We start from the raw sequence: 57,536 nt of genomic DNA, 5'->3' as shown, positions 1-57,536 counted from the left end.
CGAGTACCGCAAGGGAGCACACGTTCCATGAGTAGTGTCGCGGTGGTGCTGTTCACCTCCGACCTGCGTCTGCACGACCATCCGGTGCTGCATGCCGCCCTGCGGGACGCGGACGAGGTCGTCCCACTGTTCGTGCGGGACGACGCCGTCCACCGGGCCGGGTTCGACGCGCCCAACCGGCTGGCGTTCCTCGCGGACTGCCTGGCGGACCTGGACGCCGGTCTTCGCGACCGCGGGGGGAGACTGGTCCTTCGTCGGGGCGAGGTCGCCCGCGAGGTGAAACGGGTCGTCGAGCGGACCGGGGCGGAGTCCGTGCACATCGCCGCCGGGGTCAGCGGGTACGCGGCGCAGCGTGAGGAGCGCATCCGGGAGGCCCTCGCGGGCACCGGCTGCGAGCTGCGCGTCCACGACGCGGTGGTCACCGCGCTCGCCCCGGGCCGAGTGGTCCCGACGGGCGGCAAGGACCACTTCGCGGTGTTCACCCCGTACTTCCGCCGTTGGGAGGCGGAGGGAGTACGGGGCACACTGGCCGCTCCCCGCACGGTCCGGGTGCCCGACGGCGTGTCCGGCGACGCGCTCCCGGACCGGGACGCGACCAGACACGTCTCCCCCGGTCTCGCCCGGGGCGGCGAGCAGGCGGGCCGCAAACTGGTGACGTCCTGGCTCCACGGCCCCATGGCCGACTACGAGGACGGGCACGACGATCTGGCCGGCGACGCGACGTCCCGGCTCTCCCCGCATCTGCACTTCGGTACGGTCTCCGCCGCCGAACTGGCCAACCGGGCGCGGGAGAAGGGCGGCCCCGGCAGCGAGGCGTTCGTGCGGCAGCTGGCCTGGCGCGACTTCCACCACCAGGTCCTCGCCGCCCGGCCCGACGCCTCCTGGTCCGACTACCGGCCGCGCCACGACCGGTGGCGCTCGGACGAGGACGAGATCGCGGCCTGGAAGTCCGGGCACACGGGCTATCCGCTGGTGGACGCGGCGATGCGGCAGCTCGCGCACGAGGGCTGGATGCACAACCGGGGCCGGATGCTGGCCGCGAGCTTCCTCACGAAGACGCTGTACGTGGACTGGCGGGTGGGCGCACGGCACTTCCTGGAGTTGCTGGTCGACGGGGACGTGGCGAACAACCAGCTCAACTGGCAGTGGGTGGCGGGCACCGGCACGGACACCCGCCCCAACCGGATCCTGAACCCGGTGATCCAGGGCAAGCGCTTCGACCCGGACGGCGCATACGTACGGCGGTGGGTGCCGGAACTGGCGGAGGTGGAGGGGCCCGCGATCCACGAACCCTGGAAGCTGGAGGGCCTTGACCGGGCGGGCGTCGACTATCCCGACCCGGTGGTGGACCTGGCCGAGGCGCGGTCCCGCTTCGAACGCGCGCGCGGCCTCGACTGACCCGTATGCCCCCGGCAGGGCCTGTTCCGCGCGGCTGCGGAACAGGCCCTGCCGGGTCTCTCACGCCCGGCGCGGTGGCCGCGGGAAGAAGCCGCTCGTCCGGGCCCGGTACGCGGCGAACCCCGGCCGGTCGGCCATATGACGCTCCAGCAGGGCCGCGCCGCTGCCCTTCGTCAGCAGGAAGCTCATCACCAGCGGGGCGACGACGGTGGCGGCAGCGGCGGCCGGCGCCTGGCAGACGAAGAGGAAGAGGCCCCACCAGACGCAGAAGTCGCCGAAGTAGTTCGGATGGCGGGTCCAGGACCACAGCCCCCGGTCCATGATCTTCCCCTTGTTGGCGGGGTCGGCCTTGAACCGGGCGAGTTGGGCGTCACCGACCGCCTCGAAGACCAGCCCGACCGCCCACAGCAGCACCCCCGCCCAGGCCCACCAGGCCAGCGGCGCGGTGAGGTACTGGGCGGCCTGGACCGGGAGCGAGACGAGCCAGACCAGCGCGCCCTGGAGCAGATACACCTTGCGCAGGGCGTACAGCTGGGGGTTGCCGGGGGCCTTGGCCAGCATCTTCGCGTAGCGCGGGTCCTCTCCGTGGCCCTTCCCGCGCCGCCCGATGTGGATCGCGAGGCGCAGCCCCCAGATCACGGTCAGCGCGGTGACGAGCAGCCGGCGGACGTCGTCGCCCTCGCCCGCAGAGAGGCCGTAGGAGACCAGCGCGACGGCGGCGAACCCGAGTCCCCAGGCGATGTCGACGATCCGGTGCACGCCCTTGTTCAGGGCGATGGCGAAGGTGACGAGCATGACGCCGAGGGCGGCGACGGCCGTGCCCGCGAGCCCGCTCGCGAACGCGTTCCAGGCGAAGCCGCTCACCGCTCCTCCTCGGGACCTGCCGGTGCGTGCCAGTCGCGCCGGGTGGCGGGCATCGCGGCGGAGCCGGCCGGGTCGGGCCGTACGGACAGGATCTGGTCGACGCCCATCCGCCGCTCCTCGAACGCGAGCGCGCCGCCGACGAGATAGAGCCGCCACACCCGCGCGGTCTCCTCCCCGACCATGGCGACGAACTCCGCCCAGCGCTCCTCCAGGGTGCGCCGCCATGCCTCCACGGTCCGTACGTAGTGCTCGCGCAGCGATTCGACGTCCCGCACCTCCAGGCCGGCGCCCTCCAGCAGGGCGACGGTCTCGCCGAGCGGCCGCATGTGCATGTCGGGGGCGATGTAGGACTCGATGAACGCGCCGCCGCCGGGGGCGGTCGCGCCGCGTGACATCTGCTGGACGAGCGCCCGGCCGCGCGGCCGCAGGGAGTCGTGCAGGATGCGGGTGAACGCGGGGTACTCGGCGTCCCCGACGTGTTCGCCCATCTCGACGGTGGACACGGCGTCGTACGCGCCCCGGGTGCCTGGCCGCTCGGCGATGTCCCGGTAGTCGATGTTCAGCACCTCGACGAGGTCGTCGAGACCGCGTGCCGTGACCTGCTGCCTTACGTACGCGGCCTGTTCGGCGGCGAGGGTGACGGCGGTGACGTGGACGCCGTGGTTCTCGGCGGCGTACAGGGTCAGCGAACCCCAGCCGCAGCCGATGTCCAGCAGCCGTGCGCCGGGCCGCAGTCCGAGCTTGCGGCAGATCAGCTCCAGCTTGTCGCGCTGGGCGTCGGCCGGTCCGTAGCCGGGTGCGTCGCTGGTCCAGTAGCCGCAGGAGTACGCCATCGTCTCGTCGAGGAGCAGGGCGTAGAAGGCGTTGGACAGGTCGTAGTGGTGGCTGATCGCCGCACGGTCCCGGGCCTTGCTGTGCAGTTCCCCGCGCAGTCCCGCGCGGGCGGCGGGCACCGGTGGCCGGGGGCCGACCGCGCCGAGGCGCAGGGCGAGGCCGGCCGCCTTGACGCGGTCGGCGAGGGCGGGCGCGGGCGCGGTGAGGCCGCGTTCGCGCACGGCGCGGCGCATGGCGCGCAGCCCGTCGCCGAGGTCGGCGTCGAGGTCGATGTCACCGGTGATGTAGGCCTCGGCGAGGCCGAGTTCGCCCGGCTCCCACAGCAGGCGGCGCAGCGCCCTGCGGGTCCGCACATGGACGGTGGGGGCGTCCTGCGGCCCGGTCTCGCTGCCGTCCCACATCCGTACCCGGACCGGCAGTCCGCCGCCGAGGAACCGCTCGATCAGCGGTTCGACGCGCTGGGCGGCCCCGGTCGGGGTGCGTCGGGCGGGCGGCATGGTGGCGGAGGTGGTCACGCGGTCTCCTCGCGGGTCAGAAGCAGTTGCTGTACATCGAGGTAGCCGGAGCGGAAGCCCGCTTCGGAGTAGGCGAGGTAGAAGGTCCACATCCGGCGGAAGACGGCGTCGAAGCCGAGGGCGTCGACCTCGGCCGCCCGCTCGGTGAACCGCTCGCGCCACAGCCGAAGCGTCTCGGCGTAGTGCGCGCCGAACCGGATGCGCTGGGTGGTGCGCAGCCGGGTGTACTCGGTGGTGACCCGCTCGACGGCCTCGGTGGAGGGCAGCAGTCCGCCGGGGAAGATGTACTTGCTGATCCAGGTGTAGGTGGAGCGACTGACGCGCAGTCGGTCGTCGGGCATGGTGATGGCCTGGAGGGCGACCCGGCCGCCGGGGGCGAGCAGCCGATCCAGGGTCTGGAAGTAGACCGGCCAGAACTCCTCGCCGACCGCCTCGATCATCTCGACACTGACGATCGCGTCGTAGTCGCCGGTGACATGGCGGTAGTCGCTCAGCCGCACCTCGACGCGGTCCTCGAACCCGGCTTCGCGGATGCGGGCCCGGGCCAGTTCGCGCTGTTCGGCGGAGAGGGTGACGGTGGTGACCCGGGCGCCGCGGGCGGCCGCGCGGATGGCCAGTTCGCCCCAGCCGGTGCCGATCTCCAGCAGCCGGGTGCCCTCGGTGACACCGGCGGCGTCGAGCAGCCGGTCGATCTTGCGGTGCTGGGCGACGGGCAACAGGTCGGGCTCGGCGGGGAAGCCGCGGAAGACGGCGGAGGAGTAGGAGAGCGTCTCGTCGAGGAAGAGGGCGAACAGCTCGTTGGACAGGTCGTAGTGGTGGCTGATGTTGTCCCGGGAGCCCTCGGGGGTGTTCATCTGCGCGGCGGGCCTGCGCAGATGCCAGATGCCGCGCAGGCGTTGCAGGGAGCGGGGGACGAGGTCGGCGGCGTTCTCGGCGAGGACGGTCAGCACGGCGACGAGGTCGGGCGCGTCCCACTCGCCGGCCATGTAGGACTCGCCGAAGCCGATGAGTCCGCTCGCGCCGATCCGCCGGAAGAAGGCGTCGGGGTCGCGGATGTCCATGAGGGGCCCGCCGAGGCCGATGTCGCCCTGGCCCGCGAGCCGAGCGCGCAGGGGGAGCCTGCCGAGCGCGCGGCGGACGATGCGTTCGGCGACGGCGGTCCGGGCGCGGGAGACCCGGGGCAGGGTGACGATGTCGGGCCAGCGTTCCGGGTCGGTCCCGGGGGTGTGCTCTGCCGGCAGCGCCGAGGTGGGAGCGGTCACTGCATGCCTTCCTGTGTGCGGTGCGGGGGACGGGGTCGCACGGGGAGCCCGCGCAGATAGAGCCGGATGCCGTGCAGGCGGATCGCGGCGGAGACGAGGACGGTGGAGAGGGGGTGGCGCAGGGCGAGGCGCACCAGCTCCCGGGGGGTGGCCGGGCGGCGGGTGCCCCGCACGGTCGCGGTGAACGGGCGCGCCCCTTCACGCTCCAGGTGGACGCTCAGGTCGAGCCGGGACCCGGGCTCGGGCAGCCGCATCCGGTACCCGCCGTCCACGGGGAAGAACGGCGAGACGTAGAACGCCTTGCCGGTCACGGCTCGGTCCCTCCCGTCGGGGCGCAGAAGGTAGCCGTGGCGTCCGCCGTACGTGTTGTGCACCTCGGCGACGACGCAGAGGGGACTGCCGTCGGCGCGGTGGCACCAGTAGACGGTGATCGGGTTGAAGACGTACCCGAACACCCGGGCCTGGGTGAGCATGGTGACGGTGCCGTCGCCCAGCTCCACGCCCCGGGCTCGCAAGAAGCGCTCGAGACCGGCCCGGATGGTGGGGGCGGTGCCGCCGAAGTGGTCGCGGGCATCGAACCGGGCCAGCGGCCGCAGGGCGCGCGGCAGCTCGGGCGGCCGGTCGGGGTCGATCAGCCACAGGTAGGTCCGGTGCCGGAACGCGTATTTCGTCGGCCGGTTCCGTACGTGCGTGATCGTGCACGGGTAGAGGGCGCTCACCACCCCACCCCCAGGGCGGCGGCGGCCTCGACCCCCGAACGGCAGCCGTCCTCGTGGAAGCCCCAGCCGTGGTACGCCCCGGCGTAGGCGGTGACGGGACCGGACAGGGTGTGCAGCCGGGCCTGGGCCGCGACCGACTCCGGGGTGTAGACGGGGTGCTCGTAGACCATGCGGGCGCGGACGGTGTCCGGATCGACGCGGTCGGCGCCGTTCAACGTGACGACGAAGGAGTCCGGGGCGTCGAGCCGCTGGAGCCGGTTCATGTCGTAGCTGACGGTCACCCGGTCGGCGTCGGCGGCGCACGAGGGCATCAGGTAGTTCCAGGAGGCCCTGGCCCCTCGGGCGCGCGGCAGCAGCGTGGTGTCCGTGTGCAGCAGGGTCGGGTTGCGGGAGTACCGGAACGCGCCGAGCGTGCTGCGCTCGGCGTCGGTCGGGTCGGCGAGCATCCGCAGCGCCTGGTCGGGGTGGGTGGCGATGACGACGGAGTCGTACGGGGTGGTCGTGCCGTCCTCGGTGGTGAGGTCGACGCCGTCCGCGTGCCGGGTGACGGCGCGGACCGGGGTCGCGGTGTGCACGGCGGCGAGCTGCTTGACGACGAGGTCGACGTAAGCGCGCGACCCGCCGGTGACGGTGCGCCAGACCGGTGAGCCGCCGATGGTGAGCATGCCGTGGTGGTCGAGGAAGCGGAAGAGGTAGCGGGCCGGGTAGCGCAGGGCGGTGACCGGGTCGCAGGACCAGACGGCGGAGACCATGGGCGTCAGGAAGTGGGCGTGGAAGTAGGGCGAGAAGCGCCCGCGTCGGGCGAACTCCCCCAGCGTCATCGCGCTCGCCCCGCTCTCCGGCAGCGCCAGCAGGGCCCGGGCGGCGCGGTGGAAGCGCGGTACCTCGGCGAGCATCCGCAGATAGGGGCCGCGCACGGCGGAGCGCGGCTGCGCGAAGAGCCCGGCGGGGCCCCGGGCTCCGGCGTACTCCAGACCGCAGCCCTCGCACCGTACGGACATCGACATCTCGGACTCCTGGGTGGCGACGCCCAGTTCGTCGAAGAGCCGCAGCAGGTGGGGGTAGGTCCGCCGGTTGTGCACGATGAACCCGGAGTCGACGCGGTGCACCCGGCCGTCGGAAGCGGCCAGATCATGGGTGTGGGCATGGCCTCCCACGCGATCGTCCGCTTCGTACAGCGTCACCTCATGCGCGTCGCGGAGAACGTGGGCGGCGGTCAGCCCCGCCACTCCGGCTCCCACCACGGCCGTCCGCCGCCGTTCCCCTGCCATTCCGGCTCCCTCCGGTCCCATCACCTGGTCGGAGCGCTGCTGCAGCGCCCCTCACGTGGCATTCGTGGCCGGTCGCCGAACGGATTGGTCGATCACCGAATCTGCTCCGAACGAGTGAATGAAGAGTCCCGGACCAATCCGCCGGCCACCCCGGCACCGAACCCCCCGTGTCAGAACAGACCGCTCTCCGCACGACACATCCGATCCAGGAGAAACGCCATGAACACGCTCCTCTTCCGCCGCGCAGCCGTCGCCGTGTCCGCCGCAGCCGTGCTGCCGCTGGCGCTGACCGCCTGCTCGTCGGACGACTCCTCCAAGGACTCGGCGGCCGGCTCCACGCCCAGCTCGTCCGCGCCGGCGAGCCCCTCGGCCGACGACTCGGCGACCATGAACGAGCCGTTCGGTCCGGCCTGTTCGTCGGTGCCGAAGGAAGGCGCGGGCTCGTTCGACGGCATGGCGAAGGACCCGGTCGCGACGGCCGCCTCGAACAACGAGGAGCTGTCGACGCTGGTGGCCGCCGTGAAGCAGGCCGGCCTGGTCGACACGCTCAACAACGCCGAGAACATCACGGTGTTCGCCCCGACCAACGACGCCTTCGCGAAGATCCCGAAGGCCGACCTGGACGCGCTGCTGGCGAACAAGGCCGAGCTCACCAAGGTCCTCACCTACCACGTGGTGGGCGAGAAGCTGACGCCGCAGCAGCTGGAGAAGGGGTCCTTCGACACCCTGGAGAAGAGCAAGCTGACGACGGCCGGCTCGGGCACGGAGTACACCGTGAACGACTCCTCGAAGGTCGTCTGCGGCAATGTCCCGACCGCCAACGCGACGGTCTACATCGTCGACACGGTCCTGATGCCCCCGAAGTAGTCTCCACCGATTCCCCCCTCGTCGTACCCGGGAAAAACTCCGCCCGAAATGTACACATAAGCGCCAGATAAGCGCACTATGGAGGTATGGGTGCCTGCCGCACCCATCCGCACAGCGGCAGGGCCCGCAGGACCGAAGGAGACGAGAACTCATGAGCAACGTCTCACACGCGAGGAGCGACTTGTCGGGCCACCCCGACGCCTCCGAAATGCGTGCACGGTACGACCGCGTGATGGGCGGCCGCGATGTGGCGCTGGTGGACGCGCCGGTGTTCCTCGTCGGCCTCTACTGCGCCGTCTCCCCGTGGGTGCTCCACTTCACGGCGAGCCAGCCGGCCCTGGTCACGCACAACCTGGTGATGGGCATCGCCATCGCGGTACTGGCCCTCGGCTTCACCGCGATGCCCGAGCGCATGTACGGCCTGAGCTGGGCGATCTGCGCGATGGGGGCATGGATCATCGTGTCGACCTGGGTGGTGGGCAACAGCCCGGATGCCGGAATCGTGATCAACAACATCATCGTCGGCGGACTGACGGTACTGCTGGGCATGGTCTGCGCAGGAGCAACGACGAGAACCCGCAGCACGTAAGGCCGACCCGATCAGCCCTCCGGACCTCGTCTTCAGCCCCTCCGGCGTCTGAGGAGCGGGGCCCGGGGCAGCGCCACCCCTCCCAGCCCCTCCGGCGTCTGAGGAGCGGGGCCCGGGGCAGCGCCACACCTCCCAGCCCCTCCGGCGTCTGAGGAGCGGGGCCCGGGGCGGCGCCCCGGTTTCGGGAAGGGGCGGGTAGGGGAACAAGCCCGCCGCAGGCGCTCCGCTCCTCACCCCACCGAGCTGTACGCCACGACCCCCCGCAACACCGCATCCACCGCCTTACGCGCACTCTTCGCCACGCCCGACGCCCCCTCCCCCGCATCCCGGGGCGCCGCCGCGGCCACCTGCCCCAGCACATCGATCACCTGCTTGCACCACCGCACGAAGTCCCCCGCCGGCATCTCCGCCTCGCGCAGCACCTCGTCCAGCGTCCGGCCGGAGGCCCACATGTAGACCGCCCAGGCGAAGCCGAGATCGGGCTCGCGCTGCCCGACCCCCTCCGTCTGGTTGATCTTGAAGTCCTCCTCCAGGGCGTCCAGCCGCCCCCAGATCCGCACCATCTCGCCCATGGCGACCTTGGCAGGACCGGACGGCAGCTTCGGCGCGACCGCGTCATCGGCCTGCCGTGCCTCGTAGACCAGAGCCGAGACGCACGCGGCCAGCTCAGCAGGGTTGAGCCCCTCCCACACGCCCTCCCGCAGACACTCACTGGCGAGCAGGTCCAGCTCCCCGTACAGCCGGGCCAGCCGCCGCCCGTTGGCGGTGACCTCGTTGCCCCGGAGGTAGTCCAGCTCGGTGAGGAGCGCGACGATCCGGTCGAAGGTCCGGGCGATCGTGTTCGTCCGCCCCTCGATCCGCTTCTCCAGCTGCCGGGTGTCCCGCTGCAGCCGGTGGTAGCGCTCGGCCCACCGCGCGTGGTCCTCCCGCTCGTCACACCCGTGGCACGGGTGGGCGCGCAGCTCGGTCCGCAGCCGGGCGATCTCGCGGTCGTCGGCGGCCGGCGCCCGCCCCTTGCGGTGCCGGTCGGGCACGATGTGCCCGGCCTTGGACCGCAGCGCGGAGGCCAGATCACGCCGGGACTGCGGCGACCGCGGGTTGAACGACTTCGGGACGCGCATCCGGTCCAGCGCCTCCACCGGCACCGGGAAGTCCATCGAGGCCAGCCGCTTGACCTGCCGCTCGGCGGTCAGCACCAGCGGCCGAGGCCCGTCGTGGTGGTCGAAACCGCGGTGCCCGTTGGCCCGCCCGGCGGGCAGCCCCGGATCCAGCACCAAGGCCAGACCCGCGAACTTCCCCGTCGGAACGTGGATGACATCCCCGGGCTTCAGCTTCTCCAGGGACGAGGCCGCCGCCGCCCGCCGCTGTGCCGCGCCCTGCTTGGCCAGCTCCGTCTCGCGGTCCTTGAGGTCGCGCCGCAGGCGCGCGTACTCCTCGAAGTCCCCGAGGTGGCAGGTCATACCCTCCTTGTAACCCTCCAGGCCCTCCTCGTTGCGCTGCACCTGGCGGGAGATCCCGACGACGGACTTGTCCGCCTGGAACTGGGCGAACGAGGTCTCCAGCAGCTCGCGCGACCGGTGCCGCCCGAACTGCTGCACCAGGTTGACCGCCATGTTGTACGAGGGGCGGAAGCTGGAGCGCAGCGGATACGTACGCGTCCCCGCGAGGCCGGCCAGCGCCGTCGGGTCGAGGCCGCGCTGCCACAGGACCACCGCGTGGCCCTCGACGTCGATGCCGCGGCGTCCGGCCCGGCCGGTGAGCTGGGTGTACTCGCCGGGCGTGATGTCGGCGTGCTGCTCGCCGTTCCACTTGACGAGCTTCTCCAGCACCACCGAGCGCGCGGGCATGTTGATGCCGAGCGCCAGGGTCTCGGTGGCGAAGACGGCCTTGACCAGGCCGCGGACGAAGAGCTCCTCGACGACCTCCTTGAACGTCGGCAGCATGCCCGCGTGGTGGGCGGCGATGCCCCGCTCCAGGCCTTCGAGCCACTCGTAATAGCCCAGCACGTGCAGGTCCTCGCCGGGGATGGAGGCGGTCCGCTCCTCGACGATCTCGCGGACCAGCCGGCGGTTGTCCTCGTCGTTGAGCCGGAGTCCGGCGTACAGACACTGCTGGACGGCGGCCTCGCAGCCCGCCCGGCTGAAGATGAACGTGATCGCGGGGAGGAGCCCCTCGTTGTCCAGCCGGTCGATGACCTCGGGCCTGCCGGGCGTCCAGATCCGGCCGCGCTGACGCCGCTCGCGCTCGCGGTCGGCCTCGCGCACCATCTTGCCCCGGCGGCGGTCGCGCGGGTTGTAGGTGTTCTGGCTCTCCTGGCGGGCCAGCCGGACCAGGTCCGGGTTGACCTCGCGGCGTCCGGCGCCCCGGCCGCCGTGGTCGGTGCCCTCCTCGAAGAGGTCGTACATCCGGCGTCCGGCCATGACGTGCTGCCACAGCGGCACAGGGCGGTGCTCGGAGACGATGACCTCGGTGTCACCGCGCACGGTGTCCAGCCAGTCGCCGAACTCCTCCGCGTTGGACACGGTCGCCGAGAGGGAGACCAGCGTCACCGACTCGGGGAGGTGGATGATCACTTCCTCCCACACCGCGCCCCGGAAGCGGTCGGAGAGGTAGTGCACCTCGTCCATGACCACATAGCCGAGGCCGGAGAGCGACTGGGAGCCCGCGTACAGCATGTTCCGCAGGACCTCGGTGGTCATCACGACCACCGGTGCCTCGGAGTTGACGCTGTTGTCGCCGGTCAGCAGACCGACCTTGTCCGCGCCGTACCGCTTGACCAGGTCGGCGTACTTCTGGTTCGAGAGCGCCTTGATCGGCGTGGTGTAGAAGCATTTGCGGCCCTGCTCCAGGGCCAGGTGCACGGCGAACTCGCCGACGATCGTCTTGCCCGACCCGGTGGGCGCCGCGACCAGCACCCCCTTGCCCGCCTCCAGGGCCTGGCACGCCTCGATCTGGAACGGGTCCAGGCCGAAGTCGTACATCTCCCGGAAGGGCCCGAGGGCCGTCGCCATCTCGGCCGCACGGGCGCGGGATGCCTGGTATCGCTCAGCTGGTGAGAGGTCCTCTGTCATCTTGGCTACGAGCCTACCCGTCACCTCTGACAGTCAGCCCGATCTTTAAATCCCCTTGGGCTTCCGCCCGGCCGGCACCCGCTCAGCCCCCGGTGAGCACCCGCACGGCCCCCGGTACGCAGGTGGCGGTGAGCGGCAGCGCGCCCATCGGTTCGCCGTCCGCGTACGCCGTGACGCCGGCCGCCGCCAGCTCGATCGAGGAGACCCGGTGCACGGTCACGGCGGGGTGGCTCAGATGCGTGCCCTTGTAGACCTTCGGGAACACCTTGAGCAGCTCGGTGCGGGTGCACTCGCCGACCACGGTCACGTCGAAGCGCCCGTCGTCCATCTCGGCCTCGGCGCAGATCCGCATGCCGCCGCCGTACGTGGTTCCGTTGCCGACGGCGATGAGGGTGGCCTCGATCTCGGTGACCTCTCCCCCGTCGAGCCGGATCCTGTACGGGATCGGCTTGAAGGCGGCCAGTTCGGCGAGGATCGCGAGGTCGTACTTGAACCGGCCGCCGACGAAGCGCATCCGGTTGCCCCGGTCGTTGACCCGGGAGTCGAAGCCGGAGGCGAGGACGGAGCCGAACCAGCGGTCCCCGACCCGCCCCAGGTCGATCTCGCGGTGGCCGCCGGCCTTGAGGGCCCGCGCGGCCAGCCGTCCGGCGGCGGCCGGGTCGCGGATCGGCAGACCCAGCGCCCGGGCGAAGTCGTTGCCCGTGCCGACGGCGACGACCCCGAGCGGGGTGTCGGTCCCGGCGACGGCCTGGAGGGCGAGGGACATCAGCCCGTCCCCGCCCACGGCTATGAGTGCCCCGGTCCCCGCCGCGACGGCCTCGCGGGCGCGGCGCAGGGCGTCCTCTGCGTCCTCGCCCAGCACCGTACGGACGGAGAATCCGGCGTCCCGCAACGCGGAAGCGGCCGGCTGCGCGGCGTGCGCACCCCGGCCGCGTCCTGCGGTGGGATTGACGAAGAGGGTGATCTCGCTGGTCACCCGCCGGACCCTACAAGGTCAGGTGATGTCGTCGTAACCGTTCAGCCGGTGCGATCCGGGCCCGTCCGCCTCACCGGTGTTCTGGCCGGGCAGCGCGGGGCGGGAGGAGGAGACGTTCTCCACGCGGCCGACGGGCTCGGGCGTCAGATCAAGGGTCGAGGCCTCGTCGTCGCTGAGCTCGGCGTCGGGGTTGTTGCGGTTGCGGCGCTTGTCGTTCAGCAGGGAGAAGCCGACGGCGATGAAGTAGAGCACCGCGAGCGGCCCGGCGAGGAGCAGCATGGAGATGGGCTCGCCGCCGGGGGTCGCGATGGCCGCGAAGGCGGTGAGACCGACGATCATGCCGCGCCACCAGCGCAGCATACGGACGCCCGTGAGGACCCCGGTCATGTTGAGGGCGATGAGCAGCAGCGGCAGTTCGAAGGCGAGACCGAAGACGATCACCATGCGGGTGATCAGGTCGAGGAAGTCGTCGAGCGGCAGGAGGTTCGTGACGTTGTCCGGCGTGAAGCCGAGCATGATCTCGGCCGTCTGCGGCAGGATCGTGTACGCGAGGTAGGCGCCCGCGGTGAACAGCGGAACCCCGGCGGCCACGAAACCCAGGGAGTACCGCTTCTCCTTCTGATGGAGGCCGGGAGCGACGAAGGCCCAGAGCTGGTACAGCCAGACGGGCGTGGCGAGGAGAACGCCCGCCATGAGGGAGACCTTCAGCGCGATGGTGAAGGGCGACAACAGACCGTTGGTGGTCATCTCCGCGCACGGGCGGCCGTTGACCATCGTCTGGACGCCGTTCTTGCAGCCGACCGAGTCGAGGATCGGCTTCATCAGGAACTCGAAGATCTCCTTGTGGAAGAAGGCGGCCCCGATGACGGCGATCAGGATCGCCAGCACGGCCTTCAGCAGCCGGTTACGCAGCTCACGCAGGTGATCGAGGAGAGGCATCCGCCCCTCGTCGTCCTTCTCCTGCTTGCGGGCAGACTTGAGCAACCCACTTCCCTCGTCTCGTGCGGCGGCTGTCGGCGGAGCGCGTCGGCGGTCAGCTCTGGGTGGTGGGCTTGGCCTCGTTGACCGGGCGGGAGCTGGTGACGTCTCCCGGTGCGGCCTGGATGGTGCGCGCGGTGGTGGACTGCGGCGGGACCGTGTCGTCGACGGTCTCCGTGGTGGGCGTCGCGGTCGCCGCGTCGTCCTTCTTCATGGCCTTGGCCTCGCTCTTGAGGATGCGGGCCGACTTGCCGAGCGAGCGCGCCATGTCGGGGAGCTTCTTGGCACCGAAGAGCAGCAGGATGACAGCGATGATCAGAACGATCTCGAGGGGCTTCAGATTGCCGATCATGTGCGACTTCCTTCTCACTGAGGCGGCTGGGGGGTGGGCTCGCTACCCGCTCGACCGGGCATACGTCCGATCGTTGCGCTTGGCAGCGATCGTAACCCGCAGGGGTAAACGCGAGGCAATGCCCGTGCGTACTCCTGCTTGCGGCCCCGCACCTCCCTGCCTGGGCCGACCCATGCAGCGTACTCCCCTGTGCTGTGGGGCATCAGGCCCCCGGCGCGCTAGCGCAGGCCGTCGCCGGTGGCCGCGAGCCGGGTGGCGGCCCGCTCCAGGTCCTCGGAGGCCCGGTTGATGCGCTCGGTGGTGTCGGTGACCTGCCGGCCGAGACGCTGGGCCTCGACGAAGACCTTGATGCCGAGCACGCCGAGCACGGCGATGCCCAGGAATCCGAGGGCGATGGCGAGCATGGGCCAGAACATGGGGGCCTCTTTCCTGTACGGCTGCGCGGCGCTACAGGGCGGTGTGCAGACGCAGGGTCCGTACGCCGCCGCCGGTGAGCAGTTCGATGATGCGCTCCCCGGCGGGCTTGCGGACCGAGGCGCCGCACTCGGGGCAGGTGAAGGTGTAGAAGGTGGTGCGGCGGGTGGCGCCGATCGCGAGGCGCAGTGCGGCGGCGGCCAGCTCGAAGCGCCCGCGGCAGTCGGGGCAGGCGGCCCGGAAGCGTACGGCGGCGGGGACCGGCACGGGGACGGGTCCGGTGCCGGACCGGGGCGTCGGGCGTATCCCGGTGCCGGGCAGAACCTCCGGGCGGCCTCCGGTGGCGGCCGGGAACAGCGGCGTCCGGTTCATCGTCGTCTCCCTTCCAGGGCCCTCAGACCGTGTCCTCGTAGGCGGCGAGCGCCTCGCGGGCGGCCTCGCGGGCGCTGTCCGCGAGCTCCGGCGGGGCGACGATGCGGCCGTCGCCGCCGAGCCGCAGGGCGAGCCGGCGCAGCGAGGCCGGGTCGGGGGTGCGCAGGGTGATGCGGAGGCCGCCGTCGGGGAGTTCCTCGGCGGAGTCGTGCGGGTAGTACTCGGCGACCCAGCGGCCGCCGGTGCCGACCTCGATCACGACTTCCGGGTCCTCGGCGGCGGGCTGGACCAGACCGGCGGACAGGTCGCGCAGTTCCAGCTCGGGAGGGGCGGCGGGGGCGTCGAGGAGGCGGATCTCGGCGACGCGGTCGAGCCGGAAGGTCCGGCGGGCCTCGGAGAGCCGGCACCAGCCCTCCATGTAGGTGTGGCCGACGGCGAAGAGCCGGATCGGGTCGACCTCGCGCTCGGTGAGTTCGTCGCGGGCGGGCGAGTAGTAGCGCAGCCAGAGGCGGCGGCGCTCGGAGATGGCGCGGTCGACGTCGGCGAAGACGCCGCCCTCGGACTCGAAGGTCACCGAGAGCCGGGAGCTGGCCGCGCCGGACTCGCCCGCGGCCGTCTCCAGCTTGGCGGTGGCGCGGACGAGGGCGTCCCGGTCGCTCTCGCGCAGGCCGGGCAGGGTGGCGACGGCGCGGGCGGCGACGAGCAGCGCGGTGGCCTCGTCGGCGGCGAGCCGGAGCGGCTCGGCGACGTCGTCCGGGTTGTGCCACCAGATGCGGTCGCCGTCGGTGTCGATGTCGAGGAGGTCGCCGCCGCGGAAGCTGGTGCCGCACATGGGCAGGACGTCGAGGTCGGAGATCAGCTCGTCCTCGGTGATCCCGAAGGCCCGCGCCACGTCCTGCACGTGGGCGCCGGGGCGCTCGCGCAGATACGTCACCAGGGACAGCATCCGGCGGGTCTGGTCGATCGCGTTCGTGGCCATCGTGTCGGCTCCCCTAGTCCTTGGCCACGGCTCGGAGCCGGTCCACCACATCGGCCCGCAGGTCGGCGGGCTCCTCCACGACGACATCCGGGCCGAACTCGACGAGCCAGGCGTCGAGGCCGTGTCCGTACGGGATCTCCAGCTCGTCCCAGCCGTCGCCGCGGTCCCGCACGGCGGTGGCGCGCGAGCGCAGCGGGTAGCCGGCTCCGGCGCGGAGCCTGATCCGGGCGGTGCGGGTCGCGGTCTCGCCGGCCCAGCTCTCCACGGTCTCGCGGACGGTGACCACGTCGGGCACCTCGGCGCTGAAGGCTCCGGCGCGGGAGCGGACCTTGCCGGTGATGCGGGAGAGCCGGAAGACGCGTTCGGCGCCCCGCTCGCGGTCCCAGCCGGCCAGATACCAGTGGCCGCGCCAGCATTCGAGGGTCCAGGGTTCGACCTGGCGCTGCTCGGCGCGGGCGGAGTTGGCCTTGCGGTAGTCGAAGGTGACGGGGCGGCGGTCGCGGCAGGCCAGCATGAGGGGCTCGAAGGCGGCCTCGTGGACGGGGATGCGGGGTTCGAGGGCGCTGTGGACCTCGTAGGCGTCCTCGGCCTCGGGCATTCCGGCGGCGCGCAGCTTCTGCAGGGCTCCGCTGGCGGCCCCGGCGAGGCGGGCCTGCTGCCAGACCTTGGCGGCGAGGCCGAGGGCGGCGGCCTCCTCTGCGTCAAGGGTGATGGGGGGCAGCCGGTTGCTGTCGCGGCGGGCGAGGTAGCCGGTGTCGCCGTCGAGGTTCTCGACGGTCTCGATGACGAGTCCGAGTTCGCGCAGATCGTCCTTGTCGCGCTCGAACATCCGGTTGAAAGAGTCGTCGGAGCCCGCTTCGAGGTAGGCCTCGATGGATCCGCGGAGTTCGCGCTTGCTGAGGGGGCGCCGGGTCCCCAGCAGGCACAGCGCGAGGTTCATCAACCGCTCGGCCTTGGCAATCGCCATCGACGCCCTTTCTCCGGTGCTCTACGACGGTCGACCGTACCGCCCCGGGGTGTGGGGATCCAAAGCCGGGCCGTCGTCCGGAGCGCGGTGGGGGCTCGCCGGACAGCATGAGGGCCCCCGCCGTGCGGCGGGGGCCCTCATGCACACGAGTCCGGAACGGCTCAGACCGAGACCAGGTCGCAGACGAAGATCAGCGTCTCACCGGGGGCGATCTTGCCGCCGGCACCGCGGTCGCCGTAGGCGAGGTGGGCGGGGATGGTCAGCTGGCGACGGCCGCCGACCTTCATGCCCTGCACGCCCTTGTCCCAGCCGGAGATGACCTGGCCGGCACCGAGCTGGAACTGCAGCGGGGTGCCGCGGTTCCAGGAGGCGTCGAACTCCTCGCCGGTGGAGAAGGACACGCCCACGTAGTGCACGGAGACGGTCTGGCCGGCCTGGGCCACCGGGCCGTCGCCCTCCCAGATGTCCTTGATCTCCAGATCGGCCGGCGGCTCGCCGCCCGGGAAGTCGACCTCGGGCTTCTCGATGCTCACTGAACTGCTCCTAAAAGAATCTCGGGGAAAACCCCACAAGTCTTGCACGGGTCGCCCCGTCGCCCGGACCGTACCGAGAGGTGTCTCAGACCGTGCCGAGGATGTCGACGACGAAGACCAGGTTGTTCTTGGCGAGCTGGTTGGAGGGATCGGCTCCGTAGGCCTGGTTCGGCGGGATCGTCAGCAGGACGCGGTCGCCGACCTTCTTGCCGACCAGTCCCTTGTCCCAGCCCTGGATGACGCCGCCGACGCCGATCGGGAAGGCGCTCGCGCCACCGTGGTCCCAGGATGAGTCGAACTTCTTGCCGTCCTCCCACTTCACCCCGGTGTACTGGACGACGAGGCCCTCGCCGGCCTTGACGGCGGCGCCGTCGCCCTTGATGAGCACCTGCTCCTTGAGGTCCTTCGGGGCCTTCTCGCCCTTGGGGATGGTGATGGTCGCGGCCTTCTGCGACGCGGCCTTCACCTCGGGCATCCCGGCCTCACTGGCGGCCTGGGTCCCCTTGGCCTCGCCCTTCTTGTCGACCTTCTCGGCGTTGACGATGTCGACGACCCAGACGAGCGGGTCGGTGGGCTTGATCCCGGACTGCGGGTTCAGCTGCTCGCCGACGATCGCCTCGGCGGTGCCCTCGACCTGGACCCGGCTGCCGACCTTGTGGCCGGTCAGCGCGTCCGCGACCTTGGTCGGGAGCATCTGGCCCTGCTGGCCGACCTCCTGCACGACCTGGGCACGGGGGGCCTTCGGGTCGGCGCCCTGCCGCTGGGCCCAGGTGGAGCCGAGGGCCTCGATGTTTCCGGCGAAGTCCAGACGGACGATGTCGCCCTTCTTGACCTCGGCGCCGTCACCGGTCGAGACGTCGCTCGCGACGACCTCGTCGGAGACCTTGGCGTCCTTGGCGATCTCGATCTTGGGCTCGGCGCCGAACTTCCCGGAGACCTTGGCGACGGGATCCGAGTTCTTCGGGGCGGCGTCGTCCTTGGAATCGGAACCGCAGGCGGCGGTGATCAGCAGAGCGGGCACGGCCAGGACGGCGGCGACACGCCGGGCAGTTTTCGTGGGGATCATCAGTCCAACTCGCGTAGGGGGCTCCGGGCACTCCCGCCACTCTACGACTTCACCCCAACTGCATCACGGGTACCGACACGGCTGTACGCCGGGGCGACCGGCCCCGGCGTACAATGTGTCCCTTTTCCCGCGAGTCCCGCGGGTTCCGCGCGGGCGGACCTCTCACATGCCGGCGATGAGTTTCTCCACCCGTTCGTCCACGGACCGGAACGGGTCCTTGCACAGCACCGTGCGCTGCGCCTGGTCGTTGAGCTTGAGGTGGACCCAGTCGACGGTGAAGTCCCTCCGCTGCTCCTGGGCCCTGCGGATGAAGTCGCCGCGCAGCCGCGCCCGGGTGGTCTGCGGGGGCACCGACTTGCCCTCGAAGATCTTCAGGTCGTTGCAGATGCGGGCCGTCTGTCCCTTCTTCTCCAGGAGGTAGAAGAGACCGCGTCGGCGGTGGATGTCGTGGTAGGCGAGGTCTATCTGGGCGACCCGCGGGTTCGACATGGTCATGTTGTGCTTGGCCCGGTACCGCTCGATGAGCTTGTACTTCATGACCCAGTCGATCTCGGTGTCGATCCGGTCGAGGTCCTGGGCCTCGATCGCGTCCAGGGCGCGGCCCCACAGCTCCAGGACCTGGTCGACGGTGCCGGTGCGGATACCCCGGCGCTCGACGAAGTCCACGGCCTTCTCGTAGTACTCCCGCTGGACCTCGATGGCCGAGGCCTCCCGGCCGCTGGCGAGACGCACCTTGCGCTGCCCGGTGAGGTCGTGGCTGACCTCGCGGATCGCCCGGATCGGGTTCTCCAGGGTCAGGTCGCGCATCACCGTGCCCGCCTCGATCATGCGGAGCACCAGGTCGGTGGCGCCGACCTTGAGCAGCATGGTCGTCTCGGACATGTTCGAGTCCCCGACGATGACGTGGAGGCGGCGGTACCGCTCGGCGTCGGCGTGCGGTTCGTCACGGGTGTTGATGATCGGCCGGGAGCGGGTCGTCGCGGAGCTGACGCCCTCCCAGATGTGCTCGGCACGCTGGCTGACGCAGTAGACCGCGCCACGCGGGGTCTGGAGCACCTTGCCCGCGCCGCAGATCAGCTGCCTGGTGACGAGGAACGGAATGAGGATGTCCGCGAGCCGGGAGAATTCTCCGTGCCGGGCCACGAGGTAGTTCTCGTGGCAGCCGTAGGAGTTTCCCGCCGAGTCGGTGTTGTTCTTGAAGAGATAGACGTCGCCCGCGATTCCCTCCTCGTGCAGGCGGCGTTCGGCGTCGACGAGCAGGCCTTCGAGAATGCGCTCGCCGGCCTTGTCGTGGGTGACCAGTTCGGTCACGTTGTCGCATTCCGGGGTTGCGTATTCCGGATGCGATCCCACGTCGAGGTAGAGGCGGGCGCCGTTCCGCAGAAAGACGTTGCTGCTGCGGCCCCATGACACGACACGGCGGAAGAGGTAGCGCGCCACTTCGTCAGGTGACAGTCGGCGCTGTCCCCTGAACGTGCACGTGACGCCGTACTCGTTCTCCAGCCCGAAAATGCGGCGGTCCATGACTGAACATTACGCCTTATGGCCCGAGCTGAAACCGGGTTCGACGGCACCGTTTCGATCATTTTCCGATCCCGTCACGACGGCGGCCGTACGGACGGGAGCTGCGAGGACCTTGCCGGTGGCCAGCAGGACCACCAGGGCCGCCACTCCCCCGGCCCCCGCGACGGCGAAGCTCCAGGCGGTCGAGCCGAGTTCGACGGCCGGTCCGGCGACGGCCGTGCCGGCCGCGGCGCCTACGCCGAACGTGGTGACGAGCCAGGAGAACGCCTCGGTCACCGTGCCGCGCGGGGCGTGCCGGTCGACCACGATGAAGGAGCAGGCGATGGCCGGGGCGAGGAAGACCCCGGCAAGGGCGGCGAAGACGGTCATGAGCGGCACCGAGGGGGTGAGTGTCAGCGGCAGATAGCCCAGCGCCAGCAGTCCGACGATGGCCCGCAGCCGTTTCTCGGGGGCGCCGACCCACTGCCGTGCCCCGTAGGCCAGTCCGCCGATCAGCGCGCCGAGGCCGAGTGCGGCCATCAGCCAGCCGTACACCGCCTCCCGCCCGTGGTCGTCGGCGTACGCCACCCCGGCCACGGTGATGGAGCCCAGCGCGAGGCCGACGAAGAAGAACGCGCCGAGGAGCGCGAGGAGTCCGGGCGAGCGCAGGGCGCCGAGCCAGTGCGCCTCGCGGGGCGCCGAGCGCCAGGTGCGCGAGGGCTCGGACAGGACGACCGAGAGGGCGCCGAGGACGCCGATGGCGTTGATGACGAGCAGGGCGGCGGCCGGGGACCAGAGCGAGACGAGCAGCGTCACCAGGAGCGGTCCGACGGTGAACATGATCTCCTGCGCCACGGCGTCCATGGCGTAGGCCCGGTGCACCTGGCCCTCGCCCTTGAGGACGCTGGGCCACAGGGCCCGCAGGCCGCCCTCCAGGGGCGGGGTGGCGACTCCGGCGACGATGACGGCGAGGTAGGCCAGCGGGAGCGAGCCGAGGCCGGTGAGGGCCAGCAGGGCCATCCCGAGCGCGGAGAGCACTGCGGCCGGGAGCTGGACCCGCGGCTGCCCGTACAGGTCGACCGCGCGGCCGAGCAGCGGCTGCCCGACGGCGGTGGCCAGGCCGTACGCGGCGGCGAGCGCGCCGGCCAGGGTGTAGCTACCGCCCTCCGCCCGGGTGAACAGCACGATCGCGATGTGTGCGGTGCCGTTGGGCAGCCGCCCCACCAGCGTGCCCGTCAGCAGCCGGGCGGCATGCCGCGCCCGGAGGATGTCCAGATATCCTGCGGCCATACCCGCCCCCTCTCCGCCTCGGCCGGCCGTGCGCCCACCGAAGTGTTACGTATAACGTCGAGGTTCATACGTACCATGTGCGCAGTTCGCGGGTCCACCCCGCGGCGTTACGGAGACGTCCCGCACGGAGGCACGAGTGACCAGCGCGCAGCAGCCCGTCCCCGCCCGGCCCACCAGTCGTGACGTGGCCCGTGCGGCGGGCGTCTCCCAGGCAACGGTCTCCCTGGTGCTCGGCGGTAAGTGGCCGGGCCGGGTGTCGGAGGTCACGGCCCAGCGGGTGAGGGAGGCCGCGGCGGAGCTCGGCTACCGGCCCAATCTGGCGGCCCGCAGTCTGCGGCTCGGCCGCACGAGGACCGCGCTGCTGGTGGTCCCGGCGCTCACCAACGAGTTCTTCGCCCGGGTGTACGCGGGGGCGGCGGCGCTCGCCGCCGAGCACGACTTCGGCGTGGTGCTCTACCCCTCGCCGGACGGCACTGGCCCGGCCCGGGACCCCTTCGCCTCGGCCCGGGCCGCGCTCGACGGGGTCATCGCGTCCTCGATGGCCGCCGACGCGCTGGACGCACTGCACGGGGCGGATCTGCCGCTGGTGATGCTGGACAGCGACCCCTCGGGCACCGCGCCCGCCGCCCATGTGAACCTCGACATCGCGGACGGGATGCGGCAGGTGACGGACCATCTGCTGGGGCTCGGCCACCGTCGTTTCCTGCATCTGGCGTCCGCCGTGGACACCTGGACGTTCGCGGTGCGCGCAGAGGCGCTGCATGACGCTCTGGGCGCGGCGGGTGGCGCGACGGTGCGTACCGTACGGGCTCCGCTGGACGTGGGGGCGGGGCGCGAGGCGGCCGAGCGGGCTCTGGCGGTCACCGGGGAGCGGCCCACCGCGATCGTCTGCGACGACGACATCCTGGCCGCCGGGGCCTGCAAGGCGGCACGCAGGCTCGGGCTGCGGGTGCCGGACGAGCTCTCGGTGACCGGGTTCGACGACCTGGCGCTGGCCACCGCGCTGGAGCCGGAGCTGACCACCGTGCGGCTGCCGGCGGAGCAGGTCGGGGAGCGGGGCATGGAGGCGCTGCTCGCCGTGCTGGACGGCCGCCCCGCCGAGCAGGGGGGCCTGCCGGTCCAGCTCGTCGTACGCGGCTCCACGGCGCCCCCGCCCGCCGCCCGGGCATGACGGTGCCCCCGGGCCGGGGCCCGGGGGCACGTCGAGCGCCGCTCGGCTACTTGCCGGTCTCCTCCGTGGAGCCGGACGCGCTGCCGGTGTCCGCACCGCTGGAGTCGCTGTCCTCGGCGTCGGAGGGGGCGTCCGTGGGCGTGCTGGCGGCGGATTCCGTCTCCAGCAGCCGGGCCAGCTGACGGCCGACGATCCGCTTGAACTTGCGCTGCTGGGGGCGGGTGCGGTCCAGGACCGCGACCTCCAGGCGCTCCGCGGGGATCTCCCGCTCGCCGCCGCCCGGCTCCCGCGAGAGGGCCTGGACGGCCAGCTTGAGCGCCTCGGCCAGCGTCATGCCGTCGCGGTGCCGCTGGTCGAGGAAACTGCTGATCTGTTCGGAGTTGCCGCCGACCGCGACCGAGCCGTGCTCGTCCACGATCGAACCGTCGTGCGGCAGCCGGTAGATCTGGTCGCCCTCGGGTTCGCTGCCGACCTCGGCGACCACCAGTTCCACCTCGTACGGCTTCTCGGCCGCGCTGGAGAAGATGGTGCCGAGCGTCTGGGCGTAGACGTTGGCCAGCCCACGGGCCGTCACGTCGTCCCGGTCGTAGGTGTATCCGCGCAGATCGGCGTAGCGCACGCCGCCGATGCGGAGGTTCTCGTACTCGTTGTACTTGCCGGCGGCGGCGAAGCCGATCCGGTCGTAGATCTCGCTGAACTTGTGGAGCGCGCGGGACGGGTTCTCGCCGACGAACACAATGCCGTCGGCGTACTGCAGCACAACGAGGCTGCGACCACGGGCGATGCCCTTGCGGGCGTATTCCGCCCGGTCGGCCATGGCCTGCTGGGGTGAGACATAGAACGGCGTCGACACCGGCTATCCGTCCCTTCCTGTCAGTGACGAGTGCATCGGAAAAAGGCTCGGAGTCCGGATCAGAGCAGCGCGGCGCGCGGGCCGTCGGGCTGCTCGAGTCGGCGTTCCAGGATGGAGCGCGCGATCTCGGAGGACTCCTGGTCGGTCAGCCTCCGGAAGCCTTCGTCGGTGATGACGGTGACGATCGGATAGATACGGCGGGCCACGTCCGGGCCGCCGGTGGCCGAGTCGTCGTCCGCCGCGTCGTACAGCGCCTGCACGACCAGGGTGAGGGCCTGCTCCTGCGTCAGGTCCTCGCGGTAGAGCTTCTTCATCGAGCCGCGGGCGAAGATCGACCCGGAGCCGGTGGCGGCGTAGCCGGTCTCCTCGGAGCGGCCGCCGGTGACGTCGTAGGAGAAGATGCGGCCCTTGTCGCGGTCGATGTCGTAGCCCGCGAAGAGGGGGACCACGGCGAGGCCCTGCATGGCCATGGCGAGGTTGGAGCGGATCATGGTGGAGAGCCGGTTGGCCTTGCCCTCCAGGGAGAGCTGGGCGCCCTCGACCTTCTCGAAGTGCTCCAGCTCCAGCTGGAACAGCTTGACCATCTCCACGGCCAGTCCTGCGGTGCCCGCGATGCCCACCGCGGAGTACTCGTCGGCCGGGAAGACCTTCTCGATGTCGCGCTGCGCGATCATGTTGCCCATGGTGGCGCGCCGGTCGCCGGCCAGGACCACGCCACCGGGGAAGGACGCGGCGACGATGGTCGTCCCGTGCGGCGCCTCGATGGCCCCCTGGAGCGGCGGCAGGCTGCGGTTGCCCGGGAGCATCTCGGGCGACTGGTCGGACAGGAAGTCCATGAACGAGGACGAACCCGGCGTCAGGAAGGCAGCTGGTAGACGCCCGGTGCTACGAGTGTTGGCTTCCACGCGTTTCCCTCCAGGTATGCGATGGCCCTGCGCAAGAAAGTCAGGATCATCCCCCAACTTGCCGATGGCCGAATTGCAGTTGAAGCAACTTGTGCCACGGACCCTACCCGCCCCGCGGGAGTGATCCACATGTTCGGCGGGGGATATCCGCGCCGATCCGGCGGCCCGTCGACCGGGCCCGGTCGGCAGGCGGGGTGACGGCAGACGCCGTCACCCCGCTTCCTACCAAGCGTTCACACTCGTGAACTACTCTCCACCCTTTTGAACGAAGGAGCGGACGAAGTCCTCGGCGTTCTCTTCGAGCACGTCGTCGATCTCGTCCAGCACCGAGTCGACGTCGTCGCTCAGCTTCTCCTGTCGCTCCGCAAGGTCCTCGGACGCCTGCGCGTCCTGCGCCTGCTCCTCGACCTCCTCGGTGGAACGTGTCGCCTTCTGCTGTCCGCCGCCGGTGTCCTTGGTCGCCATGTAGCTCACCCCGCTCGGTTCGAAGCAATCGAAGCTCTTGATCAGACCCTACCCACCGGGTCCGACATTTGGCCCGGTAGTTGATGCAAGCCCGTGCCTCAGGTGATTGATTCCCAGCCCGGAGGCCTTTCAGCCGCCCGACAGCGTCCGGACCAGCTCCTCCGCCGTACGGCAGCGGTCGAGCAGATCCTTCACGTGCTCCTTGGTCCCGCGCAGCGGCTCCAGGGTGGGCACCCGCTGCAGGGAGTCGCGGTCCGGCAGGTCGAAGATCACCGAGTCCCAGGAGGCCGCCGCCACATCGTCGGCGTACTGCTCCAGACAGCGGCCGCGGAAGTAGGCCCTGGTGTCCTCCGGAGGCGCCGTACGGGCCCTGGTGACCTGGTCCTCGTTCAGGAGGCGCTTCATCTTCCCGCGGGCCACCAGACGGTTGTAGAGGCCCTTGTCGGGCCGTACGTCCGCGTACTGGAGGTCCACCAGATGCAGCCGGGGGGCGTCCCAGTCCAGCGCGTCGCGGCGGCGGTAGCCCTCCATGAGCTCCCGCTTGGCGATCCAGTCCAGCTCGCCCGACAGGCTCATCGGATCGGTCTCCAGCCGGTTGAGGGTGTCCTCCCAGCGGGTCAGGATGTCCTTGGTCTGCTCGTCGGCGTCCGTCCCGTACCGCTCGTCGACGTACTTGCGGGCCAGCTCGAAGTACTCCATCTGGAGCTGGACCGCAGTGAGTGTCCGGCCGCTGCGGAGCGTGATCAGCTGCCGCAGGTCCGGGTCGTGGGAGACCTGGTGCAGGGTGCGCACGGGCTGGTCGACCGCCAGGTCGACGTTGATGAAGGCGTCCTCGATCATCGACAGCACCAGGGACGTGGTGCCGAGCTTGAGATAGGTGGAGATCTCCGAGAGGTTGGCGTCGCCGATGATCACATGGAGCCGGCGGTACTTCTCGGCGTCGGAGTGGGGCTCGTCCCGGGTGTTGATGATGGGGCGCTTGAGCGTGGTCTCCAGGCCGACCTCGACCTCGAAGTAGTCGGCGCGCTGGCTGATCTGGAAGCCGTGCTCGTGGCCGTCCTGCCCGATGCCGACCCGGCCCGCGCCCGTGACGACCTGGCGCGAGACGAAGAACGGCGTCAGATGGCGCACGATGTCCGAGAACGGCGTCTCCCGCTGCATGAGGTAGTTCTCGTGCGTGCCGTAGGAGGCGCCCTTGTTGTCCGTGTTGTTCTTGTAGAGGTGGATCGGCTGGGCGCCGGGGATGGCGGCCGCCCGCTCGGCGGCCTCCGCCATGATCCGTTCGCCGGCCTTGTCCCAGAGCACCGCGTCGCGCGGGTTGGTGATCTCCGGGGAGCTGTATTCGGGGTGCGCGTGGTCGACGTAGAGCCGGGCGCCGTTGGTGAGGATGACATTGGCGAGGCCGATGTCCTCGTCGGTGAGCTGGCTGGAGTCGGCGGTCTCACGGGCGAGATCGAAGCCTCGCGCGTCACGCAGCGGGTTCTCCTCCTCGAAGTCCCAGCGGGCACGTCGCGCCCGGTGCATCGCCGCCGCGTAGGCGTTGACGATCTGGGACGAGGTGAGCATGGCATTGGCGTTGGGGTGACCGGGGACGGAGATCCCGTACTCCGTCTCGATGCCCATTACTCGCCGTACGGTCATGCGGCCCTCCTTGCCCGGCGTCGGCCCCTCCCGGAGCGACGCTCACGTACCGCTGCTGTGTCCGGTGCGTCGGTGCGGTGCCCGTCACCGCACTGTGCGACTCGGCGGTACCGCAGAGCCTAGAGCGCCTCTGCGCCGGTGGGGAGATCAATTACGACTTTGGCTCCGGCATGGCCGGAACGTGGGAATGAAACCGGCTGCGGAGGCCCCTGGGGCCTTCCGCAGCCGGTCCGGGTATTACAGGTACTGGCCGGTATTGGCCACCGTGTCGATGGAGCGTCCGGTGTCCGCGCCCTGCTTTCCGGTGACGAGTGTGCGGATGAAGACGATCCGCTCACCCTTCTTACCGGAAATCCTGGCCCAGTCGTCCGGGTTGGTGGTGTTCGGCAGGTCCTCGTTCTCCTTGAACTCGTCCACGCAGGCCTGCAGGAGATGAGCGACCCGCAGCCCCTTCTGGCCCTGTTCCAGGAATGCCTTGATGGCCATTTTCTTTGCCCGGTCGACGATGTTCTGAATCATCGCGCCGGAGTTGAAGTCCTTGAAGTACAGGACTTCCTTGTCGCCGTTGGCGTACGTGACCTCGAGGAAGCGGTTCTCCTCGGACTCCGTGTACATCCGCTCCACGACCGACTGGATCATGGCGTGGGCGGCGGCCTCGCGCGAGCCGGTGTGCTCGGAGAGGTCGTCCGCGTGCAGCGGGAGCGACGGGGTCAGGTACTTCGCGAAGATGTCCTTCGCCGCCTCGGCGTCCGGACGCTCGATCTTGATCTTCACATCGAGCCGGCCGGGCCGCAGGATGGCGGGGTCGATCATGTCCTCGCGGTTGGAGGCGCCGATGACGATGACGTTCTCCAGGCCCTCCACCCCGTCGATCTCGGCGAGCAGCTGCGGGACGATGGTGTTCTCCACGTCCGAGCTGACGCCGCTGCCGCGGGTGCGGAAGAGGGACTCCATCTCGTCGAAGAAGACGATGACGGGGGTGCCCTCGCTCGCCTTCTCCCTCGCCCGCTGGAAGACCAGGCGGATGTGCCGCTCGGTCTCGCCGACGTATTTGTTGAGCAGCTCGGGGCCCTTGATATTGAGGAAGTAGCTCTTCCCCGCGGGCTGCCCGGTCACCTCGGCGACCTTCTTGGCGAGCGAATTGGCGACGGCCTTGGCGATGAGCGTCTTGCCGCAGCCGGGCGGGCCGTAGAGCAGGATGCCCTTCGGCGGGCGCAGCTCGTGCTCCTTGAAGAGGTCGGGGTGCAGATACGGAAGCTCGACCGCGTCGCGGATCAGCTCGATCTGGTCGCCCAGGCCGCCGATCTTGTCGTAGTCGATGTCCGGGACCTCTTCGAGGACGAGCTCCTCGACCTCGCTCTTGGGCACCACCTCGTAGACGTAACCCGACCTGGAGTCCAGGAGCAGGGCGTCGCCGGCGCGGATGGTGATGTCCAGCAGTGGCTCGGCGAGCCGCACCACCCTCTCCTCGTCGGTGTGCCCGACCACCAGGGCGCGCTCGCCGTCCTCGAGGATCTCCTTGAGGGTGACGATGTCCCCGGCCCGCTCGAACTCCATGGCCTCGACCACGTTGAGCGCTTCGTTGAGCATGACCTCCTGGCCACGCCGCAGGTCCTCGAGCTCGACGCTGGGGCTGACGTTCACCCGGAGCTTGCGGCCCCCGGTGAAGATGTCGCAGGTGCCGTCCTCGTTGGCCTGCAGGAAGACGCCGAAGCCGGCCGGCGGCTGCGCGAGCCGGTCGACCTCTTCCTTGAGGGCCACGATCTGGTCACGCGCCTCACGGAGCGTGTTGGCGAGCCGCTCGTTCTGAGCGGACACGCCTGCCAGATTCGTCTGCAACTCGACGATCCGCTCTTCGAGAATCCTCGTATGACGCGGAGAGTCGGCGAGCTTACGTCGCAGGACGGCGATTTCCTGCTCGAGATAGGCAACCTGGCCGGCTGGGTCCTCGGACCCGCGCGCGGGCCGGATGCCGCGGTTGATGTCGTCGTCGTGGGCTGCCACGGTCCTCACCTCCTCCATGGGGAGCTGGACGCTTCCTGACCCTACCTGGGTGGGTGGTGATTGAAACCCCTAGATCACAAAGACTGCGGGGCGTGTCCGATCTTCACCCTTGCGCTCTCCCTCACGTCAAGGGAATACCCACCCTTCGGCACCGGAAAGCCGCCGGTTGTATCGTCGAACCGTTCAACACCCGTCAGGGCTGGCTCCAATTGGTTCGGATACGCAGGAACGGCAGGACACATGACCGTGCAGCAGGACTCGCCGGGCGACAGTGACACGCAGGACCTGGAGGTCTGGATCGACCAGGACCTCTGTACGGGGGACGGCATCTGCGTGCAGTACGCCCCCGATGTCTTCGAGCTGGACATCGACGGCCTGGCGTATGTGAAGAGCTCCGACGACGAGCTGCTGCAGGACCCGGGGGCGACCACTCCGGTGCCGCTGCCGCTCCTGCAGGACGTCGTCGATTCGGCCAAGGAGTGCCCGGGCGACTGCATCCACGTGCGGCGCGTCAAGGACAGTGTCGAGGTGTACGGACCGGACGCCGAGTAGCCGTCCCGGGGGCGCGAGCCCCCGGGACGTACGGGCGGGCGCTCAGACGCTGCGGGCGAGCTCCCCGGAGCTGCGGACGAAGGTCTTCCCCTTCCACCGCCAGGAGGCCTGTTCCTCCTGGTCGGGGCAGCAGCGGGGCACCTCCAGCGAGGAGTAGCCGAGGAGGGTCGCCGAGACGACGCCGTCGCGTACGGCGAAGTCCCCGACGGTCTTCCTGTCAGCGGGGTCCACCAGGGTCGCCACGACCCGGGGTGCGGCCCCGCTCGCCTGTGTCAGGACGTAGATGCCGCCGGGCGGGGTCCCCGATCCGGCGGCGCAGTGCACCACGGCGACGGTTTCCGGCCGCCCGTCGCCGTCGAGGTCCCCGGGGGCCTGTTTCGCGACGGTCGTCCCGGCGCCGCCGCACTCCAGCGGGAAGTCGACTCCGGCCGGGTCCGGGGCGGGCACGGGGGCGCCGTGCCGCGTGGTGGTCCGCTGCTCGGAGGCCGTGGCGGTCGCCGTGGCCGTACGGGGCTGGAGCAGCCCGGCCAGCGCGACGACTCCCGCCATCGCCGCGGCCGTGGCGAGCCAGTGCATCGGCTTGGCGGCGGTGTGGGCGAGGTCCGGGAGCGCGGAGGTCTGCACGCGGTATGTCTCCTGATGGTTCCTGGGAGCCCGGTGAAGGGGTGGGAACACCCCGTGGGGTTGCCCGGCATCGTGCCACACCTCACACCCGGGCGGAACGGCGGGGTCAACGAAAAGGCGCCGCCGCGCCGTTCTCCGGTCGGTCGGGGAACGGCGCGGCGGCGCCGGTGCGTTGTGCGGGTCAGCCGCGGTCGGCGGCGGAGCCTCCGCGGCTCTGGCTGCCCGGACCCTCGTAGTCCTCGCCGTAGGCGCCCTTGGAGGGGCGGCGGCGGCGCAGCGGCGGCTCGACGCCGTCCGCGAGGCGGCGGGCGGTGACCAGGAAGCCGGTGTGGCCGATCATCCGGTGGTCGGGGCGGACGGCGAGGCCCTCCACGTGCCAGTTGCGGATCATCGACTCCCAGGGCTGCGGTTCGGCGAAGCAGCCGATCTCGCGGATGGACTCGACGGTGCGCGAGAGCTGGGTGGTGGTGGCGACGTAGGCGCAGAGGATGCCGCCGGGCACCAGGGCCTTGGAGACGGCCTCCAGGCACTCCCAGGGGGCGAGCATGTCCAGCACGACGCGGTCGACGTCGGTGTCGGAGAGATTGTCCTGGAGGTCTCCGACGGTCAGCTGCCAGGCGGGGTGCGGCGAGCCGAAGTAGCGCTCGACGTTCTGCTGGGCGATCTCGGCGAAGTCCTCGCGGCGCTCGTAGGAGTGCAGCATGCCCTGCTCACCGATGGCGCGCAGCAGGAAGGTGGAGAGCGATCCGGATCCGACCCCGGCCTCCACGACGCGGGCGCCGGGGAAGATGTCCGCGAAGGCCAGGATCTGGCCCGCGTCCTTGGGGTAGACCACGGCGGCGCCGCGGGGCATGGACAGGACGTAGTCGGGGAGCAGGGGGCGCAGCGCGAGGTAGGCGACGTTTCCCGTGGTGCGGACAACACTGCCCTCGGGAGCACCGATCAGCTCGTCGTGCTGGAAAGAACCCTTGTGGGTGTGGAAGTTCTTTCCGGCTTCGAGCGTGAAGGTGTAGTGGCGTCCCTTGGGGTCGGTGAGCTGTACCTGGTCCCCGACCTTGAAGGGCCCACGTCGGCGGGCGGCACCGGTCGGTTCAGACATGTGACCAGCCTACCGGTGATTCCGGGGCCTCCTACCGCCGCTCCCCCGCCGGGAGAGGGCTCAGGCGCCGGGGCGGGCCATGGCCTTGACGAAGGCGCGCTCCACGTCGGCGGTGGAGAGGACGCCGTAGATCTCGCCGGTCTCCTCGACGACCAGGTACTCGGTGGCGGGGGTGGCCTTGAGCCGGTCCAGGAGGGCTTCGCCGGCCAGTTCGGCGGGGACCCTCATGCCGTCGGTGAGGTCCTGGGCGAGGCCGCTGACGGCGACCCAGGGGCGGCGGTGTTCGGGGACGCCGACGATGGCGGCCTCGCGGACGACGCCCTTGGGGTTGCCCTGTCCGTCGACGACGACCAGGGCGCGGGCGCCGGCCTCGTTGGCCCGGCGCAGCGCTTCGGAGAGCGGGGTGGCGGACTCGACGGGGACCGCGCGGCGGGTCAGGGTGCGGGCCCTCAGGTCGGGCAGGTGCTCGCGGAGGCGGGCCATGCGCAGGCTGTTCCCTGCGCCGGTCCAGATGATGCCGGCGAGGATCGCGGCGAGCAGCGCGTCCATGACGGTCTCGACGCCGCCGATGTCCTGGGCGGTACCGCCGAGGGCTCCGGTGTGGGTGAGCAGCGGCAGTCCGACGAGGACGGTGACGGCGAGGCCGCGGCCGACCCAGGCGGCGGCGATGGTGCCGCTCATGGGCTTACCGGTGATCTTCCAGACGACGGCGCGGAGCATCCGGCCGCCGTCCAGGGGCAGCCCGGGCAGCAGGTTGAAGGCGGCCACGATGAGGTTGGAGATCATCAGGCCCGCGAGCAGGACACCGGGGACGGTGCCGGGCTCGACGAGTTGCATCGCGCCGTAGAAGACGCCGCCGAGGACCAGGGAGAGGAGCGGTCCGACGAAGGCGAGGACGAACTCGCGGCCGGGGGTCTCCGTCTCCTTCTCGATCTCCGAGACGCCGCCGAAGAACTGGAGCTGGATGCGGCGGACCGGGAGCTTGTAGCGCAGGGCGGCGACCGTGTGGGCCAGTTCGTGGACGAGCACGGAGGCGTAGAAGGCGATGGCGAAGAACAGGGCGACGAGATAGCGGGCGCCGCCCAGCTCGGGCAGCACGCGGTCGAGCTGGCCGCCGAAGACCCAGGTGATCAGCGCGGCGACGACGAACCAGCTGGGGGCGACGTAGACGGGCACGCCGAAGGGGCGGCCCATGAGCAGGCCGCCGCCCGGCTCCGCGGGGCGTTTCGGTTTGCCGTTGTCCGGGTCGGTGCCGGGGGCCGTTCCCCCTGCGCCGGGCTGCGGCCGCCCGCTGTCGCCGCTGTCGTCCACGGGGTCCCTTCGGTTCGGTGTGTGGTCTGTGCCACGATCATGCAGTGTGCGAGGGTCTGCCGTCGATGGTATGCCGCTCGGTGTCAGTGGCGGGCCGTAGGGTCTTGAGACATGACCTCCGTGCCGCGGCCGCCTCAGCCGCCTTCGTCCCTGTCGCCGTCGCGGGCGAGCGATTTCATGCAGTGCCCCCTGCTCTACCGCTTCCGGGTCATCGACAAGCTGCCGGAGAAGCCCAGCGAGGCGGCTACCCGCGGCACGCTGGTCCATGCGGTGCTGGAGCGCCTCTTCGACGTCCCGGCGGCCGACCGTACGGCGCCCCGGGCGCGGGCGCTGATCCCCGGCCAGTGGGACCGGCTGCTGGAGTCGAAGCCGGAGCTGAGCGGTCTGTTCGCCGGGGACGCCGAGGGTGAGCGCCTGACGCGTTGGCTGGGCGAGGCGGAGCGGCTGGTGGACCGGTGGTTCTCGCTGGAGGACCCGACGCGCCTTGAGCCGGCCGAGCGCGAGATGTTCGTCGAGACGGAGCTGGAGTCGGGGCTGCGGCTGCGCGGGGTGATCGACCGGGTGGACATCGCGCCGAGCGGCGAGGTCCGGATCGTCGACTACAAGACGGGCAAGGCACCGCGGCCGGAGTATTCCGACGGGCCGCTGTTCCAGATGACGTTCTACGCGCTGGTGATCTGGCGGTTGAAGGGCGTGGTGCCGCGCCGCCTCCAGCTGGTCTATCTGGGCAGCGGGGACGTCATGACGTACGACCCGGTGGTGGCGGACCTGGAGCGGGTGAAGCGCAAGCTGCTGGCGCTGTGGGACGCGATCAGGCTGGCGACGGAGACCGGCGACTGGCGGCCCCGGCCGACGAAGCTGTGCGGCTGGTGCGACCACCAGGCGGTGTGTCCGGAGTTCGGCGGGACTCCCCCGGTCTATCCGCTGTCGGTCCGCCCGGCGAGCCCGGGTGAGGATGACCAGGGCAGAATGGGACCGGTCCGGGCCGAGGCCGGCCGAGCCGTGGCCCTTGAGGGCCCTTAAGGAGTTCCTGTGGCGATCCGCGTCCTTCTGGTCGACGACCAGCCTCTGCTGCGCACCGGTTTCCGGATGATCCTGGAGGCGGAAGGCGATCTGGCGGTGGTCGGCGAGGCCGGTGACGGTCTGCAGGCCATCGATCAGGTGCGGGCGCTGCAGCCCGATGTGGTGCTGATGGACATCCGGATGCCGCGGATGGACGGGGTGGAGGCGACCCGTCAGATCACCGGCCCCGGGAAGGACGGCCCGGCGAAGGTGCTGGTGCTGACCACCTTCGACCTCGACGAGTACGTGGTGGAGGCGCTGCGTGCGGGGGCGAGCGGCTTCCTGCTGAAGGACGCCCCCGCGGCCGAGCTGGTGCAGGCGATCCGGGTGGTGGCGGCGGGCGAGGCGATGCTCGCGCCGAGCATCACGCGCCGGCTGCTCGACAAGTACGCCGATCATCTGCCGTCCGGTGAGGAGCCGGTGCCGGACGCCCTGCACACGCTGACGGACCGTGAGGTCGAGGTGCTGAAGCTGGTGGCGCGGGGGCTGTCCAACGCGGAGATCGCGGCGGAGCTGTTCGTCAGCGAGACGACGGTCAAGACGCCCCCTGGGCTCAGGCGCTGGGCCGGTTGAGCTCCCAGAGCTGGAGCTCGGAGGTGGCGCTGACGGAGCGCTCCACCCCGGCGATCCCGTCGCGGGAGGCCACGTACTGCTTGCCCTGCCAGATCGGGAGCACCGGCACGTCGGTCGCGACGATGTCCTGGAGCTTCTCGTAGGTGGCGGCGGCCGCGGTGCGGTCGGCCTCGCGGCGGGACTGCGGGATGAGGACCTTCTCCGCCTCGGGCGACCGGTAGGGCGAGTTGAGGAAGTTGTTGGCGTCCAGGAAGGGCGCGGTGTAGTTGTCCGGGTCCGGGAAGTCGGGGAACCAGCCCATGCCGTAGGCCGCGTAGTCGCCGCGCTTCTGCTCGGGGCGGTACTTCGACCACTCCTCGCCCTGGACGGAGACGTCGAAGAGGCCCGAGCCGTTCAGCTGCTGCTGGATGGCCTTGAACTCGGCGGCGGTGGCCGGGCCGTAGTGGTCGTTGGTGTAGTGCAGGGTGAACTTCACCGGCGTCTTGACCCCGGCGTCGCGGAGGATCGCCGCGGCCTTGGCGGTGCTGGGCTCGCCGTACTTGTTGAAGAAGGCGTTGGTGTGCCCGGCGATGCTGGACGGGATCAGCGAGTAGAGGGGTTCGGCAGTGGTGCCGTACACCTTGCCCGCGATCTGGCCCCGGTCGATGATCTGCGCCATGGCCTGCCGGACGGGCTTGTCGACCACGGGGTCCTTGGTGTTGAACCCGAGGTAGCTGATGGCCAGTCCGGGCAGCTCGGTGAGGTCGATGCCCTCCTTCGGCTCCACGAGCATGTCGTGGGCCTGCTCGGGCGACATCGCCCGGGTCATCAGGTGGATCTTCTCCTCGTCGAGCGCCTTGCCCATGGCCTCGGCGTCGGGGAAGAGGTTCATGTCGACCTTGTCGTTGAGCACCTTCAGCTCACCCTTGTACGAGGGGTTCTTCTCGAAGGCGATCTTGACGACCCGGCCGTCCTCGACCTCCGGCTTCATGGTGTACGGGCCGGAGCCGTCGACCTGGAAGCCGGTGCGCGCCTCGTTTGCCGGGTACTGGGCCTTCGGGACGATGCCGGCGGCCGGGGTGGCGAGCTTGTACGGGAAGGTCGCGTCGGGCGTGTTCAGGTGGAAGATCACCTGGTCCTCGCCCTTGGTCTCGATCATGTCGATGTTGGCGAGGAGGCCGACCGGGCCGCTGTCCGAGTCGATGTCGATGACGCGCTGGATGGAGTGCTTCACGTCCTCGGCGGTGACGGGCGTCCCGTCGGCGAAGGTGAGGCCCGCCCGCAGGGTGCAGCGGTAGCTCTCGTTCGCGGTGTCGGTGAAGGTGCAGCTGCGGGCGGCCTCGGGCACCGGCTCGCCGCCACCGTTGGGCACCGTGGTCAGGGTCTGCACGGTCTGCCGCAGGACGTTCCAGACGCCCGCTTCGTAGCCGATGGCCGGGTCGAGCGGCGCGGGGTTCTCCTTGGAGGCCACGAGCTGGTCCGTGGTGCCGACGACGATGGCACCCTTGCCACCGGCGCCGCTGTCCGTGCTGCCGCAGGCGGCGAGCACGGGGGCGAGCAGGCCGACGACGGCCGGCAGCACCAGGGTCTTGCGGTTCATCTGGACGTTCTCCCTCATCCCGGCAGGTGAGGAATCCAAGTTAGTAGCCGTGGGTGAGCCCCCCGACCGCCCGACGAACGGTCAGCGCTCCCCCGGTCGCCGGCGAGGCGGACATACGATCATCATTACGGACAGCTCACCCGTTTCGGCGGGGCGCCGGGGACCCGGGAGTGAGCAAGGTCACCTGCCCGACCTCTTCACAGGATCACCCTTCGAATGATCCATATCCACGGAACACTGCCGGAAAGCACACGGAGGAGACCAGGAAATCCACCGTTCGTTCACAAACGCGTGCTCGATCCGGTGATCAGACCGCGCAGGAAGGCGAGGTCGACCTCTTCGAGGGAGCCGACGACCACACGCCCCGCGGCCGGGGCGATGGGGGCGACGGACGGCACGGCGACGACCCGGCAGCCGGCGGCCTCGGCGGCGGCCACACCGGTCGCGGTGTCCTCGATGACCGCGCAGCGCCAGGGGTCGGCACCGAAGCCCGCGGCGGCGGTGAGGTAGGGCTCGGGGTGAGGCTTGGTCCGGGTGACCTCGTCCCCGGCGACCGTGAGCGCGAAGTGGTGACGGCCCACGGATTCCAGCACCCGGTCGATGATCCGGCGGTGGGAGGCCGAGACGAGTGCGGTGGGCACCTCGTACACGGCCAGCTCGGCGAGCAGCCGCTCGGCTCCCGGCATCAGCGGCACGCCCCGGCTGATGCGGCTCTCGAATCCGTCGTTGAGCAGCACGGTCAGCTCGTCCAGCCGGATGTCGGCGCCGGTGACGTCGATCAGGTAGCCGGCGCTGCGGGACATCGGGCCGCCGACGACCACGTCCCGCCAGGCCTCGTCCAGGCGGTGTCCGAGGCCGGCGAACACCTCCTTCTCGACGTCCCACCAGAAACCCTCGGTATCGACCAGGGTTCCGTCCATGTCGAGAAGGACCGCCTGCAGGGCGGCCTCTTCGGCCGTGCGGGTCAAGGACGCGGGGACCGTACTGGTCATCCGGCACACCTTCCGTAAGGGACGAGAAGGCCGGCCGCCATTCCCAGAAGTGGGAGGGCGACCGGCCTGCGCTGGACCGACCAGTGTACGACGTGTCGCCCCGCAGTGCGCGGCAGGCGCGTCACCGCGGGGCGAAGCCCCTGCTACCGGGCGTTGAAGTACTTCGCCTCGGGGTGGTGGATGACGATGGCGTCGGTGGACTGCTCCGGGTGGAGCTGGAACTCCTCGGAGAGGTGCACGCCGATCCGCTCCGGCTGGAGCAGGTCGGCGATCTTGGCCCGGTCCTCCAGGTCCGGGCACGCCCCGTAGCCGAGCGAGAACCGCGCGCCGCGGTACTTCAGCGCGAACATGTCCTCGACGTCCTCCGGGTCCTCCCCGCCGAAGCCCAGCTCGCTGCGGACCCGGGCGTGCCAGTACTCCGCGAGGGCTTCCGCGAGCTGGACGGAGAGGCCGTGCAGCTCCAGGTAGTCGCGGTAGGAGTTGGCGGCGAACAGCTCGGCGGTGGCCTCGCCGATCCGGGAGCCGACGGTGACGATCTGGAGGCCGATGACATCGGTCTCGCCGGACTCCTCCGGGCGGAAGAAGTCCGCGAGGCAGAGGCGGCGACCGCGGCGCTGGCGCGGGAAGGTGAAGCGGGTGCGCTCGGAGCCGTCCTCGTGGAGGAGGATCAGGTCCTCGCCCTTGGAGACGCAGGGGAAGTAGCCGTAGACGACGGCGGCTTCCAGGAGGTTGTTGGACTGGAGGTGGTCGAGCCAGCCGCGCAGGTGCGGGCGCCCCTCGGTCTCCACCAGCTCCTCGTACGTCGGTCCGTCGCCGGTCCTGGCCTGCTTGAGGCCCCACTGGCCCTTGAACAGGGCGCCCTCGTCGAGCCAGGAGGCGTAGTCCTTGAGCGGGATGCCCTTGATGACCCGGGTGCCGCGGAAGGGCGGCTCGGGGATGGGGTTGGTGATGGAGACGTCCGAGCGCACCGAGCCCTCGGGCTCCTCGACCTCCAGCACCGCGACATCCTTCTTGGGGACCCGGCGCTGCTTCAGCTCGGGCAGGGCCGCGCCCGGCACCCCGCGCTTGACGCCGATGAGCGCGTCCATGAGGCGCAGGCCCTCGAAGGCGTCCCGCGCGTAGCGGACCTCGCCCTCGTAGATCTCGTGCAGGTCCTGCTCGACGTAGGCCCTGGTCAGTGCGGCGCCGCCGAGGATGACCGGGAAGTCGGCGGCCATCTTGCGCTGGTTGAGCTCCTGGAGGTTCTCCTTCATGATCACGGTCGACTTCACGAGGAGACCGGACATGCCGATGACGTCGGCACGGTGCTCCTCGGCGGCTTCCAGGATCGCGGAGACGGGCTGCTTGATGCCGAGGTTGACGACGTTGTAGCCGTTGTTGGAGAGGATGATGTCGACGAGGTTCTTGCCGATGTCGTGGACGTCGCCGCGGACGGTGGCCAGCACGATGGTGCCCTTGCCCTCGTCGTCGGACTTCTCCATGTGCGGCTCCAGGTGGGCCACCGCGCTCTTCATGACCTCGGCGGACTGGAGGACGAACGGCAGCTGCATCTGGCCGGAGCCGAACAGCTCGCCGACGACCTTCATGCCTTCCAGCAGCGTGTTGTTGACGATGTCGAGGGCGGGTGTGTCCTGGAGGGCCTCGTCGAGGTCGGCCTCCAGGCCGTTCTTCTCGCCGTCGATGATGCGGCGCTGGAGCCGCTCGTCCAGCGGGAGGGCCATCAGCTCCTCGGCCTTGCCCGCCTTCATCGACTTCATGTTGACGCCCTCGAACAGCTCCATGAGCTTCTGGAGGGGGTCGTAGCCCTCGGCGCGGCGATCGTAGATCAGGTCGAGGGCGACCTTGACCTGCTCCTCCTCCAGCCGGGCGATGGGCAGGATCTTCGAGGCATGGACGATCGCGGAGTCGAGACCCGCCTTGACGCACTCGTCGAGGAAGACGGAGTTCAGCACGACGCGGGCGGCCGGGTTGAGGCCGAAGGAGATGTTGGAGAGGCCCAGCGTGGTCTGGACGTCGGGGTGGCGCTTCTTCAGCTCGCGGATGGCCCCGATGGTGGCGATGCCGTCGCCGCGGGACTCCTCCTGGCCGGTGCAGATGGTGAAGGTCAGGGTGTCGATGAGGATGTCGGACTCGCGGATGCCCCAGTTGGTGGTGAGGTCCTCGATGAGCCGCTCGGCGATGGCGACCTTGTTCTCGACCGTGCGGGCCTGGCCCTCCTCGTCGATCGTCAGGGCGATCAGGGCGGCGCCGTGCTCGGCGGCCAGGGCGCTGACCTGCGCGAAGCGGGACTCGGGGCCGTCGCCGTCCTCGTAGTTGACCGAGTTCAGCACGGCCCGACCGCCGAGCTTCTCCAGACCGGCCCGCAGGACGTCCAGCTCAGTGGAGTCCAGCACGATCGGCAGGGTGGAGGCGGTGGCGAAGCGGCCGGCCAGCTCGGTCATGTCGGCGACGCCGTCGCGGCCCACGTAGTCGACGCAGAGGTCGAGCATGTGCGCGCCCTCGCGGATCTGGTCGCGGGCCATCTCCACGCAGTCGTCCCAGCGGGCCTCCAGCATGGCCTCGCGGAACTTCTTGGAGCCGTTGGCGTTGGTGCGCTCCCCGATGGCCAGGTAGGCGGTGTCCTGGCGGAAGGGGATGTGCTGGTAGAGGGAGGCGGCGCCGGGCTCGGGGCGCGGGTCGCGCTCGGTCGGCGTCAGCTCGCGGGCGCGGTCGACGACGGCCTTCAGGTGCGCCGGGGTCGTACCGCAGCAGCCGCCGATGAGGGAGAGGCCGTAGTCCCGGACGAAGTGCTCCTGGGAGTCGGCGAGACCGTCGGGGCCGAGCGGGAAGTGCGCGCCGTCCTTGGTGAGGACGGGCAGGCCGGCGTTGGGCATGCACATCAGGGGCGTACGGGAGTGGCGGGCGAGGTAGCGCAGGTGCTCGCTCATCTCGTCCGGGCCGGTCGAGCAGTTCAGCCCGATCAGGTCGATGCCCAGCGGCTCCAGGGCGGTCAGGGCCGCGCCGATCTCGGAGCCGAGGAGCATGACGCCGGTGGTCTCGAAGGCGAGGGAGCAGATCAGCGGCACCTGAAGGCCGAGGGCGTCCATCGCGCGGCGGGCGCCGATGATGCTGGCCTTGGTCTGCAGGAGGTCCTGGGTGGTCTCGACGATCAGCGCGTCGGAGCCGCCCGCGAGGAGGCCCTCGGCGTTCTGCTGGTAGCCGTCGCGCAGGATGTCGTACGTGGTGTGGCCGAGCGAGGGCAGCTTGGTGCCGGGGCCGATCGAGCCGAGGACCCAGCGCTGGCGGCCGTCCTTGGCGCCGAACTCGTCGGCGACCTCGCGGGCGATCCGGGCGCCGGACTCGGAGAGCTCGAAGATCCGGTCGGCGATCTCGTACTCGTTGGCGGCGGAGTGGTTCGCGCCGAAGGTGTTGGTCTCGACGCAGTCGACGCCGACCGCGAAGTACTCCTCGTGGACCGAGCGCACGATGTCGGGCCGGGTGATGTTGAGGATCTCGTTGCAGCCTTCGAGATTCTCGAAGTCCTCCAGCGTGGGGTCCTGTGCCTGGAGCATGGTGCCCATCGCCCCGTCGGCCACCACCACACGGGTGGCGAGTGCCTCTCGGAGTGCTTCTGCGCGGGTCCGGCTGTCGGCGGCGGATGTCGGCAACGAGGCCATGGATGATCTCCCAGGGATGCGACGGCTGTCGGCTTTGCGTCCTTCTTGGGGAAGGCGCACCTCGCCAGCCTAGCCCGACAGGGCCCGGGTCCGTAGGGGCGTCCACGGGACGGACCGCGTACGGCCTGCATGCTGTGCCGGGTGCGACACGTGCGGCCGGGTGGCGGAGACTTTCCCCCGGAGTCCGGCGCAGGTCGGCATCGACCGATAGTGTTCAGCATTGTCGAACCGAGGTGGAGGAGTACGGCGCGATGGCCAAGAACATCCAGTCGCTGGAGCGGGCGGCCGCGATGCTGCGTCTGCTGGCGGGCGGCGAGCGCCGGCTCGGGCTCTCCGACATCGCCTCCTCGCTGGGGCTGGCCAAGGGCACCGCGCACGGCATCCTGCGCACCCTTCAGCTGGAGGGCTTCGTCGAGCAGGACGCGGCGTCGGGCCGCTATCAGCTGGGCGCGGAGCTGCTGCGGCTCGGCAACAGCTACCTGGACGTCCACGAGCTGCGGGCCCGCGCCCTGGTCTGGACGGACGACCTGGCCCGCTCCAGCGGCGAGAGCGTCCACCTCGGGGTGCTGCACCAGCACGGCGTGCTCATCGTCCACCACGTCTTCCGGCCCGACGACAGCCGCCAGGTGCTGGAGGTCGGGGCGATGCAGCCGCTGCACTCCACGGCGCTGGGCAAGGTGCTGTCCGCGTACGACCCGGTGGCCCACAGCGAGGTCATGGAGGCGGAGCGCCGCTCCTTCACCGGGCGCACCGTCACCGAGGCCGACGCGTTCGAGTCGATGCTCGACCTGATCCGGGCCCAGGGCTGGGCGGCCGATGCCGAGGAGACCTGGGAGGGCGTCGCCGCCGTGGCCGCCCCCGTGCACGACCGGCGCAGGATGCCGGTGGGCGCGGTCGCGGTGACCGGCGCGGTGGAGCGTGTGGCCCCGGGCGGCACACTGCGCCCCGAGCTGATCGCGGCCGTACGGGACTGCGCCCGCGCGGTCTCACGGGATCTGGGCGCCGGCCGCTTCTGAGGCGCGAACCGCCCGCACCCTCCGCCCGGCGCCGAGCGCCGGGCGCATCTGTTACGCCCGCACCCGACACCGGCCGGTAACGATCCCGTCGCGCACCGAGTCGTGGACCACAGAACCCTTGACGCTTCCTTCACTTCGGGGAAACACTGCCGTTCAACGGTCGGCATTGTCGAACGCCTAACGGCAATACGCGTTAGGGTGTGACAGTGCCAAGGGCCGGTCAAGCCCTTACAGATGGGCTGCCCACGCTTCGTGGATACCCATCTGGGGCGCGGAACACCGGCGGGACCGGTGATCCGCTCTCCCCTGGACGAAGGACGAAGGAGTCGCGGGTGTCCAGCTCCGACATTTTCATCGGCGAGACCATAGGTACCGCCGTACTCATCCTGCTCGGCGGCGGTGTCTGTGCCGCCGTCACGCTGAAGAGCTCGAAGGCCCGGAACGCGGGCTGGCTGGCCATCACCTTCGGGTGGGGCTTCGCCGTGCTGACCGGCGCCTATCTCGCCGGCGGCGTATCGGGCGCCCACCTCAACCCCGCGGTCACGGTCGGCCTGGCCATCCAGGGCGGTACCGAGTGGGGCAAGGTCCCCCTCTACCTCGGTTCGCAGCTGCTCGGCGCGATGATCGGCGCCCTGCTGGTCTGGGCGGTCTACTACGGCCAGTTCCACGCCCACCTGACGGACCCGGAGATCGTCGGCACCAAGTCCACCGACGAGGGGATGGTCGACCAGACCGCCGCCCCGAAGGCGGGCCCGGTGCTCGGGATCTTCTCCACCGGCCCGGAGATCCGCAACGGCGTGCAGAACGTGATCACCGAGATCATCGCCACCGTCGTGCTGGTCCTGGCGATCCTGACCCAGGGCCTCAACAACGAGGGCAACGGCCTCGGCGTGCTCGGCGCGCTGATCACCGCCCTGGTCGTCGTCGGCATCGGCCTCTCGCTCGGCGGCCCGACCGGCTACGCCATCAACCCGGTCCGCGACCTCGGTCCGCGCATCGTGCACGCCCTGCTGCCGCTGCCGAACAAGGGTGGTTCGGACTGGGGCTACGCGTGGGTACCCATCGTGGGTCCGCTCGTCGGCGGCGCACTCGCCGGCGGGCTCTACAACCTCGCCTTCGCCTAGCCGCCCCTCCACCACCTCACAGACTTCCGGGAGCACACCGTGACCGACGCACACACCACCGGCACCCATGGCACCGGGCCGTTCATCGCGGCCATCGACCAGGGCACCACCTCCAGCCGCTGCATCGTCTTCGACAAGGACGGCCGGATCGTCTCCGTCGACCAGAAGGAGCACGAGCAGATCTTCCCGAAGCCGGGCTGGGTCGAGCACGACGCGACCGAGATCTGGGAGAACGTCCAGGAGGTCGTCGCCGGGGCCATCGTCAAGGCCGGCATCACCTCCGCCGACGTCAAGGCGATCGGCATCACCAACCAGCGCGAGACCACGCTGCTCTGGGACAAGAACACCGGTGAGCCGGTGCACAACGCCCTGGTCTGGCAGGACACCCGCACCGACGCGCTCTGCAAGGAGCTCGGCCGGAACGTGGGCCAGGACCGGTTCCGCCGCGAGACCGGGCTGCCGCTCGCCTCGTACTTCGCGGGCCCCAAGGTCCGCTGGCTGCTCGACAACGTCGAGGGGCTGCGCGAGCGCGCCGAGGCGGGCGACATCCTCTTCGGCACCATGGACTCCTGGGTCATCTGGAACCTGACCGGCGGCACCGACGGCGGCGTCCACGTCACCGACGTCACCAACGCCTCCCGCACCCTCCTGATGAACCTGCACACGATGGCCTGGGACGAGAAGATCCTCGCCTCCATCGGCATCCCGGCCGCGGTGCTCCCCGAGATCCGCTCCTCCGCCGAGGTCTACGGCAACGCCAAGGGCGGCATCCTGGACGGCGTCCCGGTCGCTTCCGCGCTCGGCGACCAGCAGGCGGCGCTGTTCGGCCAGACCTGTTTCGCCGAGGGCGAGGCCAAGTCCACGTACGGCACCGGCACCTTCATGCTGATGAACACCGGCTCCACCCCGGTGAACTCGTACAACGGGCTGCTCACCACCGTCGGTTACCAGATCGGCGACAAGCCCCCGGTGTACGCGCTGGAGGGCTCCATCGCGGTCACCGGTTCGCTGGTGCAGTGGATGCGCGACCAGATGGGCCTGATCAAGTCGGCCGCCGAGATCGAGACGCTGGCCTCCTCGGTCGAGGACAACGGCGGCGCGTACTTCGTGCCCGCCTTCTCCGGCCTTTTCGCCCCCTACTGGCGTCCCGACGCCCGTGGCGTCATCGCCGGTCTCACCCGTTACGTCACCAAGGCGCACATCGCCCGTGCCGTCCTGGAGGCCACCGCCTGGCAGACCCGTGAGATCAGCGACGCCATGACGAAGGACTCCGGCGTCGAGCTGACCGCGCTCAAGGTCGACGGCGGCATGACGTCCAACAACCTGCTGATGCAGACGCTCGCCGACTTCCTGGACGCGCCCGTGGTGCGCCCCATGGTCGCCGAGACCACCTGCCTCGGCGCCGCCTACGCCGCCGGTCTCGCCGTCGGCTTCTGGCCGGACACCGACGCGCTGCGCGCCAACTGGCGCCGGGCCGCCGAGTGGACACCCCGCATGGACACGGACACCCGTGCCCGCGAGTACAAGAGCTGGCTCAAGGCCGTCGAACGGACCATGGGCTGGATCGAGGACGAAGAAAGCTGACGAGGAGCATCACCATGACCACCCTGCAGAGCGTTCCCGCCCTCGGAACGCACCCGGCCTCCGGCTCGCTGCCGAGCCGCGCCGAGACCCGGGACCAGCTGTCCCGGGCCACGTACGACCTCCTGGTCATCGGCGGCGGCATCCTGGGCATCTCCACCGCCTGGCATGCCGCGCAGTCCGGGCTGCGGGTGGCTCTGGTGGACGCCGGCGACTTCGCCGGCGCCACCTCCTCCGCCTCCTCCAAGCTCCTCCACGGCGGTCTGCGCTACCTCCAGACCGGTGCGGTGAAGCTGGTCGCGGAGAACCACTTCGAGCGGCGCGCGGTCTCCCGCGAGGTGGCCCCGCACCTGGCCAACCCGCTCACCTTCTACCTGCCCGTCTACAAGGGCGGCCCGCACGGCGCGGCCAAGCTCGGCGCGGGCGTCTTCGCCTACTCCGCGCTCTCCGCGTTCGGCGACGGCGTCGGCCACGTCATCTCCCCGGCCAAGGCCCAGCGCGACGTGCCCGAGCTGCGTACGGACGATCTGAAGGCGGTCGCGGTCTACCGCGACGACCAGATGAACGACGCCCGCATGGCGCTGATGACGGTCCGCGCGGCCGTCGACGCGGGCGCGGTCGTCCTCAACCACGCGGCCGTCACCGGGCTCCGCTTCACCCGGGGCCGGGTCACCGGCGCCGAGCTGAAGGACAGCACCGACGGCACCGAGTTCGGCGTCGACGCCCGCCTCGTCCTGAACGCCACCGGCCCCTGGGTCGACCACCTGCGGAAGATGGAGGACCCGAACGCGGCCCCCTCCATCCGCCTCTCCAAGGGCGCCCACCTGGTCCTCAAGCGGACCCGGCCGTGGCGTGCGGCGCTGGCCACCCCGATCGACAAGTACCGCATCACGTTCGCGCTGCCGTGGGAGGACATGCTGCTCCTCGGCACGACGGACGAGGAGTACGAGGGCGATCCGGCGGACGTCTCGGTGACCGAGGCCGACACCGCGCAGATCCTCGACGAGGCGGCGTTCTCGATCAAGGACCAGCAGCTCTCGCGCGATCTGATCACGTACTCCTTCGCCGGTCTGCGGGTGCTGCCCGGCGGCCCCGGCGACACCTCCAAGGCCAAGCGCGAGACGGTCGTCACCGAGGGCCGCGGCGGGATGCTGTCGGTCGCGGGCGGCAAGTGGACGACCTTCCGCCACATCGGCCGTACGGTCATGAACAAGCTGGCCGCCCTGCCCGGGCACCCGCTGGCCGAGGACATGGAGCCGATGAACCGGCTGCCGCGGAAGCTGCCGCTCCCCGGTATCGCCAACCCGAACGCGGTCGCCCATCGGCTGCTCGTCGACGGCCCGGCCCCCGGCCCGCGCATGGCGCCGGACACCGCCCGGCACCTGGCCACGCACTACGGCTCGCTCGCCTTCGACATCGCCCGCCTGGCGAACGAGAACCCGGAGCTGGCCGAGCGCGTCCACCCGGACGCCCCGGAGATCTGGGCCCAGGTCGCCTACGCCCGGGACCACGAGTGGGCCGAGACGGCGGACGACGTGCTGCGCCGCCGGACCACGCTGACGATCCGGGGCCTGGCGACGGACGACGTCCGCGAGGGCGTCGAGAAGCTGCTGGCCGACCGGGGCTGATCCACCGAACCCACCCCCACGGGCACGCGGACGGGGGCGGCTTCCTCGCGGGAGCCGCCCCGTTCGCGTGATCACCGTGGGCGGCTTCGGGCTGAGCCGGCCCGAGCATTTGGAGACGCTCCAGCGGTTCGCGGAGGAGATCGCCCCGGTGGTGCGCCGGGAGGCGCCGTCCTCGCTCCGGGAGTGATCGAACACTGTTCACCCGGCCGTGCAAGAGGGCTGCGGCCGGGGGCCCGGGAAGCCGTAAGGTTGCTCCGTACGCATGGAGACATCGGAAGGAGGCCCGGGTGATCGAGCTCGAGTCGGTGCCCGAGCTGGTCGACCCGGTCATGGTGGCCGCGTTCGAAGGCTGGAACGACGCCGGGGACGCCGCCTCCACAGCGGTCGGTCATCTGGACCGGGAGTGGAAGGGCGAGGTGTTCGCGGCGCTGGACGCCGAGGACTACTACGACTTCCAGGTCAACCGGCCCACGGTGTGGCTGGACGGCAACACGCGGAAGATCACCTGGCCGACGACGCGCCTGTCCGTGGTGCGGGTGGGCGGCGACAAGCCCCGCGATCTGGTCCTGGTGCGCGGGATCGAACCGTCCATGCGCTGGCGGTCGTTCTGCAACGAGATCCTCGGCTTCGCCCATGAGCTGGGCGTCGAAATGGTCGTCATCCTGGGCGCGTTGCTCGGCGACACCCCGCACACCCGGCCGGTGCCGGTGAGCGGGGTCACCTCCGACGCGGACCTGGCGCGGACGATGGACCTGGAGGAGACGCGGTACGAGGGCCCCACGGGCATCGTCGGGGTCCTCCAGGAGGCGTGCACGCACGCCGGGGTGCCCGCGGTCAGTCTGTGGGCGGCGGTCCCGCACTACGTGTCGCAGCCGCCGAACCCGAAGGCGACGCTGGCCCTGCTGAACCGCCTGGAGGACCTGATCGGGCTGCGCATCCCGCTGGGCGAACTGCCCGAGGACGCGCGGGCCTGGCAGCTCGGCGTGGACCAACTGGCCTCGGAGGACAGCGAGGTCGCGGAGTACGTGCAGACGCTGGAGGAGGCGCGGGACACCGCGGAACTGCCCGAGGCGTCCGGCGAGGCCATCGCCCGGGAGTTCGAGCGGTATCTGCGGCGGCGGGACGGCGGTCCCGGGCAGGGGCCGGGCGGCCATGCCACGGAGACCGGGGACGTCTCCTATCTGCGCGACCCCTCCAGCGGCCGCACCCGCCCGCCGAAGCCGCCGCGCCCGGAGACGGGGCGCGGGAAGGCCTCCGACGAAAAGGGCGCCAAGGGGCCTGAAGACGCGTCGGGGTCCGACGGCGAGGAAGGCTCCGACGGCCGTCCCGACGAGGACGGCGAGGGCTGAGAGGCCGGGCCTGTGACGAACTGCGGGGCGCCGCACGGGAGATGATCCCGTGCGGCGCCCCTGTTCACGCGCCCCGGTACAGGCTCAGGCGCAGTGGAACTTCGCCGCCGCCCAGTCGCCGTGGTCCCCGGTCTTGGACCCGTTGGTGTCGGTGACCTTCAGCCGCACCTGACGTACGCCGTCGAGCTTCACGTCCACCGGCACGGTCGCCGAGGCGCCGGTCAGCTTCGGTGAGGTCCACAGCACCTTGCCGTCGCCCTCCACGGAGAACGCGACCTCTCCGTAGCCGTTGATCTCGTCGTCGATCCCGACGTCGGCCGTGAACGCGGTACAGCGGCCGCCGAGATGGACGGCGACGTCGGAGTCGGCGTGGGTGCCGATCCCCTTCTCGTACGTCTTCTCCGCGAGCGTCAGCGTCTTCCCGTCGCTCGCGCCCGACTCCCCGTTGGAGCGGTCACGTTCGGCGGGACCGTAGCCGTTGGTCTCGGAGAGCCAGACGAGATCGCTCGCCCAGGCCTCGCCCTCCGGGGCCGGTGGCAGGACGGACACGGCGAGCCGCTGCTGACTCGTGCGTGCTTCACCGGCGGCCCGGTAGCGGGCCAGCGCCGTCAGCCTGGTCTCGCGCACCTGGGCGTCCATCGCCGGGGTGAGCGCCACCTCGACCCGGCGGGTGGCGCCCGCCGGGATCCGGCCCGGGATCTTCGCGGTGGCGGTCTGCCAGCCCTCGGGGGCCTGGAGGGAGACCGTGGTGTCGGTGAGGTCGGACCGGCCCGCGGTCACGTCGACCAGGACCGTGCCGGGCGTGCCCGCTCCGGCCTCCTGGCCCGTGGGGGCGGTGAGGGCGGCGGCCGCCGAGGCCTTCTTGCCGCCGACCGCGCTGGTGCCCAGGAGCTTGACCGTGAACGTCTTCGCGGTGCTCAGGGGCGCGGTCTTCACGTGCACCACGCCGCCCCGGTCGTCACGGTCGTACCACCAGCCCTGGCGGGCCTGGTCGTACGCGGCCTTCGAGGTCACCTCGGGCAGCGTCCGGTCCAGCTTCACCGCGTGCGGCTCCGATCCGGTGTGGACCGTGAACTCGTAGGGGCGGGCGGTCTGTTTGCCGGTGAAGCTGCCCCGGCTCTCGTTGATCGTGACGGAGACGTCGCCCGCGCCGTGCTTCGGGGCCCGGACGTCGGCGCGCTGGGTGGCGTACTCCCCGTCGCGGTGCCGACGGGTGACGCCGTCGTCCTCGTACACGGTGAAGGAGGTCTTCCCCTGCGGGTAGACGTCCCAGGCCAGCGGGGAGTGGGCGGTGCGGTCGCGGTACGAGCGGATGCCCGGCCACATCGGGACGGCCGCGCCCGCCTTCACGAAGAGCGGCAGGGTGTCGAGCGGGGCGCTGTAGGAGTCGATGCTGGTGGGGCCCTCGTAGGTGCGGCCGCTCCAGTAGTCGATCCAGGTGCCCTTGGGGAGGTAGATGTCCTTGCGCTCGGTGGTGTCCTGGTAGACGGGCGCCACGAGGAAGTGCTCGCCGGAGAGGAACTCGTACTTCGCGGCCTCCGTCGACACCTTCGGGTCGTCGGGGTATTCGAGGACCAGCGGGCGGACCATGCCGACACCGGTCTTCGTGGCCTCGTGGGCGTAGCTGTACTGGTAGGGCAGCAGCGACTCCTTGAGCTTGAGGTAGTCGCGGTTGACCGAGGTGTACGGCTCCCCGTAGCGGAAGGGCTGCTTGTCCATGGCGGCCCAGCCGTCCATGGTCATCGTGGTGCCGAGGAACATCTTCCACTGGAGGTCGCGGGTGTACGTCTTGGCGCTGCCGCCGAAGATCCCGTCGACGTCACCGGTGGTGTAGGCGAGTCCGGACATGGTGGCACCCGCGTAGGTGGGGATCTGCCAGCGGATGTACTCCCAGGTGCCGGACTGGTCGCCGGACCACTGGACTCCGCAGCGCTGCGCGCCCGCCCAGCTCTCGGGGGCCCAGGTGAAGCCGCGGGCGTCGCTGTGGTCCTCGATGCCCCGGTAGGCGTCCTTGCAGGCGTCGAGGGCGAACTTGTAGCCGGGGCCGACCCAGGCGACGTCCAGCTTGGCGACCCGCTGGCCGGCCTTGACCTGGGCTTCGAGGTTCTCGATGCCGTCCTCGGTCCACAGGCCCAGCTCCATCTTGCGGTCCTTCAGCCCCTGGGCGGTCTCCTCCAGGTTCTCGTAACCGCAGCCGTAGCCGTCGTTGACGAGCATCCAGCCGTTCGGCATGTCGTTCTCGACGTAGCCGTCGGCGACCTTCAGCGAGTCCAGGGTGCGGCGCTCTCCCCGGTTGGCGTTGTGGAGGTAGCAGTCGGCGTCGCCGATCTCCATGCCGTAGACGGGCGGCAGGAACGGCTTGCCGGTGAGGTCGGTGTACTGGCCGATCACGTCCTTGGCGGCGTCGGCCCCCTCGCCCGCGAAGTAGTAGGCGTCGAAGCGCTGTTCCTCCGCACTGGTCGTCACCGGGTCGGTGAAGGCGTAGGTGCCCGGGGCGTAGGTGTTGCGGAAGACGCCGTATCCGGCCGATGAGAGGTAGAACGGCACGGAGTTGGGGTGGCCGCCGTCGTCCCAGTTGTAGTCGACGGCGACCTCGACGGTCTTGTCGCGGTGGGTGGTGCTGCCGCGGCCGTTCTGCATCCCGGCCCCGTAGAACTGTTCATTCGCGCCCCGGGCCAGCGTCTGGACGGTCTTCTCGCCGGTCCAGCTCAGGCCCTTCGTCTCGGACCAGACGCGGCTGCCGTCAGCCCGGTGCAGGGCGAAGCGCAGCGGCTTCTTGTAGGCCCGCAGGGTGACCTCGCCCGTCGACAGTTCGTAGCGGTCGCCGCGCTCCTTCCAGCGGGTCCGGGGCGGTTCGCCCTGCGGCAGGACGATGTCGTCGCCGGTGGGGTCGGTGAACTTCCCGTCCGGGGCGAGCTCGATGCGGAAGGTCTGGTCCGAGACGAAGCTGACGCGGGCCTCGGCCTGCCCGGCGGTCAGCCGGTAGACGGCCCCGTCCGCGCGGAATCCGGTCACGTCCCCGACGGTGGTGGTCTCCGTGCTCTCCGGCGGGGCCTCGTCGGCGTGGGCCCCGCCGGGCCCCGTGAGGGCCGCGACCAGTCCGAGCAGTGCAGCAACTGCTGCGGCTCTCATGCGCGTTGATGTTTGCATAGAGAGCTTTTAGCGCAACTTCGAGCACATGACCATGGGCAAAAAGGAACCGGCCCCGAACTTCGTAGAGAAGTCCGAGGCCGGTTCGAGCCATCGGGCGGGCGGGAGATCCGCCTACAGCGCGACCCCCAGCAGGGCGTCGACCGTACGCGAGACGAGGCCGGGCGCACCCTCGTCGGTGCCGCCCTCCGCGCTCTGGAACGCGGCCCAGCGGTCCACCGCGGCGAGCGCGGCGGGGCTGTCCAGGTCGTCGGCGAGGGCGGCCCGGACCTCCTCGACCAGCGCGTCGGCGGACGGCCCGTCGGGGCGGGACACGGCGGCCCGCCAGCGCGCGAGGCGCTCGACGGCGTCGGCCAGCACCTGGTCGGTCCACTCCCAGTCGGAGCGGTAGTGGCGGGAGAGCAGCGCGAGCCGGATGGCCGCCGGGTCCACGCCGTCGCGGCGCAGCGCCGAGACGAAGACCAGGTTGCCGCGCGACTTGGACATCTTCTCGCCGTCGAGGCCGACCATGCCCGCGTGGACGTAGGCCTGGGCGAAGGGGTGCTCGCCGGTCAGCGCCTGGGCGTGCGAGGCGCCCATCTCGTGGTGCGGGAAGGCGAGATCGGAGCCGCCGCCCTGGATGTCGAAGCCCATGCCGAGGTGGTCCAGCGCGATGGCGACGCACTCGATGTGCCAGCCCGGGCGGCCGTCGCCCAGGGAGGCCCCGTCCCAGCTCGGCTCACCCGGGCGGGCGGCCATCCAGAGCATCGGGTCGAGGGGGTTCTTCTTTCCGGGGCGCTCCGGGTCGCCGCCGCGCTCGGCGGAGAGCAGGCGCATCGCCTCGGCGTCGAGGCCGGAGACCTCGCCGAAGTGCGGGTCGGCGTCGACGGAGAAGTAGATGTCGCCGTCCAGGTCGTAGGCGGCGCCCGCGTCCCGGAGGCGTTCGACGAGAGGCACGATGCCCGGTATGGCCTCGACCGCTCCGATGTAGTGCCGCGGAGGCAGCATCCGCAGGGCGGTCATGTCCTCGCGGAAGAGTGCCGTCTCGCGCTCCGCGAGCTCGGTCCAGTCCTGACCGTCGCGCACGGCCCGCTCCAGCAGCGGGTCGTCCACGTCGGTCACGTTCTGGACATAGTGAACCTGCCGCTTGGTGTCGAGCCACACGCGCTGAACGAGGTCGAACGCGTTGTAGGTCGCCGCATGACCCATATGGGTCGCGTCGTACGGCGTGATGCCGCAGACGTAGATACGGGCGACGGGACCGGGGTCAAGGGTGATCCGTCCGCCGGTCGCGGTGTCGTGGATCCGAAGGTCGCGGCCCTTGCCGGGCAGGGCGGGGACCTCAGAAGCGGGCCAGGCATGCATGTCATGAGCGTAACCGGACGTTGCTTCCGGATACGAACCGGCTCCGGAAACCTGTCCGAAGAGGCCCTCTTGCGTGCGACCCCTGGCAGGGGGTAGAGCGCGGGTGGCCGTCGGGCGCGTTCTACACCGGCGGCCAGGGGATCGGCGGCCACTGACCGCTCGGCTGCGGGTGCACGGCGTTCTTGAGCAGCCCGTCGACCCGCTCCCGCAGGGCCTCCAGCTCGGCCGGTGTGATGAGTTCGGCCATCCGGGTGGCGAGGGCGGCCCCCGGTACCAGCTCGGCGGCGAGCCGGCCCAGCACCGCCAGGGCCTCCTCGGTGAGCGGTTCGCCCGCCCAGCCCCAGAGCAGGGTCCGCAGCTTGTCGTCGGCGTTGAAGGTGACACCGTGGTCGATGCCGAAGAGCCGCCCGCCGGGCGCGGGCAGCAGATGGCCGCCCTTGCGGTCGCCGTTGTTGATCACCGCGTCCAGCACCGCGAGCCGCCGCAGCCGGGGGTCGTCCGCGTGCACCAGCAGCGCGGTCTTCCCTCCCCCCACGTCCGCGAAGCCGACGGCCTTCCAGCCGTCGCCCGGCTCCTCGCCCTCGACGAGCGCCAGCAGCTCGGGGGCGTCATCACCGTCCTCGGGTCCGTCGATCCAGAGCTGGACCATGCCCCGCCCGTACGGCCCGTCCCGCAGCACGGTCGGCGGCACGAGGTCCCAGCCGGTCGCCCGGGAGATCTCGTACGCGGCGGCCTCCCGCTGGGCGAGGGTGCCGTCGGGGAAGTCCCAGAGCGGCTGCTCCCCCGCGACCGGCTTGTACGCGCAGGTGCGCTCCTCGCCGTCGTACGCCACCGTGCAGTGCAGCACCGCGTTGGACGCCCCGCCGACCTGCCCGAGGACGGTGAGCGTGCCCTCGGTGAGCAGGGTGAGCAGCTCGGGGTCGGTCAGGCTCCGCGACGGTATCCGTTCTGGCGCGGGCATACGTGTCCTTCCGGATCGAGCGGCAGGCTGCACAGCGGGCACGGCGGGCGGCCGGCGTTGACGACGTCCAGGGCCCGCTTGGCGAAGGCGCGGGCCTGGGCGCCGCTGAGCCGGACGCGGAGCATCGGCGGGCCGTTCTCCTCGTCCTGGAGGAGCTTCTCCTCGGCCTCCGCGAGGTCGTCCTCCGAGTCGGCGTCGAGCTCGACGAGGGCCTGCGCCTCGACGATCATGCGCTGCTCCTCGCCGTCCCAGGCCAGGGCCATGGTGCCGACCCGGAACTCCTCCTCGACGGGCACGTCGAGCGGCGCGGTGTCGGTGACGTCGGTGGGCGCCACGGCGGGCACCGGGGAGTTGCCGCCGGTGCGGCGTACGACCTCGTCGAGCAGTTCGTCGATCCGCTCGGCGAGCGCGGCGACCTGGGTCTTCTCCAGGGCGACGCTGGTGACCCGGCCCTGGGAGGACGCCTGCAGGAAAAACGTACGGCGGCCAGGCAGCCCGACCGTACCGGCCACGAATCGGTCCGGTGGGTCGTAGAGGAACACCTGACGGGACACGTCCTGCTCCCTTGAGCTTCGATGGTGGTTGGGCGGCGCTACGGCGCGTCCACCCTACTGCCCGGAGCGATCACGGCGCGCCCGCGCCGCCCCCGACCGTCGCGTCCGCCGAACCGTCACCGGCGGGGGACGCGGCGGCGTCCGCCCCGGCGGCCTGTTCGCGGGGCGCCAGCGCGTCGAGGTCGCCGGTGTCGCCGAGCCGCAGGAGGAAGGGCCGCAGCCGGGTGTAGCGGATCGCGGTGACCGAACAGGGGTCGACGTGGATGCGCTGGAAGAGGTCCAGGTGCATGCCCAGGGCGTCGGCGACGAGGGACTTGATGATGTCGCCGTGCGAGCACATGACGTACGTGGCGTCCTCGCCGTGCTCCGCCTCGACGCGCTCGTTCCAGTCGCGTACGGCGTCGACGGCGCGGGCCTGCATGGCGCGCATGGACTCACCACCGGGGAAGGCTGCCGCGGAGGGGTGCTGCTGGACGACCGACATCAGCGGCTCGTCGGCGAGTTCGGCGAGCTTCCGGCCCGACCAGTGGCCGTAGTCGCACTCGCTGATCCGGTCCTCGGTGTGCAGGGGCAGGCCCGGGCGCGCGTCGAGGAGCGGCTGGAGCGTCTGCCGGCAGCGCTCCAGGGGGCTGCTGACGGCGAGGACCGGGACGACGGCGGCGAGCCGGGCGGGGAGGGCCGCGGCCTGTGCGGTGCCGCGTTCGTCGAGGGAGACACCGGGGGTGCGGCCCGCGAGCACCCCGGCGGTGTTGGCCGTGGAGCGTCCGTGGCGTACGAGGATCAGCGTGGGCATACCCGCCAGCGTACGTCCGAGGTGCGTGGGGGCGGGCTCACGGGGAAGAATGCCCGCCGTGATCGTGGACTGTGCCATCTACCGGGACGGGCGCCGCACCGAACGGCCCGACGACTTCTCCGACGCCCTGGACGAGGCGCGCGGATCCCTGGACGCCTTCTTGTGGATCGGGCTGCACGAGCCGACGGAGCAGGAGTTCGACCGCGTTCGCGAGGAGTTCGGGCTGCACCCGCTGGCCGTGGAGGACGCGCTGCGGGCTCACCAGCGGCCCAAACTGGAGGTGTACGACGACTCGCTGTTCGCGGTCCTCAAGCCGATCGTCTACGAACCGAAGAGCGATACGGTCAGCGCGGACGAGCTGATGGTCTTCGTCGGCGACTCCTTCGTCGTCACGGTCCGGCACGGCGAGGGGGCCCCGCTGGCGGCCGTGCGCCAGCGGCTGGAGTCCGAGCCCGAGGTGCTGAAGCACGGTCCGACGGCGGTGCTGTACGCGGTCAGCGACGCGGTCGTGGACCACTACATGGACGTGGCCGGCGAGCTCCAGGTGGACCTGGAGGAGCTGGAGGCGCAGGTCTTCGCGCCGACCGGCTCGGGCGACTCGAAGAACACCGCCGCCCGGATCTACACCTTCAAACGGCAGGTGCTGGAGTTCCGCCGGGCGGCCGGTCCGCTGACGGCGCCGATGGCCCGGCTCTCGGCCGCGGGCGTGCCGTTCGTCCACGAGCACGCGCAGCCGTTCTTCCGGGACGTGGCCGACCACCTGACCCGCGCCAACGAGCAGGTGGAGGGGTTGGACCGGCTGCTCTCGGACATCCTGTCGGCGCATCTGGCACAGATGGGCGTGCGGCAGAACGACGACATGCGCAAGATCTCCGCCTGGGCGGCGATGGCCGCCGTTCCGACGATGGTGGCGGGCATCTACGGCATGAACTTCGACCACATGCCGGAGCTGCACTGGCCGTGGACGTACCCGATGGTGGTCGCGCTGATGGGTCTCACGGTGTACGGGCTGTACCGGCTGTTCAAGCGGCGCGGCTGGCTCTAGCGGCGGCCCGGGGACGGCCGCCGGAGCCTGGCCTCAGGCGTACTCGTGCTCGGGCACGGCGGGGCTGCCGAGCGCGTTGCGCCGCTCCGGCATCTCCAGGGTCACCATGCGCCGCCAGCCGACGAGGCGCTCGTACGCGTACACCGCGTGGATGCCCGCGGCGAGGACGGCTGCCTTGGGGCGGGACCAGCCGAGGATGCGGCCCATGTCGGCCATCACGGCGAGGCTGACGTCGCGGTAGACACGGATCTCGGCCAGGGCGCACTCGCGCATGATCCGCTGGATGGTCCGGCCGTGCCCCTCGCGCGCGAGGGCGAGCAGTTCCTCGTGGCAGTAGGCGAGGTGGTTGTCCTCGTCGTTGGAGATCATCTTCACCGCACGGCCGATGTCGGGGTGGTCGGCGAAGTACCGGCGCAGCAGCTGCATCTGCTCGGACGCGCGCTGCTCGGTGATCCGGCTGTGGGCCAGATAGGTGATGATGTCGCGCTCGGTGAGCCGCTCCTCGCCGCGCAGCCGGGAGTGCGCGAGGCCGATGCCCTGCTGCTCCAGGAGCATCGTGTAATCCGTCTCCGCCGGGACCTCGACGGGCGGCAGCCCGCGCTTCTTCAGGAGGGCGTTGAAGATCCGGCCGTGCTTGTCCTCGTCGGCGCCGTGCCGGACGATTCTGGGGGCCAGCTCACGGCGGCCCTCCGGGACGAGGGCGGCGATGCGGGCGTTCTCCCAGCCGCCCTGGGCCTCGCCGCTCGCGGCGATGGAACAGAAGAGCCGGTAGGACTCGTCGTTGTCCAGGATCTCCTGGAACAGGGTCTTCGCAGAGAGCATGAGGGCCACCTCCGTACCCGTTTCCCGCGGAGCCCAGGTCCGCGGAGCGGTAGTCCGCAGAACGAGTCAAAGGCGCTACGGGGCGGTCGGCAACCGGAGCCGTCACACACCGCGCGCGGCGGCGGGACGGCGTAACTCTTGGGCGCGTGGCGCGTTGTTCCTGCTGACGGCCGTGGCGGGGAAGACCCCCGAGCCCCCACCACGGCCGTAGTGCTGCCCGCGGGTGTTACGCGAGTCCGGAGCGCTCCAGGGCGTCCGTGCCGGCGCGCAGGGCGGTGAGCCGCTCCTCCAGGGTGAAGCCGGCCGGGGCGAGGTTGAGCGTGGTGACCCCGGCGGCCGCGTAGGCCTGCATGCGGTCGGCGATCCGCTCGACGGGGCCGAGCAGCGCGGTCTGGTCGATCAGCTGGTGCGGTACGGCGGCGGCGGCCCCGGCCTTGTCCCCGTCCAGGTACTTGTCCTGGATCTCGGCGGCGTCCTTCTCGTACCCCATGCGCTGGGCGAGCTGGTTGTAGAAGTTCTGCTTCCGGCTGCCCATCCCGCCGACGTACAGGGCGGTGTACGGCCGGAACATGTCGGCGAGACCGTTGACGTCGTCGCCCACGGCGAGCGGCAGCGTCGGGCTGACGTCGAAGCCCTCCATCGTCTTGCCGGCCTTCTCGCGGCCCGCGCGCAGCGGCTGGATCGCGGTCTCCTCCAGGTGCTCGGCGGAGGGGAAGATCAGCAGGGCGCCGTCAGCGATCTCACCGGTCTGCTCCAGGTTCTTGGGGCCGATCGCGGCGATGTAGAGCGGGATGTGCTCGCGCTGGGGGTGCACGGTGAGCTTGATCGGCTTGCCCGGGCCGCCGGGGAGCGGCAGCGTCCAGTGCGCGCCCTCGTAACTCACGCGCTCCCGGGTCATCGCCTTGCGGACGATCTCCACGTACTCGCGGGTGCGGGCCAGCGGCTTGTCGAACTTCACGCCGTACCAGCCCTCGGAGACCTGCGGCCCCGAGACGCCGAGGCCGAGCCGGAAGCGGCCGCCGGAGAGCGAGTCGAGGGTGGCGGCGGTCATCGCCGTCATGGTGGGCTGCCGGGCCGGGATCTGCATGATGGCGGAGCCGACGTCGATCGACTCTGTCTGGGCCGCGACCCAGGTCAGCACGGTCGGGGCGTCGGAGCCGTACGCCTCGGCCGCCCAGCAGACGTCGTAGCCGAGCCGGTCGGCCTCCTGCGCGACGGCGAGGTTGTCGCCGTCCATGCCGGCGCCCCAGTAACCGAGATTGATGCCGAGCCGCATAGCCGCTCCCCTTACTGATCAGTAACGTCCCTTTCTCCGGACTCTAGCGCGGCTCGCGGCCATCCGGCAGGCCCGGCGGACCCCCGGTTGTCCACAGGGCTGCACCCCGTGGGGCCCTGGCCAGTAATCTCAGCGCCCATGGAGCAGAGGCATCTCGGCCGTACCGGCCTTCGCGTGTCCCGGATCGGGCTCGGCACCCTCACCTGGGGCCGGGACACGGACGAGCACGACGCCGCCGACCAGCTGAAGGCCTTCTGGGACGCGGGCGGCACCCTGGTGGACACCGCCGATGTGTACGGGGGCGGCGAGGCCGAGTATCTGCTCGGGCGGCTCGTCGGCAGCCTGATCCCCCGTGAGGATCTGGTCATCGCCACGAAGGCCGGAAACGTGCCCGACCCCTATCGCCGCGTCAACTGCTCGCGCGGGCATCTGCTGGCCGCCCTGGACGCGTCCCTGGAGCGGCTCGGCACGGACTACGTGGACCTGTGGCAGGTCCACGCCTTCGACCCGGCGACCCCGCTGGAGGAGACCCTCCAGGCGGTGGACCTGGCCGTATCCTCGGGGCGCGTGCGGTACGCGGGCGTGTCGAACTTCTGCGGCTGGCAGCTCGCGAAGGCGGCCACCTGGCAGCTCGCCGCGCCCGGGGGGCGCACCCGGCTGGCCAGTACGCAGATGGAGTACTCGCTGCTCCAGCGGGGCATCGAGCGCGAGGTGCTGCCCGCCGCGCTGGACCTCGGGATCGGGCTGCTGCCGTCCTCGCCGCTGGGGCGCGGCGTGCTCACCGGCAAGTACCGCCAGGGCACCCCGTCCGACTCGCGGGGCGCGTCCGAGCGGCTCGCCCCGTTCGTCGAGCCGTATCTCGACGACGCGGCGGCCCGGGTCGTCGACGCGGTGGTGACGGCGGCGGACGGCCTGGCGACGAGCCCGCTCCAGGTGGCGCTCGCCTGGGTCCGGGACCGGCCGGGAGTGGCCGCGCCGATCCTCGGTGCGCGCAACGCCGGGCAGCTCACGGAGGCTTTGTCGGTGGAGGCGCTTAGTCTTCCCTACGAGATCTGCCAGGCGCTCGACGATGTGTCGGCGCCCGTGCACCGCTATCCCGACCAGGACTGGAGCACGCTGTGACTGCGCTTCCCGGGGAGACCCCCGGCACCGGCGGCACGGACACCCCGCAGGACGTCGTGTCCCCACCGGACGAGGCCGGGGCCCAGGAGCCCGCGGCGGACCCCGGCCCCACGGGCGACGGGGGCGAGGCCGCCGACTCCGCGAGCACCGAGGCCGGGGCTGCCGACTCCCCGAGCACCGAGGGCGTGGACGCCGAGCCCCGGAGCGACGAAGCCGGGGCCGCCGACGCCTCGGCCGCCCCCGAGCTCTCTCAGGCGCAGGCCGAGCTGGCCGCCCAGCGCGAGCTGCGGGAGCGCATCGAGCAGCGCAAGGCGGCGAAGGCCGCGCCCATCGCCGCCGGTGCGGGGCTGAGCGGCACGGCCGCCGATCTGCTCGCGGCCGTTCGGGCCGTGGAGAGCGGCGAGAAGACGGGCTCCGCGTTCTTCGCCTCGCCCGCCCCGGCACAGGCCCCCCGGCGCCCCGCA

Annotated in this window: 48 protein-coding genes and 4 pseudogenes; 16 read left to right on the top strand and 36 right to left on the bottom strand. The window is 71.0% G+C overall.

Annotation, left to right across the window (positions count from 1 at the left end; genetic code table 11):
• Positions 1-27 precede the first annotated feature (27 nt).
• Positions 28-1,398 carry a cryptochrome/photolyase family protein gene (locus D3105_RS13090; protein ID WP_118903412.1) on the top strand — a complete coding sequence of 457 codons (1,371 nt, stop codon included), beginning with the start codon at positions 28-30 and terminating at the stop codon, positions 1,396-1,398.
• Between the two features lie 60 nt (positions 1,399-1,458).
• On the opposite strand, the gene D3105_RS13085 is transcribed toward D3105_RS13090, so the two are convergent.
• From D3105_RS13085 to D3105_RS13065, 5 genes are read right to left on the bottom strand one after another with little or no spacing between them, the layout of a single operon-like run.
• Positions 1,459-2,262, bottom strand: a complete 804-nt coding sequence (locus tag D3105_RS13085; RefSeq protein ID WP_118903411.1) for a DUF1295 domain-containing protein — start codon at positions 2,260-2,262, stop codon at positions 1,459-1,461.
• Complete coding sequence (locus tag D3105_RS13080) at positions 2,259-3,611, bottom strand: SAM-dependent methyltransferase (RefSeq protein ID WP_206272722.1); 1,353 nt, start codon at positions 3,609-3,611, stop codon at positions 2,259-2,261. The genes D3105_RS13085 and D3105_RS13080 overlap by 4 nt, the downstream gene beginning before the upstream one ends.
• On the bottom strand, positions 3,608-4,873 hold the full coding sequence (locus D3105_RS13075) for an SAM-dependent methyltransferase (protein ID WP_118903410.1): 1,266 nt from the start codon (positions 4,871-4,873) through the stop codon (positions 3,608-3,610). Before D3105_RS13075 ends, D3105_RS13080 begins: the two co-directional genes overlap by 4 nt.
• Entirely contained in the window at positions 4,870-5,595 is a 726-nt protein-coding gene (locus D3105_RS13070) for a DUF1365 domain-containing protein (RefSeq protein ID WP_118903409.1), read from the bottom strand. The genes D3105_RS13075 and D3105_RS13070 overlap by 4 nt, the downstream gene beginning before the upstream one ends.
• Positions 5,589-6,863 (bottom strand): NAD(P)/FAD-dependent oxidoreductase, encoded by a 1,275-nt coding sequence (locus D3105_RS13065; protein WP_118903408.1) that lies wholly within the window; start codon positions 6,861-6,863, stop codon positions 5,589-5,591. Before D3105_RS13065 ends, D3105_RS13070 begins: the two co-directional genes overlap by 7 nt.
• Before the next feature lie 219 nt (positions 6,864-7,082).
• On the opposite strand from D3105_RS13065, the gene D3105_RS13060 reads away from it, so the two are divergent.
• Positions 7,083-7,730 (top strand): fasciclin domain-containing protein, encoded by a 648-nt coding sequence (locus D3105_RS13060; protein ID WP_118903407.1) that lies wholly within the window; start codon positions 7,083-7,085, stop codon positions 7,728-7,730.
• 151 nt (positions 7,731-7,881) lie between these two features.
• Positions 7,882-8,319, top strand: a complete 438-nt coding sequence (locus D3105_RS13055) for an SPW repeat protein (protein ID WP_118903406.1) — start codon at positions 7,882-7,884, stop codon at positions 8,317-8,319.
• A 230-nt stretch (positions 8,320-8,549) separates the two neighbouring features.
• Here the strand turns inward: D3105_RS13055 and D3105_RS13045 are convergent, their stop codons facing one another.
• The 12 genes from D3105_RS13045 to D3105_RS12990 form a co-directional block, all read right to left on the bottom strand.
• Positions 8,550-11,390 (bottom strand): DEAD/DEAH box helicase, encoded by a 2,841-nt coding sequence (locus D3105_RS13045; protein ID WP_118903404.1) that lies wholly within the window; start codon positions 11,388-11,390, stop codon positions 8,550-8,552.
• A gap of 82 nt (positions 11,391-11,472) precedes the next feature.
• Complete coding sequence (locus D3105_RS13040) at positions 11,473-12,366, bottom strand: diacylglycerol kinase (RefSeq protein WP_118903403.1); 894 nt, start codon at positions 12,364-12,366, stop codon at positions 11,473-11,475.
• A gap of 18 nt (positions 12,367-12,384) precedes the next feature.
• On the bottom strand, positions 12,385-13,350 hold the full coding sequence (gene tatC, locus D3105_RS13035) for a twin-arginine translocase subunit TatC (RefSeq protein WP_118903402.1): 966 nt from the start codon (positions 13,348-13,350) through the stop codon (positions 12,385-12,387).
• A gap of 49 nt (positions 13,351-13,399) precedes the next feature.
• Positions 13,400-13,696: a Sec-independent protein translocase subunit TatA gene (tatA, locus tag D3105_RS13030; protein WP_030088270.1), complete on the bottom strand. Its 297-nt coding sequence runs from the start codon at positions 13,694-13,696 to the stop codon at positions 13,400-13,402.
• A 218-nt stretch (positions 13,697-13,914) separates the two neighbouring features.
• A complete protein-coding gene (locus tag D3105_RS13025) occupies positions 13,915-14,112 on the bottom strand; it encodes a hypothetical protein (RefSeq protein WP_006123367.1) in 198 nt (65 codons plus the stop codon).
• A gap of 31 nt (positions 14,113-14,143) precedes the next feature.
• Positions 14,144-14,482: a hypothetical protein gene (locus D3105_RS13020; protein ID WP_206272721.1), complete on the bottom strand. Its 339-nt coding sequence runs from the start codon at positions 14,480-14,482 to the stop codon at positions 14,144-14,146.
• Positions 14,483-14,504: 22 nt separating this feature from the next.
• A complete protein-coding gene (locus D3105_RS13015) occupies positions 14,505-15,461 on the bottom strand; it encodes a helix-turn-helix transcriptional regulator (RefSeq protein ID WP_118903401.1) in 957 nt (318 codons plus the stop codon).
• Positions 15,462-15,474: 13 nt separating this feature from the next.
• Entirely contained in the window at positions 15,475-16,428 is a 954-nt protein-coding gene (locus tag D3105_RS13010; protein WP_006123370.1) for a helix-turn-helix transcriptional regulator, read from the bottom strand.
• 161 nt (positions 16,429-16,589) lie between these two features.
• A complete protein-coding gene (locus D3105_RS13005; protein ID WP_030712241.1) occupies positions 16,590-16,961 on the bottom strand; it encodes an FKBP-type peptidyl-prolyl cis-trans isomerase in 372 nt (123 codons plus the stop codon).
• Positions 16,962-17,046: 85 nt separating this feature from the next.
• Positions 17,047-18,027, bottom strand: a complete 981-nt coding sequence (locus D3105_RS13000; protein ID WP_118903400.1) for an FKBP-type peptidyl-prolyl cis-trans isomerase — start codon at positions 18,025-18,027, stop codon at positions 17,047-17,049.
• A 162-nt stretch (positions 18,028-18,189) separates the two neighbouring features.
• Positions 18,190-19,551 carry a Pup--protein ligase gene (pafA, locus tag D3105_RS12995; protein WP_010057126.1) on the bottom strand — a complete coding sequence of 454 codons (1,362 nt, stop codon included), beginning with the start codon at positions 19,549-19,551 and terminating at the stop codon, positions 18,190-18,192.
• Positions 19,552-19,560: 9 nt separating this feature from the next.
• Positions 19,561-20,820 carry an MFS transporter gene (locus D3105_RS12990; RefSeq protein WP_118903399.1) on the bottom strand — a complete coding sequence of 420 codons (1,260 nt, stop codon included), beginning with the start codon at positions 20,818-20,820 and terminating at the stop codon, positions 19,561-19,563.
• Positions 20,821-20,956: 136 nt separating this feature from the next.
• On the opposite strand from D3105_RS12990, the gene D3105_RS12985 reads away from it, so the two are divergent.
• Positions 20,957-21,991: a LacI family DNA-binding transcriptional regulator gene (locus tag D3105_RS12985; RefSeq protein WP_118903398.1), complete on the top strand. Its 1,035-nt coding sequence runs from the start codon at positions 20,957-20,959 to the stop codon at positions 21,989-21,991.
• A 46-nt stretch (positions 21,992-22,037) separates the two neighbouring features.
• On the opposite strand, the gene prcA is transcribed toward D3105_RS12985, so the two are convergent.
• The 6 genes and pseudogenes from prcA to arc all read right to left on the bottom strand — a co-directional run bounded on the left by prcA (position 22,038) and on the right by arc (position 27,859).
• Positions 22,038-22,844 carry a proteasome subunit alpha gene (gene prcA, locus D3105_RS12980; RefSeq protein ID WP_118903397.1) on the bottom strand — a complete coding sequence of 269 codons (807 nt, stop codon included), beginning with the start codon at positions 22,842-22,844 and terminating at the stop codon, positions 22,038-22,040.
• A gap of 59 nt (positions 22,845-22,903) precedes the next feature.
• A complete protein-coding gene (gene prcB / locus D3105_RS12975) occupies positions 22,904-23,749 on the bottom strand; it encodes a proteasome subunit beta (RefSeq protein ID WP_006123377.1) in 846 nt (281 codons plus the stop codon).
• Positions 23,701-23,893, bottom strand: a pseudogene (locus D3105_RS12970) (endonuclease domain-containing protein); the annotation flags it as partial. The pseudogene D3105_RS12970 and the gene prcB, both read right to left, overlap by 49 nt.
• Before the next feature lie 102 nt (positions 23,894-23,995).
• Positions 23,996-24,214, bottom strand: a complete 219-nt coding sequence (locus D3105_RS12965) for a ubiquitin-like protein Pup (RefSeq protein WP_010057120.1) — start codon at positions 24,212-24,214, stop codon at positions 23,996-23,998.
• A 129-nt stretch (positions 24,215-24,343) separates the two neighbouring features.
• The gene (gene dop, locus D3105_RS12960; RefSeq protein WP_118903396.1) at positions 24,344-25,855 is read right to left on the bottom strand and encodes a depupylase/deamidase Dop; all 1,512 of its coding nucleotides are present in this window, start codon (positions 25,853-25,855) and stop codon (positions 24,344-24,346) included.
• Positions 25,856-26,092: 237 nt separating this feature from the next.
• Complete coding sequence (gene arc / locus D3105_RS12955) at positions 26,093-27,859, bottom strand: proteasome ATPase (RefSeq protein WP_030632382.1); 1,767 nt, start codon at positions 27,857-27,859, stop codon at positions 26,093-26,095.
• 240 nt (positions 27,860-28,099) lie between these two features.
• Between arc and D3105_RS12945 the strand changes: the two genes are divergently transcribed.
• On the top strand, positions 28,100-28,411 hold the full coding sequence (locus tag D3105_RS12945; protein ID WP_069743886.1) for a ferredoxin: 312 nt from the start codon (positions 28,100-28,102) through the stop codon (positions 28,409-28,411).
• Between the two features lie 42 nt (positions 28,412-28,453).
• Here the strand turns inward: D3105_RS12945 and D3105_RS12940 are convergent, their stop codons facing one another.
• The 3 genes from D3105_RS12940 to D3105_RS12930 form a co-directional block, all read right to left on the bottom strand.
• Positions 28,454-29,035, bottom strand: coding sequence for a hypothetical protein (locus D3105_RS12940; RefSeq protein ID WP_118903395.1), 582 nt, complete (start codon positions 29,033-29,035; stop codon positions 28,454-28,456).
• 181 nt (positions 29,036-29,216) lie between these two features.
• Positions 29,217-30,134, bottom strand: a complete 918-nt coding sequence (locus D3105_RS12935; RefSeq protein WP_006123386.1) for a tRNA (adenine-N1)-methyltransferase — start codon at positions 30,132-30,134, stop codon at positions 29,217-29,219.
• A gap of 60 nt (positions 30,135-30,194) precedes the next feature.
• Entirely contained in the window at positions 30,195-31,445 is a 1,251-nt protein-coding gene (locus D3105_RS12930) for a site-2 protease family protein (protein ID WP_118903394.1), read from the bottom strand.
• A gap of 177 nt (positions 31,446-31,622) precedes the next feature.
• Here D3105_RS12930 and D3105_RS12925 point away from each other — a divergent pair, with 177 nt between their 5' ends.
• Positions 31,623-32,468 (top strand): RecB family exonuclease, encoded by an 846-nt coding sequence (locus tag D3105_RS12925; RefSeq protein ID WP_240646887.1) that lies wholly within the window; start codon positions 31,623-31,625, stop codon positions 32,466-32,468.
• 9 nt (positions 32,469-32,477) lie between these two features.
• Positions 32,478-33,059: pseudogene (locus D3105_RS12920) on the top strand (response regulator transcription factor); the annotation flags it as partial.
• Between the two features lies 1 nt (position 33,060).
• On the opposite strand, the gene D3105_RS12915 reads toward D3105_RS12920, so the two are convergent.
• The 3 genes from D3105_RS12915 to metH all read right to left on the bottom strand — a co-directional run bounded on the left by D3105_RS12915 (position 33,061) and on the right by metH (position 39,307).
• Positions 33,061-34,659, bottom strand: coding sequence for an ABC transporter substrate-binding protein (locus D3105_RS12915; RefSeq protein WP_118903392.1), 1,599 nt, complete (start codon positions 34,657-34,659; stop codon positions 33,061-33,063).
• 281 nt (positions 34,660-34,940) lie between these two features.
• Complete coding sequence (locus tag D3105_RS12910; protein ID WP_118903391.1) at positions 34,941-35,651, bottom strand: HAD family hydrolase; 711 nt, start codon at positions 35,649-35,651, stop codon at positions 34,941-34,943.
• A 143-nt stretch (positions 35,652-35,794) separates the two neighbouring features.
• Positions 35,795-39,307: a methionine synthase gene (gene metH / locus D3105_RS12905; protein ID WP_118903390.1), complete on the bottom strand. Its 3,513-nt coding sequence runs from the start codon at positions 39,305-39,307 to the stop codon at positions 35,795-35,797.
• A gap of 251 nt (positions 39,308-39,558) precedes the next feature.
• Between metH and D3105_RS12900 the strand changes: the two genes are divergently transcribed.
• The 6 genes and pseudogenes from D3105_RS12900 (at position 39,559) to D3105_RS12875 (ending at position 46,005) form a co-directional block, all read left to right on the top strand.
• Positions 39,559-40,323 (top strand): IclR family transcriptional regulator, encoded by a 765-nt coding sequence (locus tag D3105_RS12900; RefSeq protein WP_006123393.1) that lies wholly within the window; start codon positions 39,559-39,561, stop codon positions 40,321-40,323.
• 332 nt (positions 40,324-40,655) lie between these two features.
• A complete protein-coding gene (locus D3105_RS12895; protein ID WP_118903389.1) occupies positions 40,656-41,447 on the top strand; it encodes an MIP/aquaporin family protein in 792 nt (263 codons plus the stop codon).
• 39 nt (positions 41,448-41,486) lie between these two features.
• Positions 41,487-43,031 (top strand): glycerol kinase GlpK, encoded by a 1,545-nt coding sequence (gene glpK / locus D3105_RS12890; RefSeq protein ID WP_118903388.1) that lies wholly within the window; start codon positions 41,487-41,489, stop codon positions 43,029-43,031.
• 14 nt (positions 43,032-43,045) lie between these two features.
• Complete coding sequence (locus tag D3105_RS12885; protein ID WP_118903387.1) at positions 43,046-44,656, top strand: glycerol-3-phosphate dehydrogenase/oxidase; 1,611 nt, start codon at positions 43,046-43,048, stop codon at positions 44,654-44,656.
• A 70-nt stretch (positions 44,657-44,726) separates the two neighbouring features.
• Positions 44,727-44,843: pseudogene (locus tag D3105_RS12880) on the top strand (LLM class flavin-dependent oxidoreductase); the annotation flags it as partial.
• Positions 44,844-44,943: 100 nt separating this feature from the next.
• Positions 44,944-46,005, top strand: coding sequence for a PAC2 family protein (locus tag D3105_RS12875; RefSeq protein ID WP_118903386.1), 1,062 nt, complete (start codon positions 44,944-44,946; stop codon positions 46,003-46,005).
• An 84-nt stretch (positions 46,006-46,089) separates the two neighbouring features.
• Here the strand turns inward: D3105_RS12875 and D3105_RS12870 are convergent, their stop codons facing one another.
• From D3105_RS12870 to D3105_RS12850, 5 genes are all read right to left on the bottom strand, one after another.
• Positions 46,090-49,155 carry an NPCBM/NEW2 domain-containing protein gene (locus D3105_RS12870; RefSeq protein ID WP_118903385.1) on the bottom strand — a complete coding sequence of 1,022 codons (3,066 nt, stop codon included), beginning with the start codon at positions 49,153-49,155 and terminating at the stop codon, positions 46,090-46,092.
• Positions 49,156-49,269: 114 nt separating this feature from the next.
• Positions 49,270-50,499 carry a cysteine--1-D-myo-inosityl 2-amino-2-deoxy-alpha-D-glucopyranoside ligase gene (mshC, locus tag D3105_RS12865; RefSeq protein ID WP_118903384.1) on the bottom strand — a complete coding sequence of 410 codons (1,230 nt, stop codon included), beginning with the start codon at positions 50,497-50,499 and terminating at the stop codon, positions 49,270-49,272.
• A gap of 121 nt (positions 50,500-50,620) precedes the next feature.
• Positions 50,621-51,460, bottom strand: a complete 840-nt coding sequence (locus D3105_RS12860) for an SCO1664 family protein (RefSeq protein ID WP_118903383.1) — start codon at positions 51,458-51,460, stop codon at positions 50,621-50,623.
• The gene (locus D3105_RS12855; protein WP_030114163.1) at positions 51,424-52,014 is read right to left on the bottom strand and encodes a DUF3090 domain-containing protein; all 591 of its coding nucleotides are present in this window, start codon (positions 52,012-52,014) and stop codon (positions 51,424-51,426) included. The genes D3105_RS12860 and D3105_RS12855 overlap by 37 nt, the downstream gene beginning before the upstream one ends.
• Before the next feature lie 70 nt (positions 52,015-52,084).
• The gene (locus tag D3105_RS12850) at positions 52,085-52,807 is read right to left on the bottom strand and encodes a histidine phosphatase family protein (protein WP_118903382.1); all 723 of its coding nucleotides are present in this window, start codon (positions 52,805-52,807) and stop codon (positions 52,085-52,087) included.
• A 49-nt stretch (positions 52,808-52,856) separates the two neighbouring features.
• On the opposite strand from D3105_RS12850, the gene corA reads away from it, so the two are divergent.
• A complete protein-coding gene (gene corA / locus D3105_RS12845) occupies positions 52,857-53,852 on the top strand; it encodes a magnesium/cobalt transporter CorA (protein ID WP_118903381.1) in 996 nt (331 codons plus the stop codon).
• A 33-nt stretch (positions 53,853-53,885) separates the two neighbouring features.
• Here corA and D3105_RS12840 read toward each other — a convergent pair whose 3' ends face one another.
• Together D3105_RS12840 and D3105_RS12835 are read right to left on the bottom strand one after the other, a co-directional pair.
• The gene (locus tag D3105_RS12840) at positions 53,886-54,674 is read right to left on the bottom strand and encodes a ferritin-like domain-containing protein (protein WP_118903380.1); all 789 of its coding nucleotides are present in this window, start codon (positions 54,672-54,674) and stop codon (positions 53,886-53,888) included.
• Between the two features lie 226 nt (positions 54,675-54,900).
• Positions 54,901-55,950 carry an LLM class F420-dependent oxidoreductase gene (locus D3105_RS12835; protein WP_118903379.1) on the bottom strand — a complete coding sequence of 350 codons (1,050 nt, stop codon included), beginning with the start codon at positions 55,948-55,950 and terminating at the stop codon, positions 54,901-54,903.
• 138 nt (positions 55,951-56,088) lie between these two features.
• Between D3105_RS12835 and D3105_RS12830 the strand changes: the two genes are divergently transcribed.
• Positions 56,089-57,072 (top strand): aldo/keto reductase, encoded by a 984-nt coding sequence (locus tag D3105_RS12830; protein ID WP_118903378.1) that lies wholly within the window; start codon positions 56,089-56,091, stop codon positions 57,070-57,072.
• Positions 57,069-57,536, top strand: a pseudogene (locus D3105_RS12825) (DNA helicase RecD); the annotation flags it as partial. The gene D3105_RS12830 and the pseudogene D3105_RS12825, both read left to right, overlap by 4 nt.

It is taken from the genome of Streptomyces globisporus (assembly GCF_003501885.1).
GTDB classification, from domain to species: domain Bacteria; phylum Actinomycetota; class Actinomycetes; order Streptomycetales; family Streptomycetaceae; genus Streptomyces; species Streptomyces globisporus_D.
This window is presented reverse-complemented; position numbering and strand designations above follow the sequence as displayed.

Coding starts and splice junctions, on each gene's coding strand:
- D3105_RS13090 (WP_118903412.1), top strand. CDS start 28: ATGAGTAGTGTCGCGGTGGTGCTGTTCACCTCCGACCTGCGTCTGCAC.
- D3105_RS13065 (WP_118903408.1), bottom strand. CDS start 6,863: ATGGCAGGGGAACGGCGGCGGACGGCCGTGGTGGGAGCCGGAGTGGCG.
- D3105_RS13060 (WP_118903407.1), top strand. CDS start 7,083: ATGAACACGCTCCTCTTCCGCCGCGCAGCCGTCGCCGTGTCCGCCGCA.
- D3105_RS13055 (WP_118903406.1), top strand. CDS start 7,882: ATGAGCAACGTCTCACACGCGAGGAGCGACTTGTCGGGCCACCCCGAC.
- D3105_RS13045 (WP_118903404.1), bottom strand. CDS start 11,390: ATGACAGAGGACCTCTCACCAGCTGAGCGATACCAGGCATCCCGCGCC.
- tatA (WP_030088270.1), bottom strand. CDS start 13,696: ATGATCGGCAATCTGAAGCCCCTCGAGATCGTTCTGATCATCGCTGTC.
- D3105_RS13025 (WP_006123367.1), bottom strand. CDS start 14,112: ATGTTCTGGCCCATGCTCGCCATCGCCCTCGGATTCCTGGGCATCGCC.
- D3105_RS13020 (WP_206272721.1), bottom strand. CDS start 14,482: ATGAACCGGACGCCGCTGTTCCCGGCCGCCACCGGAGGCCGCCCGGAG.
- D3105_RS13015 (WP_118903401.1), bottom strand. CDS start 15,461: ATGGCCACGAACGCGATCGACCAGACCCGCCGGATGCTGTCCCTGGTG.
- D3105_RS13010 (WP_006123370.1), bottom strand. CDS start 16,428: ATGGCGATTGCCAAGGCCGAGCGGTTGATGAACCTCGCGCTGTGCCTG.
- D3105_RS13000 (WP_118903400.1), bottom strand. CDS start 18,027: ATGATCCCCACGAAAACTGCCCGGCGTGTCGCCGCCGTCCTGGCCGTG.
- pafA (WP_010057126.1), bottom strand. CDS start 19,551: ATGGACCGCCGCATTTTCGGGCTGGAGAACGAGTACGGCGTCACGTGC.
- D3105_RS12990 (WP_118903399.1), bottom strand. CDS start 20,820: ATGGCCGCAGGATATCTGGACATCCTCCGGGCGCGGCATGCCGCCCGG.
- D3105_RS12965 (WP_010057120.1), bottom strand. CDS start 24,214: ATGGCGACCAAGGACACCGGCGGCGGACAGCAGAAGGCGACACGTTCC.
- dop (WP_118903396.1), bottom strand. CDS start 25,855: ATGACCGTACGGCGAGTAATGGGCATCGAGACGGAGTACGGGATCTCC.
- D3105_RS12945 (WP_069743886.1), top strand. CDS start 28,100: ATGACCGTGCAGCAGGACTCGCCGGGCGACAGTGACACGCAGGACCTG.
- D3105_RS12935 (WP_006123386.1), bottom strand. CDS start 30,134: ATGTCTGAACCGACCGGTGCCGCCCGCCGACGTGGGCCCTTCAAGGTC.
- D3105_RS12925 (WP_240646887.1), top strand. CDS start 31,623: ATGCAGTGCCCCCTGCTCTACCGCTTCCGGGTCATCGACAAGCTGCCG.
- D3105_RS12915 (WP_118903392.1), bottom strand. CDS start 34,659: ATGAACCGCAAGACCCTGGTGCTGCCGGCCGTCGTCGGCCTGCTCGCC.
- D3105_RS12910 (WP_118903391.1), bottom strand. CDS start 35,651: ATGACCAGTACGGTCCCCGCGTCCTTGACCCGCACGGCCGAAGAGGCC.
- metH (WP_118903390.1), bottom strand. CDS start 39,307: ATGGCCTCGTTGCCGACATCCGCCGCCGACAGCCGGACCCGCGCAGAA.
- D3105_RS12900 (WP_006123393.1), top strand. CDS start 39,559: ATGGCCAAGAACATCCAGTCGCTGGAGCGGGCGGCCGCGATGCTGCGT.
- D3105_RS12885 (WP_118903387.1), top strand. CDS start 43,046: ATGACCACCCTGCAGAGCGTTCCCGCCCTCGGAACGCACCCGGCCTCC.
- D3105_RS12870 (WP_118903385.1), bottom strand. CDS start 49,155: ATGCAAACATCAACGCGCATGAGAGCCGCAGCAGTTGCTGCACTGCTC.
- mshC (WP_118903384.1), bottom strand. CDS start 50,499: ATGCATGCCTGGCCCGCTTCTGAGGTCCCCGCCCTGCCCGGCAAGGGC.
- D3105_RS12860 (WP_118903383.1), bottom strand. CDS start 51,460: ATGCCCGCGCCAGAACGGATACCGTCGCGGAGCCTGACCGACCCCGAG.
- D3105_RS12850 (WP_118903382.1), bottom strand. CDS start 52,807: ATGCCCACGCTGATCCTCGTACGCCACGGACGCTCCACGGCCAACACC.
- corA (WP_118903381.1), top strand. CDS start 52,857: ATGCCCGCCGTGATCGTGGACTGTGCCATCTACCGGGACGGGCGCCGC.
- D3105_RS12840 (WP_118903380.1), bottom strand. CDS start 54,674: ATGCTCTCTGCGAAGACCCTGTTCCAGGAGATCCTGGACAACGACGAG.
- D3105_RS12835 (WP_118903379.1), bottom strand. CDS start 55,950: ATGCGGCTCGGCATCAATCTCGGTTACTGGGGCGCCGGCATGGACGGC.
- D3105_RS12830 (WP_118903378.1), top strand. CDS start 56,089: ATGGAGCAGAGGCATCTCGGCCGTACCGGCCTTCGCGTGTCCCGGATC.